The 56,977-nt window shown below is 63.1% G+C and carries 53 protein-coding genes and 4 pseudogenes (1 of these 57 cut by a window edge); 33 read left to right on the plus strand and 24 right to left on the minus strand.

Annotated elements, in window-relative coordinates:
* Positions 1-237 (minus strand): AraC family transcriptional regulator ligand-binding domain-containing protein (locus KO516_RS18355; RefSeq protein ID WP_256444190.1); only part of this gene is annotated, 237 nt, incomplete at its 3' end.
* Between the two features lie 629 nt (positions 238-866).
* On the opposite strand from KO516_RS18355, the gene KO516_RS24810 reads away from it, so the two are divergent.
* The 4 genes from KO516_RS24810 to KO516_RS18375 all read left to right on the plus strand — a co-directional run bounded on the left by KO516_RS24810 (position 867) and on the right by KO516_RS18375 (position 3,057).
* Positions 867-1,037, plus strand: coding sequence for a hypothetical protein (locus tag KO516_RS24810; protein ID WP_371742110.1), 171 nt, complete (start codon positions 867-869; stop codon positions 1,035-1,037).
* 498 nt (positions 1,038-1,535) lie between these two features.
* Entirely contained in the window at positions 1,536-1,946 is a 411-nt protein-coding gene (locus KO516_RS18365) for a hypothetical protein (RefSeq protein WP_216005251.1), read from the plus strand.
* A gap of 228 nt (positions 1,947-2,174) precedes the next feature.
* A complete protein-coding gene (locus KO516_RS18370; protein ID WP_371742103.1) occupies positions 2,175-2,567 on the plus strand; it encodes an SDR family NAD(P)-dependent oxidoreductase in 393 nt (130 codons plus the stop codon).
* A gap of 1 nt (position 2,568) precedes the next feature.
* The gene (locus KO516_RS18375; RefSeq protein WP_216005401.1) at positions 2,569-3,057 is read left to right on the plus strand and encodes a CoA transferase; all 489 of its coding nucleotides are present in this window, start codon (positions 2,569-2,571) and stop codon (positions 3,055-3,057) included.
* Between the two features lie 28 nt (positions 3,058-3,085).
* Here the strand turns inward: KO516_RS18375 and KO516_RS18380 are convergent, their stop codons facing one another.
* From KO516_RS18380 to KO516_RS24395, 8 genes and pseudogenes are all read right to left on the minus strand, one after another.
* Positions 3,086-3,562, minus strand: coding sequence for a nitroreductase family protein (locus KO516_RS18380; protein WP_371742111.1), 477 nt, complete (start codon positions 3,560-3,562; stop codon positions 3,086-3,088).
* A gap of 30 nt (positions 3,563-3,592) precedes the next feature.
* Positions 3,593-3,931, minus strand: a complete 339-nt coding sequence (locus KO516_RS18385) for an AMP-binding protein (RefSeq protein WP_216005254.1) — start codon at positions 3,929-3,931, stop codon at positions 3,593-3,595.
* Positions 3,925-4,071, minus strand: a complete 147-nt coding sequence (locus KO516_RS18390; protein WP_252737700.1) for a hypothetical protein — start codon at positions 4,069-4,071, stop codon at positions 3,925-3,927. The genes KO516_RS18385 and KO516_RS18390 overlap by 7 nt, the downstream gene beginning before the upstream one ends.
* Before the next feature lie 35 nt (positions 4,072-4,106).
* Complete coding sequence (locus tag KO516_RS18395; RefSeq protein WP_252737701.1) at positions 4,107-4,523, minus strand: acyl-CoA dehydrogenase family protein; 417 nt, start codon at positions 4,521-4,523, stop codon at positions 4,107-4,109.
* Positions 4,507-4,761 (minus strand): hypothetical protein, encoded by a 255-nt coding sequence (locus KO516_RS24380; RefSeq protein WP_252737702.1) that lies wholly within the window; start codon positions 4,759-4,761, stop codon positions 4,507-4,509. The genes KO516_RS18395 and KO516_RS24380 overlap by 17 nt, the downstream gene beginning before the upstream one ends.
* 103 nt (positions 4,762-4,864) lie before the next feature.
* Positions 4,865-5,359: pseudogene (locus tag KO516_RS24815) on the minus strand (phosphotransferase); the annotation flags it as partial.
* A 177-nt stretch (positions 5,360-5,536) separates the two neighbouring features.
* Complete coding sequence (locus KO516_RS18405; RefSeq protein WP_216005258.1) at positions 5,537-11,200, minus strand: Hint domain-containing protein; 5,664 nt, start codon at positions 11,198-11,200, stop codon at positions 5,537-5,539.
* 644 nt (positions 11,201-11,844) lie between these two features.
* Positions 11,845-12,012, minus strand: coding sequence for a hypothetical protein (locus KO516_RS24395; RefSeq protein ID WP_252737703.1), 168 nt, complete (start codon positions 12,010-12,012; stop codon positions 11,845-11,847).
* Between KO516_RS24395 and KO516_RS24400 the strand changes: the two genes are divergently transcribed.
* The 5 genes and pseudogenes from KO516_RS24400 to KO516_RS24825 all read left to right on the plus strand — a co-directional run bounded on the left by KO516_RS24400 (position 12,011) and on the right by KO516_RS24825 (position 14,815).
* Positions 12,011-12,265 carry a hypothetical protein gene (locus KO516_RS24400; RefSeq protein ID WP_252737704.1) on the plus strand — a complete coding sequence of 85 codons (255 nt, stop codon included), beginning with the start codon at positions 12,011-12,013 and terminating at the stop codon, positions 12,263-12,265. The two genes, KO516_RS24395 and KO516_RS24400, sit on opposite strands and share 2 nt — an antisense overlap.
* 947 nt (positions 12,266-13,212) lie before the next feature.
* Positions 13,213-13,368 (plus strand): IS66 family insertion sequence element accessory protein TnpB, encoded by a 156-nt coding sequence (gene tnpB / locus KO516_RS24405; protein ID WP_371742104.1) that lies wholly within the window; start codon positions 13,213-13,215, stop codon positions 13,366-13,368.
* 196 nt (positions 13,369-13,564) lie between these two features.
* Positions 13,565-14,139: pseudogene (locus tag KO516_RS18425) on the plus strand (IS66 family transposase zinc-finger binding domain-containing protein); the annotation flags it as partial.
* A gap of 284 nt (positions 14,140-14,423) precedes the next feature.
* Complete coding sequence (locus tag KO516_RS24820) at positions 14,424-14,600, plus strand: DDE-type integrase/transposase/recombinase (RefSeq protein WP_216005259.1); 177 nt, start codon at positions 14,424-14,426, stop codon at positions 14,598-14,600.
* Positions 14,597-14,815 (plus strand): integrase core domain-containing protein, encoded by a 219-nt coding sequence (locus KO516_RS24825; protein ID WP_216005260.1) that lies wholly within the window; start codon positions 14,597-14,599, stop codon positions 14,813-14,815. Before KO516_RS24820 ends, KO516_RS24825 begins: the two co-directional genes overlap by 4 nt.
* A gap of 269 nt (positions 14,816-15,084) precedes the next feature.
* On the opposite strand, the gene KO516_RS18440 is transcribed toward KO516_RS24825, so the two are convergent.
* Positions 15,085-16,563 carry a PLP-dependent aminotransferase family protein gene (locus KO516_RS18440; RefSeq protein ID WP_216005261.1) on the minus strand — a complete coding sequence of 493 codons (1,479 nt, stop codon included), beginning with the start codon at positions 16,561-16,563 and terminating at the stop codon, positions 15,085-15,087.
* A 359-nt stretch (positions 16,564-16,922) separates the two neighbouring features.
* On the opposite strand from KO516_RS18440, the gene KO516_RS18445 reads away from it, so the two are divergent.
* From KO516_RS18445 to KO516_RS18460, 5 genes are all read left to right on the plus strand, one after another.
* The gene (locus KO516_RS18445; RefSeq protein WP_256444192.1) at positions 16,923-19,091 is read left to right on the plus strand and encodes a molybdopterin-dependent oxidoreductase; all 2,169 of its coding nucleotides are present in this window, start codon (positions 16,923-16,925) and stop codon (positions 19,089-19,091) included.
* 101 nt (positions 19,092-19,192) lie between these two features.
* Positions 19,193-19,528 (plus strand): cupin domain-containing protein, encoded by a 336-nt coding sequence (locus KO516_RS18450; RefSeq protein ID WP_216005263.1) that lies wholly within the window; start codon positions 19,193-19,195, stop codon positions 19,526-19,528.
* A gap of 14 nt (positions 19,529-19,542) precedes the next feature.
* Positions 19,543-19,854, plus strand: coding sequence for a 4Fe-4S binding protein (locus KO516_RS24830; RefSeq protein WP_371742105.1), 312 nt, complete (start codon positions 19,543-19,545; stop codon positions 19,852-19,854).
* Complete coding sequence (locus KO516_RS18455) at positions 19,851-21,221, plus strand: FAD-dependent oxidoreductase (RefSeq protein ID WP_371742112.1); 1,371 nt, start codon at positions 19,851-19,853, stop codon at positions 21,219-21,221. The genes KO516_RS24830 and KO516_RS18455 overlap by 4 nt, the downstream gene beginning before the upstream one ends.
* A 198-nt stretch (positions 21,222-21,419) precedes the next feature.
* Positions 21,420-22,679, plus strand: coding sequence for a molybdopterin molybdotransferase MoeA (locus KO516_RS18460; protein ID WP_216005265.1), 1,260 nt, complete (start codon positions 21,420-21,422; stop codon positions 22,677-22,679).
* A 529-nt stretch (positions 22,680-23,208) separates the two neighbouring features.
* Here the strand turns inward: KO516_RS18460 and KO516_RS18465 are convergent.
* The 6 genes and pseudogenes from KO516_RS18465 to KO516_RS18490 all read right to left on the minus strand — a co-directional run.
* A pseudogene (locus tag KO516_RS18465) lies at positions 23,209-23,716 on the minus strand (transposase zinc-binding domain-containing protein); the annotation flags it as partial.
* A 48-nt stretch (positions 23,717-23,764) separates the two neighbouring features.
* A complete protein-coding gene (locus KO516_RS18470; protein WP_216005266.1) occupies positions 23,765-24,772 on the minus strand; it encodes an ABC transporter ATP-binding protein in 1,008 nt (335 codons plus the stop codon).
* Positions 24,769-25,737, minus strand: coding sequence for an ABC transporter ATP-binding protein (locus KO516_RS18475; RefSeq protein ID WP_216005267.1), 969 nt, complete (start codon positions 25,735-25,737; stop codon positions 24,769-24,771). The genes KO516_RS18470 and KO516_RS18475 overlap by 4 nt, the downstream gene beginning before the upstream one ends.
* A complete protein-coding gene (locus tag KO516_RS18480; protein WP_216005268.1) occupies positions 25,734-26,690 on the minus strand; it encodes an ABC transporter permease in 957 nt (318 codons plus the stop codon). The genes KO516_RS18475 and KO516_RS18480 overlap by 4 nt, the downstream gene beginning before the upstream one ends.
* Positions 26,690-27,664 carry an ABC transporter permease gene (locus KO516_RS18485; protein WP_216005269.1) on the minus strand — a complete coding sequence of 325 codons (975 nt, stop codon included), beginning with the start codon at positions 27,662-27,664 and terminating at the stop codon, positions 26,690-26,692. The genes KO516_RS18480 and KO516_RS18485 overlap by 1 nt, the downstream gene beginning before the upstream one ends.
* A gap of 114 nt (positions 27,665-27,778) precedes the next feature.
* On the minus strand, positions 27,779-29,350 hold the full coding sequence (locus KO516_RS18490) for an ABC transporter substrate-binding protein (protein WP_252737705.1): 1,572 nt from the start codon (positions 29,348-29,350) through the stop codon (positions 27,779-27,781).
* Between the two features lie 171 nt (positions 29,351-29,521).
* On the opposite strand from KO516_RS18490, the gene KO516_RS18495 reads away from it, so the two are divergent.
* From KO516_RS18495 to KO516_RS18525, 7 genes and pseudogenes are all read left to right on the plus strand, one after another.
* A complete protein-coding gene (locus KO516_RS18495; RefSeq protein WP_252737706.1) occupies positions 29,522-30,523 on the plus strand; it encodes a GntR family transcriptional regulator in 1,002 nt (333 codons plus the stop codon).
* Positions 30,520-31,221 (plus strand): creatininase family protein, encoded by a 702-nt coding sequence (locus KO516_RS18500; RefSeq protein ID WP_216005270.1) that lies wholly within the window; start codon positions 30,520-30,522, stop codon positions 31,219-31,221. Before KO516_RS18495 ends, KO516_RS18500 begins: the two co-directional genes overlap by 4 nt.
* A complete protein-coding gene (locus KO516_RS18505; RefSeq protein ID WP_216005271.1) occupies positions 31,218-32,228 on the plus strand; it encodes a ketopantoate reductase family protein in 1,011 nt (336 codons plus the stop codon). The genes KO516_RS18500 and KO516_RS18505 overlap by 4 nt, the downstream gene beginning before the upstream one ends.
* Positions 32,219-32,965, plus strand: coding sequence for an SDR family NAD(P)-dependent oxidoreductase (locus KO516_RS18510; protein ID WP_216005272.1), 747 nt, complete (start codon positions 32,219-32,221; stop codon positions 32,963-32,965). Before KO516_RS18505 ends, KO516_RS18510 begins: the two co-directional genes overlap by 10 nt.
* The gene (locus KO516_RS18515) at positions 32,962-33,858 is read left to right on the plus strand and encodes a polysaccharide deacetylase (protein WP_216005273.1); all 897 of its coding nucleotides are present in this window, start codon (positions 32,962-32,964) and stop codon (positions 33,856-33,858) included. The genes KO516_RS18510 and KO516_RS18515 overlap by 4 nt, the downstream gene beginning before the upstream one ends.
* 3 nt (positions 33,859-33,861) lie before the next feature.
* Complete coding sequence (locus tag KO516_RS18520) at positions 33,862-34,797, plus strand: isoaspartyl peptidase/L-asparaginase family protein (protein WP_216005274.1); 936 nt, start codon at positions 33,862-33,864, stop codon at positions 34,795-34,797.
* A 213-nt stretch (positions 34,798-35,010) separates the two neighbouring features.
* Positions 35,011-36,168 (plus strand): annotated as a pseudogene (locus KO516_RS18525) (IS3 family transposase); the annotation flags it as partial.
* Between the two features lie 454 nt (positions 36,169-36,622).
* On the opposite strand, the gene manD reads toward KO516_RS18525, so the two are convergent.
* The 6 genes from manD to KO516_RS18555 all read right to left on the minus strand — a co-directional run bounded on the left by manD (position 36,623) and on the right by KO516_RS18555 (position 41,898).
* Positions 36,623-37,849: a D-mannonate dehydratase ManD gene (gene manD, locus KO516_RS18530; protein WP_216005275.1), complete on the minus strand. Its 1,227-nt coding sequence runs from the start codon at positions 37,847-37,849 to the stop codon at positions 36,623-36,625.
* Between the two features lie 7 nt (positions 37,850-37,856).
* A complete protein-coding gene (locus tag KO516_RS18535; RefSeq protein WP_216005276.1) occupies positions 37,857-38,981 on the minus strand; it encodes a Gfo/Idh/MocA family protein in 1,125 nt (374 codons plus the stop codon).
* A 212-nt stretch (positions 38,982-39,193) separates the two neighbouring features.
* A complete protein-coding gene (locus KO516_RS18540) occupies positions 39,194-40,552 on the minus strand; it encodes an MATE family efflux transporter (RefSeq protein WP_216005277.1) in 1,359 nt (452 codons plus the stop codon).
* Complete coding sequence (locus KO516_RS18545) at positions 40,549-40,725, minus strand: hypothetical protein (RefSeq protein WP_216005278.1); 177 nt, start codon at positions 40,723-40,725, stop codon at positions 40,549-40,551. Before KO516_RS18545 ends, KO516_RS18540 begins: the two co-directional genes overlap by 4 nt.
* A gap of 56 nt (positions 40,726-40,781) precedes the next feature.
* A complete protein-coding gene (locus KO516_RS18550; protein ID WP_216005279.1) occupies positions 40,782-41,048 on the minus strand; it encodes a hypothetical protein in 267 nt (88 codons plus the stop codon).
* Positions 41,049-41,205: 157 nt separating this feature from the next.
* Positions 41,206-41,898 carry a GntR family transcriptional regulator gene (locus KO516_RS18555; RefSeq protein ID WP_216005280.1) on the minus strand — a complete coding sequence of 231 codons (693 nt, stop codon included), beginning with the start codon at positions 41,896-41,898 and terminating at the stop codon, positions 41,206-41,208.
* Between the two features lie 221 nt (positions 41,899-42,119).
* Between KO516_RS18555 and KO516_RS18560 the strand changes: the two genes are divergently transcribed.
* The 7 genes from KO516_RS18560 (at position 42,120) to KO516_RS18590 (ending at position 50,879) form a co-directional block, all read left to right on the plus strand.
* Positions 42,120-43,217 (plus strand): ABC transporter ATP-binding protein, encoded by a 1,098-nt coding sequence (locus KO516_RS18560; RefSeq protein WP_216005281.1) that lies wholly within the window; start codon positions 42,120-42,122, stop codon positions 43,215-43,217.
* Positions 43,214-44,209, plus strand: a complete 996-nt coding sequence (locus KO516_RS18565; protein WP_216005282.1) for a sugar ABC transporter permease — start codon at positions 43,214-43,216, stop codon at positions 44,207-44,209. Before KO516_RS18560 ends, KO516_RS18565 begins: the two co-directional genes overlap by 4 nt.
* Positions 44,210-44,213: 4 nt before the next feature.
* Positions 44,214-45,095, plus strand: coding sequence for a carbohydrate ABC transporter permease (locus KO516_RS18570; protein ID WP_216005283.1), 882 nt, complete (start codon positions 44,214-44,216; stop codon positions 45,093-45,095).
* A gap of 29 nt (positions 45,096-45,124) precedes the next feature.
* A complete protein-coding gene (locus KO516_RS18575) occupies positions 45,125-46,669 on the plus strand; it encodes an extracellular solute-binding protein (RefSeq protein ID WP_252737707.1) in 1,545 nt (514 codons plus the stop codon).
* A 119-nt stretch (positions 46,670-46,788) separates the two neighbouring features.
* On the plus strand, positions 46,789-49,095 hold the full coding sequence (locus KO516_RS18580; RefSeq protein WP_216005284.1) for a heparinase II/III family protein: 2,307 nt from the start codon (positions 46,789-46,791) through the stop codon (positions 49,093-49,095).
* A 51-nt stretch (positions 49,096-49,146) separates the two neighbouring features.
* Positions 49,147-49,890: an SDR family NAD(P)-dependent oxidoreductase gene (locus KO516_RS18585; RefSeq protein ID WP_216005285.1), complete on the plus strand. Its 744-nt coding sequence runs from the start codon at positions 49,147-49,149 to the stop codon at positions 49,888-49,890.
* 77 nt (positions 49,891-49,967) lie between these two features.
* Positions 49,968-50,879: a sugar kinase gene (locus KO516_RS18590; RefSeq protein WP_216005286.1), complete on the plus strand. Its 912-nt coding sequence runs from the start codon at positions 49,968-49,970 to the stop codon at positions 50,877-50,879.
* A gap of 29 nt (positions 50,880-50,908) precedes the next feature.
* Here the strand turns inward: KO516_RS18590 and KO516_RS18595 are convergent, their stop codons facing one another.
* Complete coding sequence (locus KO516_RS18595) at positions 50,909-51,502, minus strand: TetR/AcrR family transcriptional regulator (RefSeq protein ID WP_216005287.1); 594 nt, start codon at positions 51,500-51,502, stop codon at positions 50,909-50,911.
* Between the two features lie 143 nt (positions 51,503-51,645).
* Between KO516_RS18595 and KO516_RS18600 the strand changes: the two genes are divergently transcribed.
* A complete protein-coding gene (locus KO516_RS18600; protein WP_216005288.1) occupies positions 51,646-52,209 on the plus strand; it encodes a carboxymuconolactone decarboxylase family protein in 564 nt (187 codons plus the stop codon).
* 349 nt (positions 52,210-52,558) lie between these two features.
* The gene (locus KO516_RS18605; RefSeq protein WP_216005289.1) at positions 52,559-53,248 is read left to right on the plus strand and encodes a GntR family transcriptional regulator; all 690 of its coding nucleotides are present in this window, start codon (positions 52,559-52,561) and stop codon (positions 53,246-53,248) included.
* A gap of 368 nt (positions 53,249-53,616) precedes the next feature.
* On the opposite strand, the gene KO516_RS18610 is transcribed toward KO516_RS18605, so the two are convergent.
* Positions 53,617-54,063, minus strand: a complete 447-nt coding sequence (locus tag KO516_RS18610; protein ID WP_216005290.1) for an Lrp/AsnC family transcriptional regulator — start codon at positions 54,061-54,063, stop codon at positions 53,617-53,619.
* Positions 54,064-54,194: 131 nt separating this feature from the next.
* Here KO516_RS18610 and KO516_RS18615 point away from each other — a divergent pair, with 131 nt between their 5' ends.
* From KO516_RS18615 to KO516_RS18625, 3 genes are all read left to right on the plus strand, one after another.
* Complete coding sequence (locus KO516_RS18615; protein ID WP_216005291.1) at positions 54,195-55,256, plus strand: ornithine cyclodeaminase; 1,062 nt, start codon at positions 54,195-54,197, stop codon at positions 55,254-55,256.
* 137 nt (positions 55,257-55,393) lie between these two features.
* Positions 55,394-56,416 (plus strand): tRNA dihydrouridine(20/20a) synthase DusA, encoded by a 1,023-nt coding sequence (gene dusA / locus KO516_RS18620; protein WP_371742106.1) that lies wholly within the window; start codon positions 55,394-55,396, stop codon positions 56,414-56,416.
* A 57-nt stretch (positions 56,417-56,473) separates the two neighbouring features.
* A protein-coding gene (locus tag KO516_RS18625; RefSeq protein ID WP_216005292.1) for a sulfite exporter TauE/SafE family protein crosses the window boundary here: on the plus strand, positions 56,474-56,977 show its 5' portion. It continues 318 nt past the right edge of the window; the window shows 504 of its 822 coding nt (coding positions 1-504); its start codon is at positions 56,474-56,476; its stop codon lies off the right edge, out of view.

Raw genomic sequence — 56,977 nt, forward strand, 5'->3', positions numbered from 1 at the left:
CAAAGGGCGCACTCCACCGGAGGCGGAATATCCGCCAGCGTCCTTCAGATACCGTTTCAACGCAGCCTCGTTGCGGTTGACTGGCAGAGAGAGGTACTCGGCACCGATCAACACCCGGGTCTCGGCGGCGACGAACTGCACCGGCGTGCCGAAAAAGCGGGAATAGGCGACGGCCCCGGTAGGGGCGTAGTAGCAAAATCGCAACAACGGGATGCGTCGCCGCGCCAAGGATCGCATTGCACAACAGCGCAAAGCCGCCCGGGCGCATCGTATGGCCCGTCATGCCCAGCATTTCGTCGCCCATGTCCTGCGCCAGCGCGAACCAGAGCTGATCATAGCGCTGCAAGGTCATGGGGCCGTGGCGCTTTCGCTGATTGCCAAGGCAATTCCCGGGCCATCCTGCCCAGCCCGTCGCGCGCAGTGAAACGCCTCATCAATGAACACGGGAGGGGCGGGGGCGGTCAGGTCTGTCATGCGGGATTGATGGCATTATCGAAGGCACGCCGGTGGGTGACAAGGTGGTGCTGGTCAGGGCCGGTGTCACCCCTCCAGACCCTGGCCCGGCTTGGAAAAGCCTTGGAATTTGCCGATCTGATGGTGGCGATTTTTGCCAATCCGACGCAGAACGGCGAGGTCATCCGCCTTGATGGTGCGCTGCGCCTGATGGCGAAATAGGGGGGTGGCATGAGCTATGTACAGAACTTCGAGGCGGTGTGCACACAGCGCGGACGGGGCAAGGCTTCGGTCGGAGCCTTGGGCGAGTTGAGCCCAGTGGCGCTGGCCAGCGTGCCGCTCAGGGCGCTGAAAAAGCGCGCAAATCTCGATACGTCGGCGGTGGGGAGGTGGTGTTGGGCTGCGTCGACCCGGTGGTCGATCAGGGCACTGACATAGCCCGCACCGCAGCGCTGGAAGCAGGTTATGTCGAGTCTGTGCCGAGGGTGCAGGTCAACCGCTTTTGCGCCTCGGGACTCGAGGCTTGCGCCAACGCGGCAGGCAAAATCGCCAGCGGCGAAGCTGGGCTGGCGGCGTCGAAATGATGTGCCGTGTGCCGGTACTGGCCGATCGCGGCATCGCCATCGCGCGCAAATCGGTGCCGCAGGGGATCTCGACCGATCTGATCGCAATCTTGCGCAGATAAACCCGCGATGATGTGGATGCGCTGGCCGTGGAAAGGCAGAAACCTGCCGGGCGCGCGGGAGACGAAGGTCGCTTTGCCCGCAGCATCGTTTCGGTCAGGGATTGCAATATGCCGGTGCCGATCTGAAGATGGCCGGTGGGTTTTCGACCTGTCGGCAGAGCAGACGTGGTCCGTCATGGCCGGTGCCATGCTCAGCTTTTAGGCACTAGAGAACTGTGGAAAGCCGGTCGCGGCGGCGATCTACGGCCATTGCCTTGGCGGCGGTTTCTAGATGGCGCTGCCCCTACATGCGCGCTTTGCCGCAAACGATTCGGCCATCAGGATCGGCCTGCCAGAGGCCGGTCTTGGCCTGATACTGGGCTTTGGCGGCACCTAGCGGATGGTGCGATCGGCCCCGTTGCAAGAGGCCATCGCGGGTCTGCTCGACGGCGCGACCTATGACGGGGCGAGGGCTAAGGCATTGGGGCTGCTGATCGGGATGGTTCCCGCAGAGGACTTGCACCGCACGGCAACCGACTGGCTGCCTGCCAACGCGGACGTGCAACAGCCATGGATGGCGCGCGGCTTTCGCGGGCCCGGCGGGACAGCGGGTTTTGAGCGGTTTTTCCACGGTTTGAACGCGCGGTTCACACGCGACCGTGCGGACAAGCGGCCTGAACGGAGGTTGATCGCCGAGGCTGTCTATCACGAGTTGCAGATGCCAATCGAACCGGCGCTGCATCTGGAGACCCGCCGGTTCATCGAGCTCACGCGGAATCCTAGCGCCAGGGATGCCATGCAGAAGCGATTTTTCGGTCAGGCCGCCTGAAATCGCGACTCCTGTATTGCCGGACAGTAAGTGGCTTCTTAACTTATCGAAATAGTTACTGTCGACCTAAGGGTTTGAGGACGCCTGAGAAAAGACCGCACTGGTCACCGGGGCCTCATCCGGTCTAGGGTATCAATTCGCCCTGACGGGTCGCACAAGGGGCCGCCATTGCGGTGGCGGCGCGCAGGGTCGACAAGTTGGCCAATCCGGTGGCCGAGGTCGAAAGCCGTGGGCAGGGCGATGGCGTTCTCCTTCGATGCGGTCGATCCGGCCGCACCGGACAGTTGGTTCGACGCCGTGGCCGAGCGCATGGGTGTGCCTGCCTTCCTGTTTTACAACGCCGGGATCAGCTTGCGAGCCCGTGCCCACAAGGCGACTCTCGACGATTTCGAGCAGACCATGGCGGTGAATGTGCGCGCGTTATGGCGGTTGTCGCAGCTTTGCGCCGCACGTTGGATCAAGGCAGGGACGCAGGACTGTATCGTCAACATCTCGTCGATGCTTTCTGGGAAACCGATCAGGGCTGCGCCGAACCGGCCAAACTGCCGGCCCGGGCCTGATCTACGCCTCGGTCTAGGGTTACGGCCAGACCGGTCCCGACAGGAGACGCCCGGCGCATGATGTGACCTTTCAGAACCATGGAGGCGCGCTGGGCGAGCGGATCTGCGGCGCGGCCGATGGCGCGCCCTCCGCCGCGCTGCTTGGCGATACGATGCTGGCGCTTTACATTGCGGTCGGTATCCTTTCGGCCCTCGTGGCGGGCGACAAAACCGGGACAGGGACCTATATCGACATCGCCATGAGCGATGCGGTTCTGACGCTTCAGACCTCTTTCATCGCTGGCCATGAAACCGAATACGAGGCCTTGCCGCAACGCGATCCGGGCCATGCGCTGTATGAAACTTCGGATGGCGGCTCGCTGACCACTTCGATCGCGTATGAGGATGCCTACTGGGATCAGCTCCGCCGTGATGTGCAGCTCGCGAAAGGCATCAGCCTGACGCGGCCACAGCGGCTACTGTGCCTGCCGATTAAGTTCAGGGCTTGCGATACCCGCCCCGCTGCGCCCTGCGCCCGAGGTGGGGGGCTCAACGGCGAAGGCCTTGAATGATCTTTGCCCGGCCCTGCGCTGGGCGCTTTCAATCGTGGAAGGTCGCGAGCCGGTCCTGCGGTTCGTGCTCGGTGTGGAACCGGTTCGCCGGGTCGGACGTCTCCGTCATGGCCTTAGCGCGAATCACCATGCGGTTGTCGGGCAGTCCAAGCGGGTCGCGGATCGTTTCATGATAGGCGGCAAAGGCCTGTAGCGGGCAGAGTTCAAGGCTAGAGCCCCGCCCCGTGATCATGATGTTTTGCAGGAACATGCCGCAATCGAGCCATGCCCTCACCGGCAGGTCGCACTCGATGGAAAAGATCAGCCTGCCGGGCGCGACTAAGAAGGTGAAATTGCGCCTGTGCTGGGCGCGCATCCTGTGTTTTTTGTACCGCCCGATGCCAAGCGCGGCGTAAAGCCCGCAGCCGGTTGCCCGCCTGCGGGCAAGGTCGCGCTCGCGCCAAGGGGCAGGGCAATACCGATACGCTTTGCGGCCGGGATCCCCGGCATCGAAACGGGCGATGATGGCCGATGTTTGCCGGCCGCAGGCGTGACGTCATCCCATCCCGGCGCCGCGCCGGCGCTGAGCCGGACCTTGACGTCGCCGGTGATCTTGCCGATCTCGTGCGCCGTCGTCACCGCCGCCACGGCGACGGAATGTTCCAGCCGGTAGCTCATATCTTCTTTTGGTCAGCATGGTGACGCAGGGGATCGGGATCGCGTCGATCTTGTTGCAGCCGACCATGGCGATCTGCCATTCGGGAACACGCGGCAGCCTGATCAGCAGGCGGTCGCCTCTGCGCGCACCTTTGCCGGTCAGGTAATTGGCAAGGCGGTTGGTCCGATCAGCATGTCGGCATAGGTCAACCGGTGCGTCCATGTCCGAGATCAGCAAGTCGGCCCCCCGGGCTTGTCGCCGTCGGGTTCGACATCGCAGAAGATGATGGTAAAGCCCACGCCCTTGGCCCCGGTGATCAGCCATTTGACCCCATTGACGATAAACTCATCGCCATCATAGCGCGCCGTGGTCTTCATCTTTCGATGGGTCTGACCTCGCCCCCGAGGTTCGGTCATCGAAAGACAGGAGCGGAAATCGCCGGCGACGAAGGGCTTGAGCCAACGGCCTCGCTTGCCACGTTGTCGAGCAGGTTCATGTCGCCGCCCTCGGGCGCGGCGCAATGCATCGCAATTTGGCCAAGCGGCGACGGCCCGCAAGCCTCGAAGGCGATTGCCATGCTGACATGATCCAGCTCTATGCCGCCCCACCGTTCGGGCACTTGCGGCGCAAACAGCCCGGCCTCGCGCGCCAGACCATTGAGTTCGATGCGCAAATCCTCGGTCGGGCTGTGCGGGGTGTTGCGCGGGGCTTTCTCATAAGGTGCGATCATGCGCCATGGCAAAGGTTTCGATGCGCTGGCGCAACGCATCTTGTTCGAGGGCGGATCAAAGGCGATCATGGTACAATGTATGTCAGACGTGGCGGCCATTGGCGACGTCCATGCCAAAGCGCAGGAGGCCGTGGGCAAGATCGTCGAAATCGGCAAATCCGGGGCCGTCGGTGGCTCCGGTCTCGATGCGGCGGTAAAACTGCCGGAACACCACGGCGAGACGCAGCGTTGCCAGCATGCGAAAGAACTTGAGGCCCTGCAAATCCCGTCCGCTGACCTTGGGATAGAGCGCTGCTGCCGCCTCGCGCGTGGGAAAGCCGTGCCGGGCGGTGGGCATCTGGCACAGCAGGTGCTTGGCCTCGGAGTCCGCCGCCTCGGTCCGGTAGCTGAGCAGGGCGGCGAGATCGTAGAGCGGCTCGCCCAGCGTGCATATCCCAGTCGATCAGGGTGGGAGGCTCCAGCGGGTCCGGATCAAGGATGATGCTGTCGAACTTAAAGTCATTGTGGATCAGGTTCGGCGGGTCTGCCGTCACCGGCTGGTGTTTGTCGAGCCACGCCAGCAGCGTGCCTAGTTCGGCGGGGGGCGATTGCTCCCAACTCACGGTGGCACGCTTGGCCGAGCCGCGCTGGGCGCGCAGGGCAAAGGCCTTGGGCCGCCCAAGCTCGCCAAGACCGGAGGCCTGCGCATCGCCGCAGTGCAGCTTTGCCAGAACATCCACAATCTTGCCGCCCAGAAACTGCCCGATCAAACCCGGCCCGTCCATTGGTTTGTCGGGCGTAATTTCCTCTCCGGCCACGAGGCCGGCGCGGTATTCCCTCAGGAAAAACCGTGCTCCGATCACCTTGGGGTCGTCGCAGAACAGCTGGGCTTGGGGCACAAGGGGCAGGGTGGGCACGACGACGCGACAGAATACCCAATTCGCGCGCCATATCATTCGCACCCACAGACACCGGATCCGCCGAGGGCCGCCTCAGCACCACAAGCTGACCATCGACACCGAGAGGCACCAGACATGGCTGCAAGCGCGCCGGGCGCTTGAGCAAGTCGCGGACATTGGCGGCGGCGCGCTTCGATCAGACGAAGACCCCGAATCCGATTTGCAGATTTGATCTCATGGCGAGACCCCGGCAGGGCGCAGCTCAGGCGGGATCGTGCCCGCGAGCGATCTTCTTGGAAGGAACGGGCGTGCCAGTGCGACAGGGTATGTCGGCGCCTCGTCGTCCGTATTTATTGCGGTGGCGAAAACCGGGAAGAGCTTGCGGAATTCAGTCTGCTCTGGGTTGGGCATCATCTGGAGTGACATCCTGCCCGGGAAGAAGCTTTCGGTTGCAAGGCCCTCGGAAAAGATGACCTGATGTTCCTCAAACATCAGGTGGATATAGGTCACGGTTCGCTTTCCACGGGCAATCCGAACGCCTTTCATGGTCTCTGCCAGATGGATCGAGCGGGCGAAGTTGTCCTGCCCGATCAGAACCCCGTGCTGGCGCGACACGAGCAGGTCGCGCTCTGCCCCCAGAGTCCCGCGCCGGATCAGTACCGGAAGCAATTCCGGACGGGATGTGAGTTCATCATGCGAAACCTCCCTGCTCCCGATCCAGACAATGCGCTGTGGCCCATTGTCGAGCGTGCAGACAAGGCTCCCCACGCGCAGATCGTCGATTGCCACGTTGCCAGTGGGCGTCAGGATGGCGGTGCCCGAGGTGAAGCAGACCACACCGGTATTGTCGGCCGAATAGCTCGAGGCAGTCGCCCCCTGCATGGTAAGAGACCCGGTCCCGAACTGGGTATTGTCCGTGTAATCGACGGCGTTGCCCCGATCGTCCAGCGTGTTCGATTGGTTGAGAATGCCATCGTCTGACTGATCGGCGCGCAACTGGCTGGGGTTGTCATAAAAGCCCGACAGATCAATGAAATCGTTGTTGGTGCTATCCCCGTCATTCAGGGCGCCGGTATTGCCGTAATTGAAATCGGTGATCGTGTCGTTGCCGTCACCGGCGTGGTAGACAAATACATCGTTGCCGTCACCGCCGCTCAGGCTGTCATGGTCAACGCCGCCTTCCAGCGTGTCGTTGCCATCGCCGCCCTCGAGCGTGTCGTTGCCGCCAGAGGCGACGAGGCTGTCATCCCCCGCGCCGCCGACAAGGCTGTCATCGCCAGCCGAGTTCATCAGCGTATCGTTTCCGTCGCCGCCGACCAGCGTGTCCTGCCCCAGACCCGTGGTCAGGTAGTCGTCGCCAGCGCCGCCGTCGATATAATCATCGCCGTCGCCCCCGGCGATGGTGTCGTTGCCCGCGCCGCCATCGATGGAATCATTGCCATCGCTGCCATCAATGGAATCGGTCCCAGTGCCGCCGAGTATGGTGTCGAGGCCGGCTCCGCCCACCAGCGTATCGTCACCGTCACCACCCGACAGGCTGTCGTTGCCGAGATCTCCTGATAGGCTGTCGTCTCCCGCCGCGCCGTCGACGGTGTCGTTTCCATCCCCGGCTCTGACGGTATCGGCGCCGCTGCCACCAAGCACCGAGTCATCCCCGCCCAGGGCGTCGATCTCGATGCCGAGGCTGTCGGCGGTGGCGTCGACAAGATCGGCCCAGTCCGTCAGGATCAGATATTCGATGTTATCGAAGGTCAGGGTGCTTGTGCCATCGGTGATGGTTCCAGAGGCATCTCCGGTGAAGGTCACCGTGACAGGCACGTTCAGCGCGCTCAGATCTATGGTGTCGCGCGCATCTCCGCCGTGAATGGTGTCGGTCCCGAAGCCATTCTGGACGATGAACGTGTCGGCGCCGGTGCCGCCATCCAGAATGTCGTTGCCAGCACCGCCGGTCAGCGTGTCATCGCCGGCGCCGCCGGACAGCGTGTCGGCCCCTGCGCCGCCCAGCAGGCTGTCGCTGCCGTCTTCTCCTTCCAGAACGTCGTTGCCCGCGCCACCGGTCAGCGTGTCGGCCCCGCCGCCTGCCGCGACCGAGGTACCAGCGCTGTCGGCTGAAGCATAAAGGAAATCGGCCTGTTCGGTCAGCCACAGACGTTCGGTTTCGACGAAACTGGCGGCGCTTGTGCCGTCAGTGATCGTGCCCGCCTCATCGCCAGAAAAGATGACCGTGGCACCGGCGCTGAGCGCCCTGAGATTGATCAGGTCGGCGTCGGCGCCGCCTTCGCCGCCGGTGATGGTATCGGCGCCGAACCCGTCCTCCTGAACGATGGTGTCGGCCCCGTCGCCACCGGCAAGGAGATCGCCGCCTGTGCCGCCCAGCAGGCTGTCGTCGCCTGTGCCGCCCAGCAGGGTATCGGCCCCGGCGCCACCGGCAAGTGTGTCGGCACCATCGCCCCCCTCGAGGGAATCGGCGTCCTCGCCGCCGCCGATGAGATCATTGCCGATGCCACCGAGGATAGTGTCACTGCCGGCCCCGCCGAGCAGCGTATCGTTGCCATAGCCGCCGTCGATGGAATCGGCGTCCTCGCCGCCATCGATGGAATCATTTCCGTCGTCCCCGAGTATGGTGTCGCGGCCGGCTCCGCCGGTCAGCGTATCGTTCCCGTCACCGCCCCGCAGGCTATCGTCTCCGACATCCCCGGCCAGGCTGTCGTCACCTGCCGCACCGTCGATGGTGTCGTTGCCTTCCCCACCTCTGACTGTATCCGCTCCGCCGCCGCCCAGCACCGAGTCGGCTCCGCCCATTGCGTCAATCTCGGTGCCGAGGTTGTCGAGGGTCGCGTCGACAAGGTCGGCACCTTCGGACAGGATCAGGTACTCGATGGCCTCGAAGGTCAGCGTGCTGGTGCCATCGGTGATGGTCCCGGCGGCATCCCCGGTGAACGTCACCGTGACCGCCGCGCTCAGCGCGTTCATGTCGATGGTGTCCCGCCCGTTGCCGCCGCGAATGGTATCGCTGCTGAAACCGTCGAGGACGATGAAGGTATCGCCCCCCTCGCCACCTTCGAGCAGATCGTTGCCGATGCCGCCGATCAGCGTGTCGTCGCCTGCGCCGCCAAAAAGAGTGGTGCCGGCGGTGGTCGCACTGGCGTCGAGCCGGTCGGCGCCAGCGGTGCCCTGCACAGCCTCGATCTCGGTGAAGGACGCGCTGCCGCTGCTGCCGAAAAAGCTCCCCGTGCCGGCCTCGTCGCCGGTGAACAGAACATCGGCGCCGCTGGACCCGCCGGCGTTTTCGAACGCCAATGTGTCATCGCCCACCCCGGTTTCCCCGCCGACGATGATGTCGTTGCCATCGCCGCCGCGCATCTGGATGTTGTCGCCGTCGTCCTGGCCAAGGACCGTGTCGTCACCACCCCCACCGGTCAGGCTGTCCTGGCCGAGGCCGCCATGAATGGTGTCGGACCCATCTCCGCCATCGACCGTATCGCCGCCAGCGCCACCCAGCACCGAATCCGCGCCGCCCATGGCATCGATGTCGGCGCCAATGCTGTCGGCGCTGGCATCCACCAGATCGGCGTAATTTGTGAGGACGAGATGTTCGGTCTCTGTAAAGGTGACGGTATTGGTGCCATCCGTGATCGACCCGGCCGAATCGGCGGTATAGGTGGCCGTGACGCTGTGGCTGACGGCGTTTAGATGAATGGTGTCGTAATCGACGCCACCCTCGCCGCCGGTCACCGTGTCGGCGCCGAAACTGTTCTCGACCACGAATGTGTCGGAATCGTCGCCGCCGTCGAGGCTGTCGTTTCCGGTTCCCCCATACAGCGTGTCATCTCCGGCCCCACCCTGAAGGGTGTCGATGCCGTCGCCGCCGTCCAGCACATCCGCGCCGGCACTGCCAATCATCGAATCGTCGCCATCCCTGCCTTCGATCCGTTCGACGCCAGTCATCGTATAGCCGGAAAAATCCACCGTATCGTCGCCCGAGGTGGCGATGATACGGTCATAGCCGGCACCGCCGTCGATCTCTTCGATGCTGGTCAGGTTGGCGAGGCCGCTTTCGACATAGAGTACATCGCTGCTGGTCGAGCCTTCGATCTTGTCGTAGCCATCGCCGCCGTCGATCTGATCCAGCCCGCCGCTCGATCCGTAGATCGTGAAGCTGTCGTCGCCGCCGCCGCCGATCAGCGTGTCATTGCCGCTGTTGCCGTAGATGTAATCGCCGCTGGCGGAGCCGATGATCGAATCGTTGCCGGCGCCGCCGTCGATCTGCTCGATGCTTGTGAGGATCGGACCGCTGGAGAAATCCAGCGTATCGTCGCCCGAGGTGGCGATGATACGGTCATAGCCGGCACCGCCGTCGATCTCTTCGATGCTGGTCAGGTTGGCGAGGCCGCTTTCGACAAAGAGTACATCGCTGCTGGTCGAGCCTTCGATCTTGTCGTAGCCATCGCCGCCGTCGATCTGATCCAGCCCACCGCCCGATCCGTAGATCGAGAAGCTGTCGTCGCCGTCGCCGCCGATCAGCGTGTCATTGCCGCTGTTGCCGTAGATGAAATCGCCGCTGGCGGTGCCGATGATCGAATCGTTGCCCGCGCCGCCGTCGATCTGCTCGATGCTTGTGAGGATCGGACCGCTGGAGAAATCCAGCGTATCGTCGCCCGAGGTGGCGATGATACGGTCATAGCCCGCACCGCCGTCGATCTCTTCGATGCTGGTCAGGTTGGCGAGGCCGCTTTCGACATAAAGTACATCGCTGCTGGTTGAGCCTTCGATCTTGTCGTAGCCATCGCCGCCATCGATCTGATCCAGCCCACCGCCCGAGCCGTAGATCGAGAAGCTGTCGTCGCCGCCGCCGCCGATTAGCGTGTCATTGCCGCTGTTGCCGTAGATGTAATCGCCGCTGGCGGTGCCGATGATCGAGTCGTTTCCGGCGCCGCCGTCGATCTGCTCGATGCTTGTGAGGATCGGACCGCTGGAGAAATCCAACGTATCGTCGCCCGAGGTGGCGATGATACGGTCATAGCCCGCACCGCCGTCGATCTCTTCGATGCTGGTCAAGTTGGCGAGGCCGCTTTCGACGTAGAGTATGTCGTTGCTGGACCATCCCTCGATCTTGTCATAGCCATCGCCGCCGTCGATCTGATCCAGCCCGCCGCCCGATCCGTAGATCAAGAAGCTGTCGTCGCCGCCGCCGCCGATCAGCGTGTCATTGCCGCTGTTGCCGTAGATGAAATCGCCGCTGGCGGAGCCGATGATCGAATCGTTGCCCGAACCGCCGTCGATCAGCTCGATGCTTGTGAGCGTATACCCCACAGACAGGTCGATCGTGTCATCGCCCGATGTGCCCCGGATCACATCATACCCATCGCCGCCGTCGATCACCTCGACGCTGGTGAGGTTGCTCAGTCCGCTGCTGACGTTGAAGACATCGTTGCTGGAGGAGCCTTGCCAGGTATCGGTGCCCGCGCCACCGTCGATCTGGTCGAGCCCGGCGCCGCTGCCGTGAATCGAAAACGTGTCGTTCCCGTCGCCGCCCGTCAGCGTGTCGTCGCCGCCACCGCCGTAGAAACTGTCGTCGCCCTCGCCGCCATCAAAGTCTTCAGAACCGCCGCTGCCGGTGAAACTGTCGTTGCCGGCACTGCCGATGATGGTGAAATACTCGAACTCCGTCGATGGGCCGAGCTGCGCGTCAAAAGGGCCGCTGGCGCTGGCGTCGCCAATGACGAAAACCGTTGTCCCGTCGTTGATCGACAGTTTGCCGGTGCTCGCCACAAAGGCGATCTGATGTGTATTCGGCAGGCCGGAAAGATCGAGACTGTGCCCGCCTGCGGATTCCGCAATCGAGTTCCAGAAGTCGGGGTCATTCCAGTTGGCCAGATCGACCAGATAAACAGTCATGGGCGCATGTCCGAAGTTGCGCCCCAAGGTTATGCCGCCGCCGTAAAGATATGATTGACTTCGAAAACATGAATCTAAGCGTCCCATCCCGGCAGATGGTACAAGGGGTCAATGACAGGCTCGGGACCGTGCCGATGCGTCATCGCCTGCAAACCCCTGCTTTCTGCGAGCGGCTGATCGCGGCAGCGCGGGGGGCGGACATGGCGCCGCCGCGCCGTCTTCGATTCCTTGCATCGGCCCCATTGAAATATCGCTGATCGAGACGCTGTAACAGCTTGCGCCGCCTGCAGGTCGTGCAGCAGGTACCTGCGAAAGATCTGCGCGCAGCGACGTCCGGGTTCAGAGACTGCCCGCCGCAGTCCGCATATGCGGTTCCGGTACAGTCCTGGCAAGGATGAGGCGGGTCAGTGTCAGCCGGATGCGTCATGGACGCTGCGCCCTTTGTTGCCTGTCGGACATCAGATCGTAGACAGGGTCCGAAAAGCGCACGAATAGGGGGGCGTGGGATCACAGACAGGCGCGAGGCGACATCTACGTCGACGATTTTATCGAAAATCGCCCGCTGATCGCCCGGGCCTGCGTTCGAGGAAGGATCCGGTGTAAGACATCGCTAGGCGCGGCTGGCGAAGGATCACGGTCAGCCGTCAGTTGTCACTGCCTTGCGTACGGCGATCCATACACTGCAACTGTTCGATCCGGGCGAGGCATGGGAATACGGCACCGGCATCGAGTGGGTGAGGCAGGTGGTCGAAGACATCCGGGGCAAGCACCTTGGCATGGTGATGCGCGCGGATCTTCGATCCTCTGGCCATGGACAAGATCGCCTTCACTCGCACCGAGGCGATGAAGCAGCGCACAGCCACCAATCACGCCCGCCGAGAGGACGGCGCGCTGACGCCGCTGGACGGAGCCGCCTTGCCGGACACGCCCGAAATCGACATGGGCGGGCACCGGCTTTACGCCACGGCGCCCGAATACATGAAGATCACCCGCATGTGGTTAAACGATGGTGACGGTCCTCGAGGGCGGGTTCTGAGGGGCTTTGTTGTGTGGTTCACTGCGTGAAAACAGAATGATAGCTAGGTATTTAGACCCGGCAGTTGGTGGATCGGATCGAGAATGAAACGATCTGACTCTGATGTCCGGATTTTGCAGACGTATTCGTAAGGCGCGAGCCTGTTGAGGGTCTTGAACTTGCGGGCAAAAATAAACGCCGCCATGACGTCGGTGAGGTGCGTGCGCGGCAGGTCGAGGCTGGCGTGGTGATATCGTTTAACGGTCGCGATCCTTGATCGTGCGGTTCATCCGCTCAACCTGGCCGCCCCTCGGGCAAACAGTCCCCCGGACTGTTTCCTGTTCTTCGCGGCTCCAAGGATGGTTCTGCTTGGTGAGCCGATGCTCGATCCCGTTCGCCTCGCAGATCATAGCAAACCGCAGCTGCCTGGATGATGCGTGTTCCGATTGCGGGGCTGCTCGGCGAATTGGATGTCGTTATCCATTGTCCGGCAGTTGATTGGTATCCCTCCGGCGGGGGCCGCCTGACGGGGCGCTGGAGGCGATGATAAGTCCGACGTTATGGTCGACCTTACGTTCACACCGCAGATCGCGATCCTGTCCGCCAAGGATGCCCCGCGTCGTCGGCACTGGAGCGATGCCGACAAGATCAGGGTTGTCTAGGAAAGCCATCGGGGTCATCGGCAGGTCTCAGCGACAGCGCGGCGGCATGGCATCTGCCGTTCGCTGCTGACCGTCTGGCGGGGACAATATCAGGACGGCGAGCTCGCGAACGCAAGCGGCCCTGCTTTCGTGCCGGTGAAGATGGCGCCGGACATTGATACCCAGTCGTCGCGGCAGCCGGCTTCCGACGTCCAGCTCGAGATCGTTCTGAGGAGCGGGCGGCGCCTGCTCGTGCCGGCTTCGGTGGACCCGGACGCATTGGCCCGACTGCTGCCGATCCTCGAGGGCAAATCATCGCCTTCCCGGCGGGGGTGCGCGTTTGGATCGCCGGTGGGGTGACCGACATACGGCGCGGCATGAACACGCTGGCGCTGACGGTCCAGCAAGGGCTCGGGCGCGATCCACATGCCGGAGAGATCTTCTGCTTTCGCGGCCGCAAAGGCGAGCTGGTCAAGCTGCTGTGGCACGACGGCGTGGGCATGTCGCTGTAAAGGCCGGGAAGGTCATCTGGCCGAGCAGCGGCACCGGCGAGGCCGTGCAGATCTCGGCAGCCCAACTCGGCTATCTCCTGGAGGGGATAGACTGGCGCAATCCGCGGTGGACACAACGCCCAGCAAAGGCAGAATAATAGTTTGCGAAAGCCCATATTTTGTTGGGCCCACCATCCGCTCGGAGTCTGCTTCGGGCGTGTCCGACACCGCTTCAGAGATTGCCCGACTGCGCGCTGCCCTGGCGGCGTCAGAGGCCCGCGCCGCGGTCGCCGAGAGCGAGCTGGCGCAGGCTCGTGCGGTGGTCTCGACCTTTGAGGCCATGATCAAGCACGTCAAGCTGGAGATCGCCAAACTCCGGCGCGCCCACTACGGCCACAGCGCCGAACGCCGTGCCCGCCAGATCGATCAGATGGAGATGCAACTCGAGGAACTCAAGGCCGCCGCCACCGAGGAGAGATCGCCGCCGGGAAGGCGAAGACCTTAGCGCTCGCCGGGTTCGAGCGCCGCCGCCCGCGCGCAAGCCATTCCCCGCGTACCCGCCACGCGAGCGCGTGGTGATCGGCGCCCTGACGGCTGCTTTTGCTGTGGGTCGGACCGCATCGTGAAGATGGGTTAGGAGTTACCGAGACGCTCGAGGACATCCCGCGGCAGTGGAAGGTGATCCAGACCGTTCGGGAGAAGTTCACGTGCCGGGCCTGCGAGAAGATCAGCCAGCCGCCAGCGCCCTTCCATCCCACGCTGCGGGGATGGGCTGGACCGAATCTGCTGGCATTCGCCAGCCGGATGCTACGGGGGCTACTGGTGCAAGATGGCTTTAAAATCGGGCGGTTGCTCGTTGCCACGCTGATGAAGCGGATGGACATCGAAGCGCTCTATCGCGAACCGAACACCTCGAAACCGGCGCCGGGGCACAAAATCTACCCCTATCTGCTGCGGAAACGGCCCATCACACGGCCCAAGCAGGTCTGTGCGAAGGACATAACCTACATTCCGATGGCGCGCGGGTTCATCTACCTTGCCGCTGTGCTCGACTGGTTCACCCGCCCCGTCCTGGCATGGCGCGTGTCGATCACGCTGTAGCGAATTTCTGCATTGAGGCCCACGAGGAGGCGCTTGCACGCCACAGCGCGCCCGAGATCTTCAACACGGATCAGGGCAGCCAGTTCACATCGCCCGACTTCATCAAGCTCTTGGCGAGCCGGGAGATCAAGATCAGCATGGATGGCAAATGAGGGTGGCGCGACAACGTCTTCGTGGAGCACCTCTGGAGAACCATCAAATACGAAGAGGTCTACCTGCGGGCTATGCCAGCGTCTCGGAAGCACGCGCCGGGCTCGGCCGCTATCTCGGCCTCTACAGCAGCCGCCGCCCACATTCATCGCTTGACGGCAAAACCCCCGATCAGGCCAATTTCATCCAGCCGCTGCCCGAAGCGGCCGCGGTTTAACCAAGGCGGAAATCCACTTAGAAAAAGCCCGGAACCTGTACAGATAATGGGGGGAGCTCACATTGAGTTCCAAGGCCTCCAAGACTGTGCGGCACAAGACTTCAGGTTCTCGGAAAACCATCTGACGAGGAGGCGCGGGAGGCCAAGTGCAGGGCTTCGATGCACTGTTCGTCCCGGTCAGGGCATTTGGCGTAAGGCTCATCCCCATCGATCACCACATCGGGCATGACCGGCGAGCCCGACGCAGGTTTTGCGGGTCAGGACCGTTCTCAGCTGATAGGCGCATAACCGTCAGCGGAGCACGAAATGATGTCAAAGAGGGTGTCGACCGCCCGAACAATCTGCTCTGCATCGAGCGATGAATAGCCCAGCACCAGAGTCCGGTCGGGAGCGTCCGGGTTAAAATCGTAGGCAGCGCCGCTGGACAGGGCATAGACGCCAACGCCCCGTTCGCGGGCACGCATCTGTATGTCGCGCGCGCAGGGAAAGTCTGGAGGCAGGTGCCAGACGAGGTGCAGACCGCTTTCCTGACCGGATAGCTGTACATCCCCAAACCGCTTGGTGAGCGCGGCGATAAGGCTATTGCGACGGGCACGGTAGATTTTGGTCAGCTTTCGCATGTGCCGGTCGAAATGTCCGTCCAGCAGGAATTCCGACAGCGCCCGCTGCTCAAGCCAGGATTGGCCGTTGCTCATCCGCGCCTTCAGCATGCGTGCCTCGCTCCAGTGGAAGCGGGGAACAACCGCAAAACCGACCCGCAATCCAGCGCCTACGGATTTGGAGAATGTGCCGATATAGAACACCCGCCGCCCCTCATCCAGCCCGGCCAGCGCCGTCAGCGGCGGACCATCGTATCGGAAGTCGCTGTCATAATCGTCTTCGATGATATAGCTGTCGGTGTCTTCTGCCCATCTGAGCAGCGCCAGCCGACGGCTCAAAGGCAAGGTCGCCCCGGTCGGAAACTGATGCGACGGGGTTACATAGATCAGGCTTCGCCCGCTTTCGGGCAGAAGGTCGGTTTGCAGCCCTTCGCCATCCACCGGCACCGCGTCGATTTCCATGTCCCGGGCGCGGAACACCATCGAGGCACCCACATAGCAAGGCGTCTCGATGGCAAGCCTTTCGGACCGCGTCCGCAGCAATTCAACCACGAGGTTCAGCGCCTCCTGGCCCCCTGACGTGACAATGATCTGGTCAGGGCTGGCGATGACACCTCGGCTACGGCCGAGATATTCGGCGATTGCACGGCGCAATTCCGGCAGTCCCGCGGGATCAGAGTAATCGGTCAAATAGTGCGATTCACGATCCAGCAGCCTCGCGACGATGCGACGCCATATGGGTAAAGGGAAGGCGCTCGCAGCCGAACGACCAACCCAGAAATCCAATGCGGGCCGGTCATCTCCGCCCCCCGGTGATCCGGCAAAACACAGCACCGCCTCTGGCGGATCTTCGGGCCTTGGCCCGTTGTCTGGCGCAGGGCGGCTGCTGATCCGCAGCAGGTCGTCTGGCAGGATCTCAGAGACAAAGAATCCCTTGGTGCTGCGCGACTCGACATAGCCTTCTGCCGCGAGCCGGTCATAGGCGATACTCACCGTGTTGCGCGATACACTGTGGCGCATAGCCAGGTTTCGGGTCGGCGGCAGCGCCACCCCCGCCGCCAAGCGACCATCGAGAATCAACTTGCGGATCTGGTCGAAAATCTGCGCCTGAAGCGGTTTCTCGGCATCAAGATGAAGGATGAGTTCCATGCAAGCATTCCCTTAGTCACTCGAAACACCCTCGACCACGATCAAGAATCCAGTTCAGTTTACGACGGCGTGCCTGAAAAAGCATCATTTCGGATAGGGACGCCGACGGTCTCTAAGGTCCGTGAAATCCAGAAGTTCACAATCGCCCGACATTTGAGCGAATTTCGGACCCTAAGATCAAATGCTGTACGTCTTGATGTTGGGCGGTGGGGGGAATTCCAGCCAATGACGTTGGCACCATTATTTTTGTCATACTTGGCCCTTCGTGCCGCCAAGCCCGGCCACCTATAACTTTCGACAAGCCGCAAACATAGCCTTCCGCGGACCCTACGAAGCGAACCAGAGCCGGAGACCCCAAGATGAACCAGCCAATCGATAAGCAACATTTTCTCGGTGCCTGCCCTCAAGATTGTCCCGACACATGCGCCATGATCTATGAGGTTCAGGACGGCGTTCTGACCAAGGTCAGAGGCAATCCGGAGCATCCGATCACCCGCGGCGGTCTGTGCGTGAAGCTCAAGGATTTCGACAAGCACCACTACAACCCCGACCGCCTCATGTACCCGATGCGCCGTACCGGCCCCAAGGGCAGCGGCCAATTCGAGCGCATCACCTGGGACGAGGCTCTGTCTGAAATCCGCAACCGCTGGACCGATATCATCGAGGAGTTCGGTGCCGAGGCGATCATGCCCTACAATTATCTGGGCCATGAGGGGACGATCAACGGGCTCTTCGTGGGGGATGCATTCTTCAACAAGCTTGGCGCTACCGTGGCGGAAAAGACGTTTTGCGCCTCTGGCTCGTCGACGGCGTGGCTGATGACCGTCGGTCCTAGCGGCGGCGTTGATCCCGAAAGCTTTGCCTACTCGAAATATATCGTGCTGTGGGGGGTCAACACCATGACCACCAACCTGCACCATTGGCCGATCATTCAGGAGGCCCGCAACAACGGCGCCAAGGTCGTGGTGATCGATCCGGTCTCCACCCGCACGGCCAAGGCCGCTGACCTGCATATCCGGCCGAAACCGGGCACCGATGCGGCGCTGGCTCTGGGTATGATGCATGTGATCATCTCCGAAGGCCTGACCGATGATGACTGGATCGCAGAGCATACCCATGGCTTCGAAGAGCTGAAGGCGCGCGTTCTGGAGGAGTATCCGGTGGAGCGCTGCGCCGAGCTGACCGGTGTGCCTGCCGATATTATCCGCGAGTTTGCCCGCGAATATGCCACGACCAAAGGGCAGGCCATTCGCCTTGGCGTCGCGTTGGAGCGCAATCGCAACGGTGGTCAGGCAATCCGCGCGATCACCTCGCTCTCCGGGCTTGTCGGTGCCTGGCGCTATCCCGGTGGCGGCGTTCTGGAAATGCCGTTGTGGGAATTCCCTCTGAACTATGAGCACATCTGCCGCCCGGATTACATCAAGCCCGGTACGCGGGTGATCAACCTGACACGGATCGGCGAGGCACTGACCGAGCCCAAGGATGGGCGTCCGTTGAAATCGCTGATGGTCTATAATGCCAACCCGATGTCGCAGGCGCCCGAGCAGAACAAGATCCGCGAAGGGCTGATGCGCGAAGACCTGTTCCTGGTGTGCAGTGAGCTTTTCATGACCGATACGGCGAAATATGCCGACATCCTGTTGCCCGCCTGTATGCAGGCCGAGCAGGAAGAGCTGATGTTTTCGTGGGGTCACTTCTATTTCACCTATAACCACAAGGCGATCGACGCGCCGGGCGAGACGGTCCCCAACACCGAGTTGTTCCGCCGTCTGGCCAAGGTGATGGAATTCGAAGGCGATGATTGGCAGCGATCCGACGAAGAGCTGATCCGCGATTTCGTCAATTGGGACTCGCATCTGATGGAAGGCATCACCCACGATCGCCTGCGCGAGGAAGGATATGTACGGCTCAGCATCGGTGATGTGGCAACCCGGACCCCGCATGCCAAAGGCGATTTCCCGACACCGACGGGAAAGCTCGAATTCCTGACGACGCAGGCGGATGACGGTAACTTTGTCGCGCTGCCCTGGCGGTCGATGTATGCGGACAAGCAACCCGGCGAGCCGGTGGACAAGCTGCCCGGGTATGAGCCGCCCTATGAAAGCGTCCAGTCTACTCCCGAGCTTGCCGAAAAATACCCGTTCAGCATCATCTCGCCAAAATCTCACGGCTTTATCAATTCGCAATATGCCAACGAGTCGATGCAGCAACTTCGCCAGGGCGAGCAGGTCGTCATCTTGAACGAGGATGATGCCCGCGATCTGGGGATCACTGATGGCCAGATGGTCCGCGTCGGCAATGACCGCGGTGAGTTCATCGGCCGTGCCAAGGTTGGCACGGATGTGATCCGCGGCGTGGTTTCGGCCTCGCTGGGCTATTGGCCGGGGCTGTCATTGACGGGGACCGCCGTGAATTGCGTCAGTTCGGACCGCAATGCCAATCTCGGGATGGCGCCGACCTTCTCGGATAACCTTGTTCAGGTCGTTCCGGCCAATCTGGACAACATCTCGCCAGGCCTCGGAGCCTGACACCCACGACCACCACTCGCCACCACCGATCTTTGATCCGTCACGCCTGTTCAGGGCGTGACGGGCAGGATCACTCTACCCTGAAGACCAAGGAAAACACGATGACCGTTCAAAAATTCGCTGCCGTCACAACTGCCGATCTGCCTTCGCTCGACCTGCCGGGGATCGACGCACTGATGAAGGATTTCGCGACACAGGGGAGCAGCGGCGCACCGATCACATTCGGGATGTTCCGCATGAGCAGCGGTGAGCCGCTGGCCTATGACTATGAGTTCGATGAGTACAAGCTGGTGCTCGAAGGCGAGATCGACGTCAAGGACGAGTCCGGCACGACCACGACCTTTACCGCCGGTGACGTCATCCAGTTCGCCAAGGGCGACAAGGTGGTGTTCTCGAGCGCTTCGAGCGGGCTCGCCTTCTACGTCGCACAGCGCTGAACTGGAGCAGACCGATGACACATGTTGTAACTGAAAACTGCGCCGGCTGCCGCTTCACGGACTGTGTCTCGGTCTGCCCCGTCAATTGCTTCCACGGGGACGGTGAACGTTTGTACATCGACCCCGTGCTTTGCATCGATTGCGGTGCCTGCATTCCCAAATGTCCGGTCAAGGCGATCGTCGAGGATATCGATATTCTCGGGTCTCCCATGATCGAGCTGAACGAAGAAAAATCCGCCATCCTGCCGGTGATTACGGCCAAGCAGGAGCCGCTCCCCGGCGCCGAGGCCCGCCGCGATGCGCTACTTGCAGAGGGTGCGGCATGACGGGTTCCATCGCAATCATCGGCAGCGGTCCGGCCGGATTTTATGCCGCCGAGGCGCTGTTGAATTCCGGGGAGGCGTTGTGTGTCGATATTTTTGAACGCCTGCCAGTGCCCTTCGGTTTGGTCCGCTATGGCGTTGCGCCCGATCACCAGAAGCTCAAGCGCGTCACGGCGGTTTTCGAAACGGTCGCAGCGCATCCGGATTTTTCGTTCATCGGCAATGTCACCGCTGGACGCGATGTCTCATTCGAGGAATTGGGCGCGGCCTATGACGCGGTCATCCTTGCGACGGGCGCGATTTCGGATCGCAAACTGGGCATCCCCGGCGAGAGTCTGCCGGGAAGCCATTCCGCTACAGAATTTGTAAGCTGGTACAACGGCCATCCAGAGTTTCGTGACCATAGCTTTGATCTCTCGCACCCCTGCGCCGCAATCATCGGCAATGGCAATGTGGCGCTGGATGTCTGCCGGATACTGGCGAAAACGCCCGAAGATCTCGCCTCCAGCGACATCTGTGATCATGCGCTGAAAGTGCTTTCAGACAGCTGCATCACCGATATCGTGGTGGCCGGACGGCGCGGCCCGCTGCAGGCAAGCTTTTCTATTCGGGAACTACGCGAATTCGCAGCAATTCCCGGTGTGGAAGCTGTCTTTGACCCGGCCGAAATAGATGAGGCATCAGCCAGCCCCGATGAAATGGACGCCGCAGCCCGCATGTTGACCATTCTGAAGGGATTTTCTCATCCCGATGAACCACGCAAGGCTGCACGACGGGTGCATTTCCGCTTCCTGCTCTCACCCTCCCGGATCGAAGGCGAGGGTCGCGCCGAACGCGTGGTACTTTCCCGCTGCAAGCTTGAAGGAGAGGCCTTCGCCCGCCGTGCGGTTGCGACAGAAGCCGAGACAGAACTGTCTGCCGGGCTGGTGCTGCGCAGCGTCGGTTATCGCGGCACCCCGCTACCGGGTGTGCCCTTCGATGACGCCAAGGGGGTGATCCCATCGCGCGAAGGGCGCGTCATTGATCGCGACGGTGAGACGGTTTCCGGCCTCTATACCGCTGGCTGGATCCGGCGCGGTCCGAGCGGCATCATCGGAACCAATCGCGAATGTGCCGCGGAAACCGCCGAAGCCGTGCTTGCGGATCTGCGCGCGGATCGGCTGACCCGTGATCCGTCCCTGCGGTCTCGACTGTTGTCACGGTTGCAAACCGGGGCTGCACAGACAGTGAATCTGGCCGGTTGGCACCGGATCGACCAGATGGAACAGACGGTCGGCGCGGCCCAAGGCAAGCCGCGCGAAAAGATCACCTCGGTGGCCGAGATGCTGGCCGCCGCAGCTGTGAACATGCCCGAGCCGGCGCTGCCATGACCCTGCGGTAGCGCCTTTCTCTAACCGACCTTCATTGCGAACGCGGAGTTTTGCCATGCCCGATCTTGTCTTGACCGAATTGGACCTCGTGATGCCAAAGATTGGCCTGAAGTCGCTCAGGCACCAAGGGACAGTGCAGGCTCCGCGTGGGCCTGCCGCAACAGGCCTCGCTGTCTGTCTCGCCGCGGAGGCTCAGAAATGAGCTTCACATCTCCCATCCTCGCTGGCTGCGCGGTCAGCCATCGTCAAAGCATCAGTGTCGAGCGTGCGCTTGAACTGGCTACGGCCCATGCCCCCGGCAGGCCGTTGGCGGCAAGGGCGCCGCTGCATTCCCTGCGTGGCCGCATTCTGGCAGAGCCCCTTGTGGCCAACCATCCCGTGCCGCCCTTCGCAAATGCGGCAATGGATGGCTTTGCCTTGGCACGGGATGACCTTGAGCAGGCGATGACCATCGGTTTGCCACTCGATGCGCCGATCCTCGCGGGCAGCGCGCCACGGGTGATGCGCAAAGGAATGGCTTGTCCGATCACCACCGGGGCACCGATACCGCAGGGCGCGGATGTCGTGGTCGAGCAAGAACGCTGCCATCTGCGCGAAGGGCGTGTGGTTTTACACACCGCGCCTTCGGCAAAGCCCCATATCCGCGGCGTGGGCGAGGATGTCGCCGCAGGTGCGCTGCTTGCCCCTGCGGGCAGGATCGTGACGCCCCGGCTCGCGGCGGTTGCCTCGGCGAGCGGGACCGCGCAGGCATCGGTTCGCGCGCCGTTGCGCATTGCACTGGTCTCGACCGGCGATGAAATCGTCACGGCAGGCGCGCCACTGCGTCCGGGTCAGATTCATGACTCTGTCCGCAGTTTCCTTTCCATGGAGCTGCAACACCCAAGCCTTCGCCTGATCGACCTCGGTGTGCAACCGGACCAGACAGAAAGGGTGGCCGAGGCCCTGCAGGAAGCCGCCGCCTGCGCCGATTTGGTGTTGACCACCGGGGGCGCTTCGGTGGGGCGCGCGGATCCGGTGGGCGCCGCGCTTGGCATCACTGGCGCCGAAGAGATCTTTCAGGGCGTAAAAATGCGCCCGGGCAAGCCTCTGGGCCTGCATCTGTTGAACGGCGTGCCGGTCGTGACATTGCCGGGCAACCCCTTTGCGGCCGCTGTTGGTTATTATCTTGTGGTGCGCCACATGATCGAAACCGCACTCGGCGCGGCGATCTTCTCATGCGAAACACGTCCCGCCCGGCTATCCGCGAATACCCGGATCAGAAGCGGCAATGCAGAATTCGTTCCGGTCTCGCTTGCCATGGATCAATCTGGTGGCACGCCTTACGCGACGATCATCAGCCGGGGGAGTTCGGCCAGCCTGTCGCCACTGGCGGCGGCGGATGGCATCGCGATGCTTTCAGGACCCGACGCGATGCTGCACGCCGGGGCAGAGATCCCTGTGCTGAAGTTCGGCTCCTGACGGATTTCGACCCAATTATTCTGCAAACACGCTCGTCCTGCTTGTTGAAGAAGGGCGCCGGAAAAATGGGAGGTTGTTCCCGGTGCCTGAACGACGGTTTTCGCCATTCTGAGGTATGACCGGAGCAATTGTAGCGAAATTCCCCTTTCCTGAAGGGTTTTCGATGCGGGCGGTGGCGACCCGCGTCGATGAACCTCGGAAGGGGAAACCGCGGGGGTCTCGGATCAGGCTATGGGGCAAGTGCGCGCAGGCTTGGGGCAACCAGCAACACGGAAAGGCTGAAAACAAATGCACCCGAGCATTCCAACTGATGATGGCAGGCGCATACCGGCTTGGGCGGGGCTACGGGGAGCAGCCGGTGTCATTCTGTAAAAGATGGTTGATGGCAGGAGATTGATCATGCGGCCTGCTCCTTGGCTGGAGCGCGCGACATCGGTTTTCGCCCACGCCGAGATATCTCGATTATGCGCATGGGGCCGCCGCAGCGGGGATGCGGTGTGCGCAAGGCTCGGCATCGGCGCTGACCAGGCAGGCGTTTGATATCGCCGTAGAAGGCCAGCTCCCCAGCGTGATATAGGGTCAGCAGCCCGTCGAGGAACAGGCGCGACAGCACTTGCACATGCAGGAAGAAGCCGGGTTTGCAGGGGGCCAACCGTGTGCCGTCGGATGACAAACCGCCGCTTGGCACGATCATATGAATATGCGGGTGGTGGGGTCACGCCATAGGCGTGCTTTCATCACGACGCCGAGCCTCAGCTGTGCAGCGCGCGGGTCATACCCACCCGCGCACCTATGTGTCCGGGGGCTGCCGCGATGGTCGTCACAGTTTCGGCGGATGCCTTGAATAACAGGCCGTAAATCTCCCGCTTGTTTCAATAGGCGATCTGCGCGATCTCGGCTGGGAGGGTAAAGACCACGTGGAAATACTCCACCGGGAGAAAGTCCTCGGCACGCGCTTTCTTCCAGTCGCGCGCCGTCGGGCCCTGACACTTGGGGCAGTGCCGGTTCTTGCAAGGGTTATAGGCGAGATGATGGTGGATTGCCGCATCGCTGTAAGTCTTCTGGCTGTCGGCGCCCCCCTCTCGTCACGCGGCTTCCTCGCTCGTGCCCCCGTGATGCAAATGACAGGCGGATTGTTGCGTCCCAATGTCGCTGAGCATCCGCACCTCAGCGTGACAACGGGGCCCGGCATGGGGACACCGCGGATGAAACGCGCAGCCCGAGGGCGGGTTGAGTGGCGACGGGATTTCCCCCTTGATAGGATGGAACGCAGCACGCCCGGTGCCCAGAGTCGGGACCGAGGCGAGCAGCGCGCGGGTGTAGGGATGCTGCGGATTTGCATAAAGCGTCTCGGCGCTTCCCATCTCGACCACGCGGCCAAGATACATGATCGCCACGCGGTCGCAGACATGGCGCACCACGCCCAGATCGTGGCTGATGAAGATCGCCGTAAGGCCAAGCCGCTTGCGCAGATCCATGAACAGGTTGAGCACCTGCGCCTGAATGGACACATCCAGCGAGGCAACGGCTTCGTCCAACACCAGCAGATCGGGCTGCATGGCCAACGCGCGAGCAATGGCGATGCGCTGGCGCTGACCGCCGGAAAACTGGTGGGGCAGGCGGTCGGCATAAGCGCCCTCTAGGCCCACCTGCTCCAGCAGATCGCGGGTGTTCTGCGCCGCCTCGGATGCGGACCAGAGCCCATGCTGGCGTGGCCCTTCGGCGATGGTTTCGCCCACGCGCATACGCGGATCGAGGCTGGCGAACGGGTCCTGGTGGATCATCTGCACGCGGGTCGTGGTCTTGGTGACACTGCCGCGATGCTCCGTAGCGACGGGTTGCCCATGCAGACGAATATCACCATCCGAGGGCGCGTAGATGCCTGACACCAAACGCCCGAGCGTGGATTTGCCGCAGCCGGATTCTCCGACAAGGCCGAGCACCTCGCCTTGGGCCACGCTCAACGACACATCCGACAGCGCGTGAACCGTGCGGCGGCTGTCCTGTCCGGTCAGGCGGTCGGCAAGGCGGGTGATGGGGCCGGGGGCGTTTTCGAAACGCTTCGATACGCCCGAAACGGTCAGCAGGCTCATGTCTGGCTTCCAGTCAGGGGATGGTGACACAGGGCGAAATGCGCCTCGCCCGCTTGGGGCGGTTGCATGGCACAAAGGTCGGTGGCGCGGGGACAACGGGGCCGAAAGGCGCAGCCCTGCGGCAGGTTGATGAGCTGCGGCGTCGCGCCGGGGATCTGGGGCAGGGGCTGTCCGGGGGCGTGGCGCGCGGGCACGCTGTCGATCAGGCCGCGGGTATAGGGGTGTTTGGGGGCCGACAGTACCGCTTCGGCGCTGCCGCTTTCGACGATGCGGCCCGCGTACATGACGCAGATATCGTCGGCGAGGCTGCTGACCACGGCCAGGTCATGGGTGACCCAGACGATGGCGGTGTCGGTTTCATCTGCAAGGCGGCGCACCTCGGCCAGAATTTGCCCTTGGATCGAAACATCCAGCGCGGTGGTCGGTTCATCCGCGATGATCACCGAGGGGCGGTGCAGCAACGCCGTGGCGATGGCGACGCGCTGGCGCATCCCTCCTGACAGCTGATGCGGATAGGCGCGCAGGCGCTCGGCAGGCGCGGGGATGCCCACGGTTTCCAGCGCCTGCCGAGCGCGATCCCATGCGGCGGATTTGGACACGCGGTCATGCACGCGCACCGCCATCGCCATCTGATCGCCCACCCGCAGCACCGGGTTCAGCGTCATCATCGGGTCCTGAAACACCATGGCCACATGCTTGCCCCGCATCCGGCGCAGCGCGTCCGGCGAGAGGCTGCGCAGGTCGGTGCCATCGACCAGCACCTGACCTTCGGTGATCTGCCCCGGCGCATCAATCAGCCCGAGGATGGAAAAGCCGGTGACGCTTTTGCCCGATCCGCTTTCGCCCACCAGTCCCATGATGCGCCCCGGTTGGACGCTGAAGCTGACGTCATTGACCGCGGTCACCGGGCCCTTGCGGGTGTCGAACCGGGTGGTCAGGCCCCGGACATCCAGCGCGGCGCTCATCGTTGGTTCCTTGGGTCAAGCACGTGACGGACCTGGTCCCCGACAAGGTTGATGGCGACGACGGTGATCATGAGGAACACTCCGGGATAGATCGACAACCACGTCCGGTCGGTGTGGATGTATTTAAAACCATTGGAAATGAGCGAGCCAAGCGAGGGTTCGGTCAAGGGCAGTCCCACGCCCAGGAACGACAGCGTTGCTTCCAGCGCGATGGCCGAGGCCACCTGAACCGTGGCCACCACGATCAGCGGCGGCAGCACATTGGGCAACAGGTGGCGAAACACCACGCGGCGGGCGGGCAGGGGGGTCGACCGGGCGGCCTCGATATAATCCTTGCCGCGTTCGACCGTGGCCGCGCCATGGGTGGTGCGGGCGAAATAGGCGTATTGCGCCACCACCAGCGCAAGGATGATCTGGCCCACGCCTTGCCCCATCATCGCCACCAGAACCAGCGCGAGAAGGATCGCGGGCATCGACAGTTGCAGATCGATGATGCGCATCAGCAGGCTTTCAAGCCGCCCGCCGAAATAGGCCGCGCTCAGCCCGACGCAAATCCCCAGCGCAAGCGCCAGCACCCCGGCGCTCAGCCCGATGACAAAGGACGTGCGCAGCCCGTAAAAGATCGCCGACAGCATGTCGCGCCCGACATTGTCGGTTCCCAGCCAATGCGTATAGCCTCCGGCGCCGACCGATCCGGGTTTCAGAAACGCATCCATCCAGTCCAGCGAGGCCATGTCATAGGGGTCCTGCGGCGACACCCAGGGCGCGCCGAACGAAACCACGGCCAACAGGATGATGACGATCAGCGACACCACCGCCACCGGGGCGCGGCAAAAATCGGACCAGAATGCGCGCAGACGGGCGGCGCGGGTCTGCACCGGCGCGCCCGATGCGGTGGTCGAGGTCGCGCCATCGGGCGACAGCGTGTCATGGTCGATGGAAACGTCGGGCATCATGCTCCCCCTTTCAGACGCACGCGCGGATCAAGCCGTGCATAGACCAGATCGACGGTCAGGTTGATGAGCACGAACAGGATCACCACCATCACCAGGTATGTGACCATCACCGGGCGGTCCAATTGCAGGATCGAGTCGATGATCAACTTGCCCACGCCGGGCCATGTGAACACGCTTTCGGTGACGACGGCGAAGGCCAGCGTCGAGCCCAGTTCAAGGCCGAACACGGTGACGATCGGGATCGAGATGTTGCGCAGCACATGGGAGAACACGATCTGGCGGTCGGTCAGTCCCTGCGCGCGGGCGAATTTCACGTAATCGGTTCGCATCGCCTCGACCATGCCGGCGCGGGTCAGGCGGATCATCAGGCCCATCTTGAACAGTGACAGGTTCAGCGCGGGCATGATCACATGGCTCCACCCGTCCAGCGTCGCAAGCGAGGTGTCGATGCCAAGCACCGTCCCCAGATCCCCGCGCCCGCCCGAGGGCAATACCCCAAGGTTCACCGCAAAGGTCATGATCAACAGCATCCCGATCCAGAAGGTCGGCACCGAAAAGCCAAGCACCGACAGCGCCATGATCGCCTTTGCCCCATAGCTGTCGGGGCGATACCCGGCATACAGCCCCGCCGGAATGCCGATGCCGGTGGCGATCACCACCGACACGAACACCAGTTCCAACGTGGCCGGAAGGCGCGAGAACACAAGGTCGACGACGGGGATGTTATAGACCATCGACGTGCCCATATCGCCCTGTGCCACGTTGACGAGAAAGGTAAGATATTGCCGCCAGAGCGGTTGATCCAGCCCGTATTGGGCGATCAGCTTGGCCCGGATTTCCTGCGTGGCGCCGGGGTCGATCAGCACGTCGATCGGGTTGCCAATGGCATAGACGCCGACGAAGACGATGATCGACATGGCGAAAACCACGACCACAGCTTGCGCCAGTCTTTGCACGAAATATCCAAGCATGGGGGTCCTTTCGGGCGAAAAGCACCGGCACCCATGGTGTACGGGTGCCGGTCAGTCGTGCCGGGCCACAGCAACGGCGGCCCGGCTGGTAGATAGATCAGAGAGACGCCGCGATCATTCGACGGGGGTGATCTCGTAGGCGCGGGTTTCCTGATCGACGCGCGGGGCAAAGCTCAGCGTGCCGGCCTCGGCTCCCCAAACGGTTTGCAGGATCACCGTGGGGATGAGCGCGCGGTCTTCCATCGCGATGTACGAGGCATCTTCGTAAAGTGCCTTGCGCTTTTCGGGGTCGAGCGTCTGGGCGCCTTCGTCAAAGACCTTGTCGAATTCCGGGTTGGAATATTCGCCGCGGTTGAAGTTGCCAAAGCCCTTTTCCGCATCCGCGGTGCGCACCATCGCGCCATAGGTATAGGCGGCCTCACCGGTGAGCGTGCCCCAAGCCGACATTGACATGGAATATTCCTGCCGTGCGGCGGCGGGGAAGAACACGGTGCCGTTCAGCGCCTGTGCGTTGACCTTGAGGCCAAGCCGCGACCACATCTGCGCCAGTGCCTCGCACACCACGGCATCGCCGGGCACGCGGTTGTTGGTGCAGGTGAGATCGATTTCGAACCCGTCGGGATAGCCCGCCTCGGCCAGCAGGGCCTTGGCCTGTTCGATGTCGTATTCCTTGGTGCCGATCTTGTCGGTGTAGCCGAAGAAGCCTTCGGGCATCAGCTGGTTGGCGGGGGTGCCCAGTCCTTCAAGCACCACGTTCACAAGGATGTCGCGGTTGATGGCAAGGTCCAGTGCCTTGCGCACGCGCAGATCCTGAAGCGGGTTTTCGTCGATCTCGACCCCGTTGACCTTCACCTTCTGGGGCAGCTCATCCTCGAAGCTGGGCTGCACGTTCAGGATATAGATCGAATCCGAGATGAAGGTTTCCAGATCGCTGTCGTTCTTCATTGCGAGGAAATCCGAGGCGGGGACATAGTTGATCAGGTCCACCTCACCCGAGCGCAGCGCGGCAACGCGGGCAGCATCATCGGGAATTTCCTTGCGGATGACCTTGTCCCAGGCCACGTCGCCGCCCCACCAGCCATCGAATTTCTCGACCACCAGATCGCCCTTGGGCTCCCAGCTGACAAAGGTGAACGGGCCGGTGCCGATGGCCTTTTCGCCGGAATTGAATTCCTCGTTTCCAGCCTCCATCCCGGTTTCGGACGGCACCACGAACAGGCGGGTGAAATCATTGGGCAGCGCGGGGGCGATGCCCTTGGTCTTGACGCGCAAGGTGTAGTCATCGACCACTTCGACGCTATCGACGTATTTGGTATAAAGGGTCATCGGCATCGGGCCGGTGACGACGGGGATACGGTCGATCGAGAACTTGACGTCCTCGGCGGTGAAGTCGGTACCATCGTGGAACTTCACACCCTCGCGCAGCTTGAATTCCCACGTGGTGTCGTCGATCGGCTCCCAGGACACGGCAAGGCCGGGTTTGAGCTGGAGCTTGTCATCCACATCGACCAGCGTGTCGTAGATGTGGCGCAGTGCTTCGGCCTGGCTGCCAAGGGTCGACCAATGCGGGTCGATGGAATCGGGCCCGGCGCGCAGGCCGATGGTCAGATCTGCGGCAGCAAGAGGGGTGGCGGCGAGCAGCGCAAGGGCGGCAGTGGCACAGCGCAGTCGTTGCATGGTCATCATGGATGGTTCCCTGTGTTATATTATGGTGAAACACTAAGGTGGGTTTTTTTCGATGGTCAAGAGTGTTATGTAACACATCGACGTAACGGGCGGCAGATTAGCTTATTAAATTAGCATTTGATCAGAAAATTTCCGCTTGGCAGGGCGTGATATTTGAGCAAGTGTTACAGTATGAATGGTACACAGTTGCAAATGGAACAGGCGATCGACCGGATTGCCAAGGCGATCGACCGGACCAGTTCGGTGTCGGTTTCCACGCAATTGCGGGGGGGCATCGAATTCGGCATCGCCAGCGGCGAATTGCCTGCGCGCGCGCGGTTGCCGTCGGTGCGCGACATGGCAAAGCGGTGCGGCTTGTCCCCCGTGACGGTCAGCGGCGTCTATGCCGCGCTTCAGGAAGCAGGGCATATCGAGGCGCGCATTGGCTCGGGCACGTTCGTGAGCGGCAATGCCCCGGCGCAGGTGGGGCGCGAGCATCTGCGTCTGTTGGATCGCAAGATCGCTGAACTTGTGCGGTTGGGGCGCGACTGCGGCATCGGCCCGGCCGAACTTGCCATGCGGCTGACCATGACCCGAACCGACAGCTCCGCGCCGATGTGCTTGTTGCTTGCGGGCAATTTCCACGATGCGACCGAAGCCTATGCCGAGGCGATCCGCCCAGCCCTGACACAGGGCGATACCCTGCGTGCCATGACGCTGAGCGAGATCGAGCAGGCGCCCCCCGAAGGCATCGACCTGATCATTGCCCCGCGCACCCTGCGCACGCAGGTACAAGCGCTGTTTCCCGGGCTGCCGGTTCTCGACCTTATGCTGATCCCGAACGAGGCGACGAGGGTCGCGCTGGCCTCGATCCCGACCGAGGCGCGGGTGGTCGGCTATACCTATTTCCCCGGTTTCCTTGCGATCATGAAGGCGGGGATTTTGCGATTTGCGCCGCATATCTCGGATCTGGCGATGGTGGTGCGGGGGGATGCGGAGACCGATGCCACGCTGGCGGCGGCGGATGTGCTGATCTATGCGACCGGGGCGGAATATCTGCTGGATTCGCTGCACGCGGGGCAGATCGCCTTTGAATACCGTCACACGCCCGACAACCAATCCCTGCGCCGCGATCTATTGCCGGCCATCGAGGCCGCGCGTCTGGCTTTGCACGAAAAGGACACCGCATCATGAAGATTTCCGACTCCAACTGGTTTGAGGTGGAACGTTACCTTGAAACCGATGATCGCTGCGTGCTGCCGCTGGGCTCGACCGAACAGCACGCCTATCTGTCGCTGTCGGTGGATTCGATTTTGTCGGAAAAGGTCGCGGCGGATGCGGCCGAACCGCTGGGTGTGCCGGTGTTCCCGGCGGTGGCCTATGGGTTGACGCCCTATTTCATGGGCTTTCCGGGCAGCGTGTCGTTGCGGCTGACCACCTATGCGGCGTTGCTGCGCGACATTCTGGATTCGCTTTACAAAACCGGGTTTCGCCGGGTGCTGATCGTCAACGGTCACGGCGGCAACAGCCCGGTGCAGCCCGTGACGATGGAATGGATGGAAGCGAGCCCCGGTGCGCGCTGCCGCTTTCACGACTGGTGGCGCGCGCCGAAGACATGGGCCTGCGTGCAGGATATCGACCCGGTGGCGAGCCATGCCAGCTGGATGGAAAATTTCCCGTGGACGCGCCTTCCGGGTCGGCAAATGCCCGAGGAACAAAAACCCTTTGTGCCGTTTGATCGGCTGCGCGACCGCGATGCCGCCGGGGTGCGGGCGCTGATCGGCGATGGCAATTACGGCGGGGTCTATCAAAAGCCTGATGCGGATACGGATCGGCTGTGGTCCGTCGCGGTCGAGGAAACCCGGGCGTTGCTGGAGGGCGATTGGGCATGACGACGCTGATCTGGGGGGCAGGGGCCATCGGCGGCGTGATCGGGGCTTATCTGGCGCGGGCTGGCCATGCGGTCCACATGGTGGATATCGAGGCCGATCACGTCGCGGCCATGCGCAACACCGGGCTGCACATCGAAGGCCCGGTCGAGACATTCACCCAGGTTTTGCCCGCTTCAACCCCGGAGGAGATGAGCGGCACGTTCGATTGCATCATCCTTGCGGTCAAGGCGCATCACACCGAACAGGCGCTGGACCAGCTCTTGCCGCATCTGGCACCGGGCGGCTACGTGGTGTCAGCGCAGAACGGGCTTAACGAACGGGTTATCGCCGAGCGCATCGGGGCCGAGCGCACCGTGGGCTGTTTCGTGAACTTTGGCGCGGATTGGATCGCGCCGGGGCGCATCCTTTACGGCAATCGCGCCGCCGTTGCGGTGGGCGAGCTGGACGAGACGATCACGGATCGTGCGCGTGAGGTCCATGGGCTTTTGTCCATCGTCGAACCTGACGCGGTGCTGACCGGCAACATCTGGGGCTATTTGTGGGGCAAGATGGGCTATGGCGCGCTGTTGTTCTGTACCGCGCTGACGCCTGACAGCATGTCCGACGCCATGGCACGCCCCGAACATCGCCTGGTTTACGAAGCACTTGGGCATGAGATCATGACCCTCGCCGCGTCGCAGGGCGCGCGCCCGATCGGGTTCAACGGGTTTGATCCGGCGGCGTTTCTGGCGCGCGACGCGGCGGGTATGACCCGCGCGATGGATGTGATGATTGCGCATAATCGCAAGACCGCCAAAACCCATTCCGGCATCTGGCGCGATCTGGCGGTGCGCAAACGCAAGACCGAGGTCGACGCGCAGATGGGCATCATGGTCTCCCTCGCCGCAAAGCAAGGCCTGTCCATGCCGGTGCTGGCGGGGATGATCGATCTGATCCACGAGATCGAGGCGGGGCGTTGCGTTCAATCCGCCGAACTGGTCGATAGGTTGGTACCGCTATGCGCATAGATCTGTCGGGGCAGGTGTTCGCCGTCACCGGGGCGGCGCAGGGGATCGGGGCGGCGATTTGCCGCCAGCTGGTCGCATCGGGCGCGCGGGTTGCGGCGCTCGACATCGACGGCGGCGGCATGGCTGGGTTGGACGGCATGTCGCATCACGTGGCCGACCTTGGCTCCCGCGACGGCGCCCATGCGGCGCTGGTCGAGGTTGCGGCGCAATACGGTCATATCGACGGGCTGGTCTGTTCGGCGGGGGGGGTGCGCGGACAGGTGGGCCGCCCGATCGACGAGATCACCGACCCCGATTGGCACGCGATCTTCGCCGCCAATGTCGATGCGGCCATGTGGTGCGCGCAGGCGGTCGCGCCGGGGATGAAGGCGCGCGGGGCAGGGCGCATCGTCACCATCACTTCGGGGGCGGGGCTACGCCCGTCGCTCACCGGGATACAGGCCTATGCGGCCGCCAAACACGCATTGGTCGGGCTGACACGTCAATTGGCGCTCGAACTTGGGCCAGAGGGGATCACGGTGAATTCCGTCGCTCCCGGGTTCGTCTTGTCCAACCCGTCGACGGAAAAACAATGGGCCGCCTTTGGCCCCGAGAAACAGCAACACGTCCTGAACGGCATCCACGCCCGCCGTCTGGGCAAACCCGACGACATCGCCACGGCGGTCTGCTTCCTTGTCTCCGCGCAGGCAGGTTGGATCAGCGGGCAGGTGCTGTCGGTTGATGGAGGACACGCATGACCCAACACCCCTGGCAATGGGATGAACCCACCTGGCGCACCATGGTCGGCGCCGTACGCGCGGGGCGATCGCTCAAACCCGACCGTTGGCCGGGAGGCGCGCGCTGCGCCGTGGCACTCAGTTTCGACAGCGATCATGAAACCAGCGAATTGCGCGATGGCGGCGAGTCTGTCGCGCGGCTTAGCTGGGGGGAATACGGCTCGCGCCAAGGCATCCCGCGCATTCGCCGCGTTCTGGATCGGCACGGGGCCAAGGCGAGCTTTTTTGTGCCCGCCGTGTCGGCGTTGTTGCATCCCGAGGAACAGGCGTCGCTTGCTGCCGAGGGCCATGAAATCGGCCTGCACGGGTGGATTCACGAACGCAATACCGAACTTCCCGGCGACGCGGAGCGCGACCTGATGCTGCGCTCGGCCGATGCGCTGGAACGGATCACCGGCCAGCGCCCGGTGGGGATGCGCACGCCGTCGTGGGATTATTCCGCCGCCACGCTTGGCATCGCGCGCGAGATGGAACTGATCTATGACAGCTCGCTTTTCGCCGATAACGACCCCTATGAGATCGTACAGGACGGCGAGGACACCGGCATCGTCGAGCTTCCCGTGGAATGGATCCGCGACGACGCGCCCTATTTCATGATGAACCGCTTCGGGGCGCAGCGGCCCTATACCCCGCCAGAGGCCGTGCTGGATATCTTTCGCCGCGAATTCGACGGGGCCTATGCCGAGGGTGGGCTGTTCCTGCTGACCATGCATCCGCATATCACCGGCTATCGCTCGCGGATCTTCATCCTCGAGGAATTGCTGGATCATATCACATCCCAGGGCGATTGCTGGGTCGCCACCCATGCGGACATCGCCCGTTATTGCGCCGAACAGGCCGGGCTGAAAGGCTAGAACATGACCAACCAACCCTATGCGCTTGCCATTCACGGCGGGGCCGGCACCATCCTGAAATCTACCATGACCCCCGAACGCGAGGCCGCCTACAAGGCCGGTTTGCACGCCGCATTGAAGGCAGGCGAGGACGTGTTGCGCGCGGGCGGCTCGGCGGTGGATGCAGTGACCGCCTCGGTTTGCGCGCTCGAGGATGAGCCGCTGTTCAACGCCGGGCGTGGTGCGGTGTTCACCACCGCCGGGCGCCAAGAGATGGACGCCAGCATCATGGACGGGCGCGACCGCTCCACCGGGGCGGTGGCGGGCGTCTTCGGCCCCAAGAACCCGGTGCTTCTGGCCCGGCTGGTGATGGAAACCACGCCGCATGTGTGCATGATCGGCGATCATGTGCTGGAGCTGGGGCGCAAGGCGGGGCTGGAATTCCCCGAGGCCGACTATTTCTTTACCCAGGCGCGGTGGGATGCCTTGCAGGATACGCTCGCGATGCAGGCCAAAGGCGAGGATGACGATGATCCCGCCCGCCGTCACGGCACCGTGGGCGCGGTGGCCTGTGACCGGCAGGGCAATGTTGCGGCGGCGACCTCGACCGGGGGGTGGACCGGCAAGATGCCCGGGCGCGTTGGTGACACCCCCATGCCGGGGGCAGGGAACTTCGCAGAAAACGCCACCTGTGCGGTGTCGGGGACGGGGCATGGCGAGGTGTTCATCCGCTACACCGCCGGGGCCGAGATCGCCGCGCGCATGCGCCACCGGGGTGAAAGCGTGATCGACGCCGCGCGCCACGTGGTGATGCAGGACCTGGGTCAGAATGACGGCTCGGGGGGGGTGATCGCGGTTGATGCTAAGGGGGTGCTGACGTTGCCGTTCAATTCCGAAGGGATGTATCGCGGATGGGTGCAAGAAGGCACCGCGCCCGAGGTCGCGATCTACGATGAGTGAATGCGCCCTGCGGCGGAGAAAATACACAAGTCCGCGGATTAGAGGTTGATTGAGAGGGTTTCCCAACCGCGGCGAAGGCAAGGGGCCGCGCCGGTGCGCAATGCGTCACAAGGGTGAACTTGACGCACCCGGTTCGGAGCTTAACGTGCATGGCCCGCTGCCGGTTTCATGGACACGAAGATAAGATCGTGACTATGGAGTTGTAGAGTGGATATGACGACGCCGAAGTTCCGCCGCGTGTTCAAGCCGAAGGCGGTGAAGCTCGTGACCGTGCGGGATGTGACGGTGGCCCAGACATGCCGTGATTTGGAACTGGCCGCGAGCGTTCTACGGTGGTGGATGCGTGAAGCGGCGGCACCAGCCGGGGCGTTCTCTGGCAATGGCCAGCAGCGCGCTGATCTTGTCGAGATCGCAGCCCTGAAGAAAAAGGTCGCCAAGCTCAAGCATCCTGAAAAAGGGTGAGACCATTTTCCACCATCGGTCCGAGGACAACGGTCGAACGCCTAATTCGCGCCGGACGCGCCATGATGTTCGCACTCGTTGCGAAGCATCGGCACATCTGGCCAGTGAGTTGGATGTGCGACGCTCTGGGCGTGTCCCAGTCGGGCATCAACGCCTGGCCCGGGCGAGCTACGAGGCGAAGCTCGTCGTGGAGATCGACAAGAGCTTCAAAGCCAGCGACTGCACCTATGGCGCGGCGTGCCCAAGGGTGGGCCTGCCTGCGGACTGCACCGGATCGAACGGCTGATGCGCCGGGATACAATGAGGGCGCGGCAGAAGCGACGCGGGAAGCCGCAGGACGACGCTGAACGCTCGATCATAGCCGACACCATTCTCGACCGTGATTTCAAGGCCGACCGCCCGAACCAGACGGGGCTTGCCGACGTCACTTGAATCTGGATCGCGGAGGGCTGGCTCTAGGTCTCGGTCCTGCTCGACCTCTTCTTTCGGCGCGCCGTCGGTTGGTCGATGCAGGCGGACCGGGGCGCCTCGCTGATCATGGACTCGCTGACCCCTCTCGAGGCATCTGCAAGGTAGGCGCCCTGCCGGGCAATGGATGGCCGTCTGGCGCCGCGGCAAGGCCGACGCGCTGTTGCAGCATTCCGATCAGGGATCGCACTACTAATGCTTGCGGCTCGACAACGCCATCACCTGCTCCCCTCTCACACATGCTCCGGATGTGTTGCCGGGCAGCGGATGAGCCGCGCCGGCAACGTCCGGGACAACTCGGCGATGGAGATCTTCTTCTCATCGATGGAGACCGAACGGAGGACCCGCAAGATCTACCGCACCCGTGATGTCCTCCGTGCCGACGTGTTCGACCATATTGAGCGCTTCTGCAATCCGAGGCGCCGCTACTCGAAGCTGGGCGACCCAACCCGCTGTCCTCGAAATCGGCAGAAGTCCAAGTTCCTGATCTTGTGTTTCGTAGGCGGGCTGCCAGCTATTGCGCTGGATACAAACGGTGAATCCGTCACCTGTTTGTGCATCAATGCCGGATCGGCCGCAAAGGCGCTGTTAAGGGCGATGATGGATTGGCATATCATCAAGCCAGAGCTGTTAAAGGCGCCGCCATTGCATTTGACCGGATGCGACACATCGGGTGGCCACGTCAAAAAGGAACACTCAAGGGCGTCTGGCAGATCGCTGCCTAGGGGCTCCTCAAGCAACACCGAGCGCCAGAGTATGGGGCATGGCAAGATAAGCTCCGCCCGGAAAACTGAAAATGTCTGTGTAGGCCCTGCGACCAAGTCCCGTTAAGCCGAGAGGGTTGCCGTAGGGGCACAGGGCGTTCGATCAGGCCGGGACATAGCCCTCGCCGCGCTCAGTAGTTCCAGAGCGTTCCATCCTGAAGGCGCACGACGGGGTGGCTGCCGGGCGCATAGCTGTAGCGGGCGGCCTGTGCCTCGTCAAAATCGACGCCAAGGCCGGGCGCATCGCTGACATGGAACAGCCCATCCTGCATCTGGTGATCCGAGGGGAACAGCGCATCGCATTCCGGGGTGCCCAGCACCAGATATTCCTGAATGCCGAAATTCGGCGCCCAGGCGTTCAGATGGGCCTGCGCCGCCATGCACAGCGGAGAATGGCTGGGCGCGCCGTGAAATCCGGTGCGGATGTGGTGCATGCCTGCCAGCTCTACGATACGTTTCACATGGGTGATGCCGCCCGCATAGGTCACCGCGACGCGGATGAAATCGATCAGCTCCTGTTCGATCAGATGCTGGCAGTCGTGCAGCGAATTGAACACCTCGCCGATGGCAATGGGGGTGGTGGAATGCTGGCGGATCAGCTTGAGTGCAGTCTGGTCCTCGGCCGGGGTCGGGTCTTCGAGCCAGAAAAGATTGACCGGCTCCACCGCCTTGGCGAATTGCGCCGCCTCGCGCGGGGTCAGGCGGTGGTGAACATCATGCAGTAGTTTCAGATCGGGGCCGAACCGCTCACGGATCTCGGCCAGGGCGCCGGGCATGTAGCGCATGTAACAGTCGGTGTCCCAGATCTCGATCTTGGGCCGGATGCCGCTGAAATCGGTGATGTAATGTTTCGACGCACCCGGCGTTTCCGGCACGGCGTAGCTGGCCGACGGCATGCCGGGGATGCCGCATTGCACCCGCACCGCCTTGTACCCGGCATCGACGTAATGCGCGATGGACTCCATCAGGTCGGGCAGGTCGGCGCCGGTGGCATGGGCGTAAACCAGCGCGCCGTCGCGGGATTTGCCGCCAAACAGCTGGTACAGCGGCATGTTGGCCAGTTTGCCCTTGATGTCCCACAGCGCCATGTCGATGGCGCCAAAGGCCGCCATGGCGATCGGCCCACGGCGGAAATAGGCGCCGCGATAGAAGAACTGCCAGATGTCCTCGGACCGGCGCGGATCCATTCCGATCAGGCAGGGGATCAGATAGTCCTGCAAATAGGCTGCCGGCAGGGTTTCACGGTTGTTCAGCGTCGCATCGCCGAGCCCGTAGACGCCCTGATCGGTTTCGATCTTCAGCGTGACGTAATTCTTGCCGGGGCCGCCGACGAATACCTTGGCATTGGTGATCTTCATGTCTGGCTCACAACTTGGGGGCGGATATCCACGGGGCACCGGCGCGCAGCAGGTCGATGATCTGCTGGTACTGCGCGCCTTCGCGAAAGGTGGGGTAGGGGGCGGCGGGCTCTCCGCTGAGGTCGCGAACGAAATCGCGCGCAAGGATGTGCCAGCACAGTTCGGTTTCACCCGCGACCTTTGGCAGGTTCGATACGATGTCATCGGGCAGGGGCAGGGCGCGCCAGTCACGGTCGCCTCCATACAGCGAGACCTGCCCGCTGCCGTAATGCCCCTTGAGGTGGATGGCGCCCTTGGTGCCGTAGAACACGATGTGATCGTCGCCGAAGCGCGGCACCAGACCGCCATGTTTGAACAGCACCGACACGGGCTGCGCCGCCAGTGGGCTGTCGATGCGGGCCAGAACGGTGTAGGACCATTCGACGTTGCTGTCGCCCCAGCCCAGCGCCGGATCGGACAGGTCTTCGGGGATGAACTCCCGACGCGTGGCAAAATTGTGGACGCCTTCCACGATGGGCGCGCGGTGCATGTCGTCGCGCAGATCTCCGGTGATCTGGGTGATCTGCTCACCCACCACGGCGGTGACGATCGACAGCGTGTGGGTGAAGTTGTTGTTGAGCCGCCCGCCGCCCTGCTCGGCGCGGTGCGACCAGCCAAAGGGGATGCCGCGTTCGAGGTTGAAATGCGAGATGCACTCGACCTCGGTCGGCTCGCCGATGGCGCCTTCGGCCACCAGCCGGGCGGCGTGCTGGACGCTGGGGGTGTAGCGAAAGCTGGCGGCGTAGGCGGTTTTGACCCCGGCCCGCGCCGCATGGTCGGCAAGCTCGCGCGCGGATTCGCCGGTGATCGTCAGCGGCTTGTCGCAAAAGACATGGCAGCCTGCGTCGATGGCTTGGGTGATCTGGAGGTGATGCGCGCCCCCGGGCGTGGCGATGGACGCGATGTCGGGGCGGCAGGCCTTCAGCGCGCTGGCCCAGTCGGTGCCCGCGTAGGGGATCTCCAGCCGCTGCGCCAGCTCGGCAACCACCGACGGGGTGCGCCCGACGATGCCGGTGATCTCTGCTCCCGCCGCACGAAAGGCAGCGGCGTGCCCTTCGGCGGCAAAGCCCGTTCCTGCGATCAGCACCTTCATGTCGTTCCCCCCGATGATGACAGGCGCGTCAGGCGACGCCCGCGCGCTTGGTGATGTAAGAGTGTTTCAATCTTGGATACAAGAAGGGCATCCAAGATGCGCGTCGTGTCGCGCGTTTCATGCTGGCTGCCTTGCGCCGGGCACGCAGGCCCTTGGGCAGGCAACGCCAACCGCGCGGGTGCTGGTCTGGCGCGGCCGGGCAGGTGGCGGGCTTAGTCCGGCAACGCATCGCGCCAACGCCCCTTCAGCATGCCCCGATGGAAGGGGATGAATTTGACGAATTCTTCGGCGAGGTTCAGCGCCAGCACCCAGACCACGGGGGTGTCGAGCCACAAAACCAGCACCGCGCTCAGCGGCACCTTAAAGGCCCATTGCGACCACAAAAAAATGTGCATGACGTAGACCGTCCGCCCCGCCGCGCGCAGAGTATTGCCGCAGATGGCGTTGGAATTTTTCGGCCAAGGCAAGATCAGCAGCACCGGCAGGAAGGTCGCCAGCGCGGTCAGGGTCTGCGGCGCGAGCGCGGCGTATAGGCTGTCGGCTTCCAAAATCAGCAGGGCGTAGAACCCCGAGACCAGCACCGACAACCCGGCCGATCCGCGCCAGACCATGCGCAGGAAGTGATCCATCGCAGCCCGTCCGCCCCCTTGGCCCAGATGCTGCGCCACCGCGATCCCGGCGGCTTGCGCCCATGCCATACCGAGGGTGCCGACGACGTTGATCCATGGCATGACCAGCGTCAGCGCGGCAAACTGGTAGACGTCATAGGCCGCATAGATCAGCATGCAGACACTGCCTGACGCCTGCGCGCTAAAGAACGTCGCGGCAATCGGCAGCGAAAAGGCCAGATGCGCCCGCAGCGCCGGGCGCAGCGGCAAGGAGTCGGCGCGGCGCCAGCTATCGGTGGATCGCCAGACGCGCCAGACGAGGTAGCCCGCCCGCACCAGCGAGCCCAGCACGCTGCCCACCGCAGCGCCCGCCAGCCCCAGTTGCGGCAAGCCGCCCGCACCATGGATCAGCGCCCATGACAGGCCGACATTGATCGGTACCGACACGATGTAGCTGAGGAACGGCGCGCGGCTGTCACCGCAGCCATTGAAAAACGCCGACAGGCTTTGCCCGACCGCTTCGGCCAGCACGACGCCGATGAAGATCAGCAGATACAGCCGGGCCTGCGCCTGAACCTCGGCGCTTTGACCCGACAGGGACAGCAGCGGATCGGTGGCCAGCGCCAGCACCGACAGCCCCACCGCGCAGACCGCAAGGTTGATCACCAGCCCGGTGCGGCAGGCGCTGCGCAGCGCCGATGGCGAGGCCGATCCCCAAGCCTGCGCCACAAGGATCTGCGCCGCGTTGGCAAAGGCGTTCTGTGCCCCGAGCAGCAGCGCCGCAACAGCACTGGCGAGGCCGATGGCGGCGACCGATGCCTCGCCCAGCGGCGCCACCAGCCATGCATCGACCACCACGATACCGTGCAGCATCAGCATCCGCATCGCCATCGGCCATGCCAGAGCGAACAGCCCGCCGGGGCTGCGCAGGGCGCTCATGCCACCGGCCCCGACGGCGGTCACGGCAACACTTCCGGCAGATAGGCCCCGATGCCAGGCATCCGCAGCATCGCGCCGGGAGTGTCACCGAGGGCGGTCAGCGCCACCGAGGCGGCGGAGGCAGGGAGCATGTCCTCAGACCGAACGGCGCGCGGCGCCTGTCCGATCCGCGTGACGAGATGCGGTTGGGGTGTCATGTAAGTAGCTTTCGCGCGGGATGGGGGCCGCCTTCGGGCGATCCCCGACACTGCTGTTATCTGGCGTTGCGGATCATGTCGGTTTGGCCCCGGTCCGATCCAGGGTGCCTGCAAAGACCTGATCGAGGGCGCCGGGTCGCTTGAATCCTGTTGCCGGTGTTTTCGCTCAGGTTCGTGGCAAGGCTCTGCTTGGCGATGGCGGCGGGGGCATCCCCCATGTGGATGGCCCGGCCGTGCAACTCTGGAGCCTGCGCGCCGCCGGGAGCCGGTCCAAGAGCCACCGCGGCGGCAGCGAATCGCTTCGCGAGGATGATATCGGTCATGCATTTCCTCCCAGAAGGGCAGGGCGCTTCTCTCCCAGCGCCACGTCCATGGAAGGCATCATGTTGGTATGCAATCTGGGATACAAGTTGTTTTTTTTGCGAGAGGCGGAAAACTTACCCCGATCGCAACGTCCACTATCGCGGGATGCGGCGTGGCTTAGGCGTCATCGGTGAAATAGGCAGCGCTGTTGATCTGGATGGCTGCGATGGTTTCATCCAGTCGCGACAGGTGGCGCATTCCGGCGGCGACCGCGGCCTCGGCATCATGCGCCTTGATGGCGGCGGCGATGTCCTCGTGATCCTGAATCAGCTGCGGCATCCGGCGTTCCTTTGACAGGCCAAGGATGCACAGGCGGTCGACCTTTTCCTTTTCCTCTTTGATGATGTCAAAGGCAAAGGGCACCTGACCGATCTCGCAGATCGCCTTGTGAAAGGCGTAGTCCAGTGCGCCAAATCCGGAATAATCCTCATTGGCCAAAGCTTTGTGTTGCATGGCAATGCGCGAGTCCAATTCGAACCCGCCGGCCTTGTCACACAGCTCTGCCGCCTTGCGTAGGGCTGCGGCCTCGACCGCGGCGCGCACGAACCGGCTTTTCTCGATGGCGCGCATGGAGAATTTCTTGACCTCGGTCGCCTTCTTGGGGCGTACGAGGATCAGGTCCATGGTTTCCAGCCGGCGGAAGGCGTCCCGCACCGGCTGGCGCGACACGCCGAACTGCGATGCGATGTCGGTCTCCGAGATCCGCGTGCCGGGCAGCAGGCGCAGCGACGTGATCTCGCGGTACAGGTGATCGACGATATCGTCGACGCTGTTGCGGCGGCTGGCGGTCAGGCTGGCGGTCTTCGTCATACGGTTCCCCTTTGAGCGTTCCCCCATAACCGAGGACGCGTTTCAATTCCAGCTTGGGGCGGGAAGGGGCGCCGGACGTGGTGGCGCAGATACGCGTTGATCCGAAAGTACTGGTATCCCAACTTGGATACAAGACTTGACTTTGTGCCGATTCGCCGCCACCAATCAGGCAGGACCTGCGGCCTCGACCGACCCGAGGCTCGCTTTTTAGGGAGGAGCACATGGCCGGAGTCAGCCTCGACGGTATCGTCAAGAGCTATGGCGCGTTGCGCGTTGTTCATGGCATCGAACTCGACGTTGCAGAGGGCGAATTCGTCGTCCTCGTTGGGCCTTCGGGCTGCGGGAAATCCACCACGCTGCGCATGATCGCAGGGCTGGAGGAGATCAGCGACGGCACGTTGACCATCGATGGGCGGCGGGTAAATCGGGTGGCACCAAAAGACCGCGACGTGGCCATGGTGTTCCAGAATTACGCGCTGTACCCGCATCTGAACGTGGCGGAGAACATCGCCTTCGGCCTGCGCATCCGCAAGGAACCCAAGGACCGGATTGCCGAATCCGTCGACGAGGTCGCGGCCATCCTCGGCCTGACCGATTACCTTGAACGGCGCCCCGCCGATCTGTCTGGCGGTCAGCGCCAGCGCGTCGCCATGGGCCGCGCCATCGTGCGCCGCCCCAAGGTGTTCCTGTTCGACGAGCCACTGTCGAACCTCGACGCCAAGCTGCGCAGCCAGATGCGCGCCGAGATCAAGCGGTTGCACAACCGGCTGGGCGTGACTTCGATCTACGTGACCCATGATCAGGTCGAGGCGATGACCCTTGCCGACCGCATCGTGGTGATGAGCGAGGGGCGGATCGAGCAGGTCGGCACGCCGATGGATCTGTTCCTGAACCCGGTGAACACCTTTGTCGCGGGGTTCCTTGGTTCGCCGCCGATGAACATGGTGAATGCGGTTGTCGCGGTCAGGGATGGCATGGCCCATGCGGACTTCCATGGCCAGAGCCTGCCGCTGCCGTCGCTGCCGGGGCTGGAACCGGGGCGCAAGGTGATCCTTGGCATCCGGCCCGAGTTTGCCACGCTGGCCGCCACCGGCGTCGCCGTCGAGATCGATCTGGTGGAAACGCTGGGCTCGGAGGCGCTGATCCATGCCACGTTGGGCGGCGAGCCATTCGTCATCCGGCACGAGACCATCGGCCATGTGCCAGCCTCGACCGGACACGCGCATTTCGCCGTGCAACCGGGCCTGCTGCGCGTCTTTGATGCGGAGACCGGCATGGCGCTGCCCGGCCAGACCACGGCGGTGGAGCAGGCGGCATGACCCATACCCCTGAAATCGAAGGCAACCGCACCGAAGAGCTGGTGCTTCAGGCCCGCGAGGCACAGCGCAACCGCGCAGCCTCGCGCATCCAGCGTGTCGGCGACCACCTGAAGCGCGAATGGCAGCTGTACCTGCTGCTGCTGCCGACCATCATCTGGCTGCTCGTCTTCCTCTACAAGCCGATGTACGGGCTTCAGATCGCGTTCAAGGATTACTCGATCTTTCGGGGCATCGAAGGCAGCCCGTGGGTCGGGCTGGAACATTTCCAGACCCTGTTCGGCAATGACCAGTTCCTGCGCGCGCTGAAGAATACCGTCATCATCAGCGCCTACGGGTTGCTGTTCGGCTTCCCGGTTCCGATCCTGCTGGCGCTGATGTTCAACGAGGTGCTCAACGCCTGGTTCAAGCGCGTGGCGCAGACCATCGTCTATCTGCCGCATTTCATCAGCTCGGTGATCATCGCGGGCATCGTCATCACGGCGTTTTCACCATCCGCGGGGATCGTGAACACCATCCTCGGCTGGTTCGGGGTCGATCCGATCTATTTCCTGACAAAGGCCGAATGGTTCCGCCCGATCTTCATCGGCACCGGGGTCTGGCAAGAGGCGGGCTTTCAGTCGATCGTCTACCTTGCGGCCATCGCCGGGGTGTCGCCGACGCTGTACGAAAGCGCCGTGGTCGACGGGGCCAGCCGCTGGCAGATGATGTGGAAGATCACTGTGCCATGCATCCTGCCGACGATCATCATCATGCTGATCATCCGCATCGGCAACATCCTCGAAGTCGGATTCGAGATGATCATCCTGCTGTACCAGCCCGCCACCTACGAGACGGCGGATGTGGTGAACACCTTCATCTACCGGCAGGGCATCCAGGGCGGGCAATACGACCTTGCCGGCGCGGCGGGCCTGTTCAACGCGGTGGTGGCCTTTGTGCTCGTGATCTCCGCCAACATGATTTCAAAGCGCTTCTCGCGCACATCGTTGTGGTGACGCCATGAACAACCTCAATCTCTACTCGCGTGGCGATCGCCTCTTTGTCATCGTCAACATGATCCTGATCGGCCTGTTCGCCCTTTCGACCCTGTATCCGTTCATCTACATTGCCTCGCTGTCGCTGAGTTCAGGCTTCGAGGCGCGCGCCGGAAACGTCGTGCTGACCCCGGTCGGCTGGACCATCGAGGCCTACAAGCGGGTGCTGTCCGAACCGATGTTCTGGATCAGCTACAAGAACACCTTTGTCTACACGGTGTTCGGCACGCTGATGAGCCTAGCGTTTATCATTCCCGGTGCCTACGCGCTGTCGCGCCCGCAGCTTTACGGGCGGCGGTTCTGGAACCTGATGGTGGCGTTTACCATGTGGTTCCACGCCGGGATGATCCCGTTCTTCCTGAACATGCGGGACCTTGGCCTGCTCGACAGCTACTTCGGCATCATCATCGGCTTCGCGGTCAGCGGCTTCAACATCATCCTGCTGCGCAACTTCTTCGAAGGCATTCCGCAAAGCTTCGAAGAGGCGGCGCGGATGGACGGGGCCAGCGAATTTCAGGTGCTGTGGAAGGTCTTTGTTCCGCTGTCGAAACCGGCCATCGCCACCGTCGCGTTGTTCTGCATCGTGTCGCGCTGGAACGGCTTCTTCTGGGCGATGATCCTGCTTCAGAACGAAGACAAGATCCCGCTTCAGGTCTACCTGCGCCAGACCATTGCGGAACTGACCGACGATCAGGAATTCGCCTCGACCCTGCTGACCGCGAACTACAGCGTGGAAACGGTCAGCGCCGCGATCATCGTCTGCTCGATCATCCCGATCCTGCTTATCTACCCGTTTTTGCAGAAATACTTCAGCAAGGGCATTCTTCTCGGAGGAGTGAAGGAATGACCTGTGTACACCCCAAGGGAGGACTTGGAATGCGTATCACCAAACTGACGGCCATGGCTCTGGCCAGCACGATCCTGACCGCGCCGGCATGGGCCGAGGACGATCTGACCATCGTCAGCGACCCGCTCGAGCTGACCATCCACATGCACTGGCCCCGCAGTCAGGGCTACCAAGAGGATTACCCGGTCGAACTTGCCGCGCGCGAGATGACCGGCATCCATCTCAAGGACGCCACCTCGGGCAAGAACACCAAGGACAATTACGAGGCGATGAACCTGTTGCTGGCCACGGGCAAGCTGCCGGACATCGTGGGCGGCAACCGCATCCAGCAGCCGGTGAACCAATACGGCCCGGAAGGCGCGTTCCTTGCGCTCGACGATCTGATCGAAGAGCACGCACCGAACATCAAGGCGTTCTTCGACGAGCGCCCGGAGTTGCGTCAGGCGATTTCGGCCTTTGACGGCAAGATGTATTACATCCCCTATCTGCCCGATGGCAAATTCGGCCGGGCCTGGTACATCCGTCAGGATTGGCTCGACAAGCTGGGGCTGGAGCAGCCCGACACCGTCGATGAGCTTTACACGGTGCTGACCGCGTTCCGCAACGACGACCCCAATGGCAATGGCAAGAAGGACGAGATCCCCTATTTCGCCCGCGACTGGGAAGAGGTGCTGCGTCTGCTGACGCTGTGGGATGCGCGCTCTTCTGGGTCCGACACGTATCACGATTTCTACGTCAAGGATGGGAAGGTCGTGCACCCCTACGCGCAGGAGGCCTATCGTGACGGGATCGCCAATATCGCCAAATGGTACGCCGAAGGTCTGATCGACCCCGAAGTGTTCACCCGCGGCTCTTCGGCGCGCGAGTATCTTCTGTCTGAAAATCTGGGCGGCGTAACACATGACTGGTTCGCCTCGACCTCTGGCTACAATACGGCGCTGGCCGAAAAGATCCCCGGGTTTGATTTTGCGCCGTTCCTGCCGCCGAAATCTGCGGGCGGCGTGCGCATGGAAGAACACCGTCGCACCCCGATCAAGCCGGATGGCTGGGCGATTTCCTATTCCAACGAACACCCGGTCGAGACCATCAAGTATTTCGACTTCTGGTTCACCGAAACGGGCCGCCTGCTGTCCAACTTCGGCGTCGAGGGCGAGACATGGAACATGATCGACGGCGAGCCGGTGTTCACCGATGCGGTGCTCAACAGCGACACGCCGGTCAACACCCAGATGTACACCGTGGGGGCGCAGATCTATCGCGGCTACTGGATGGATTACCGCTACGAATGGCAGTGGACAGCCCCCGCCGCCCGCGAAGGCATCGAACTGTATGATGCCAATGATCTGCTGGTCGACCAGTTCCTCGGCGTTGCCTTCGACAAGGGCGAGCAGGCGGTCTTTGACAAGTACTGGCCGAGCCTTCTGTCTTACATGCTGGAACGTCAGCAGGCCTGGATCCTCGGCTCTGGCGACGTCAAGGCAGACTGGGACGATTACATGTCGACCCTCGATAAGATGGGGCTGGAAAAGGTTCTGGATGCGATGAATTCGGCCTATGCCCGCCAGTACGGCTGAACGCACAAAGGCCGCTCTTTTGACCATGCGTCACCAGAGCGGTCCGGCGGGCGCGGGACTCCTCCTCCCTCCGCGCCCGCAGCTTGTCTGACCCACATATCCAATTCGAAAGAACCCCCATGTCCGGCACCTCTCTTCCCACGCTCGACGAACCCCGCGCCGGTCGGCTGACGATCCATTACGCGCCCGAGGCACATGCCGTGATCGCCGAGAACCCGCCGCGGTTCACCTGGCTGCCGGTGATCGAGGACGAAGCGCGCTACCTGCTGCGCATCACCCCTGCCGACGGAGCGCCGCAGACCTTCGGCCCGATCCGCTGGAACATGTTCACCCCCGATGCGGCGCTGCCGCCGGGCGATTATACTTGGGCCTTTGCCGCCTGTGACGAGGCGGGCAAACAGGCAACGACCTGGTCGCAGGAACGCGCCTTTTTCCTCGCCGAAGGGCTGCCGGAAACGCCGCTGCCCGCGCGCAAGGATCGCTTTGCAAAGGCCGACATGGCGCACCCGCGCCTGTGGCTCGGCCCCGACCGGCTGGCCGCGTTCAAGGCGGCGGTGGCGGCGGACCCAAGCCATTGCGGCTGGGATGTCTTCCTGAAGAAATCCGTGCTGCCGTGGATGGACCGCCCGGTGATGACGGAACCCGCCGGCTACCCCAACCACCAGCGCACCCCGCCGGTCTGGCGCCAGACCTACATCGACCTGCAAGAGGCGTGGTACGCCATCCGCCATCTCGCCATCGGCGGCGCAGTGCTGGATGACGCGGCAATGACCAATCGCGCCAAGGAATGGCTGCTGGAGCTGGCCAGCTGGGACCCGATGGGCATGACCAGCCGCGCCTATACCGACGAATGGGCCTATCGCGTGAACAACGCGCTGGCCTGGGGTTATGACTGGCTGCATGGCGCACTGTCCGAAGACGAGCGCGCCACCGTGCGCGGCGCGCTGCTGGCACGCACCCGCGACATCGCCGAACACGCGATGATCAACGCCAAGATCCACCTGTTCCCCTATGACAGCCACGCCGTGCGCTCGGTCTCGCTGACCATCATTCCGGCCTGCATCGCGCTGCTGGGCGATGACGCCGATGACGAGGCCCGTGAATGGCTCGATTACTGCGTCGAATTCCTGTTCACCGTCTATTCGCCCTGGGGCGACAGCGACGGCGGCTGGGCCGAGGGCACGAATTACTGGATGATGGGCATCGCCTATCTGATCGACGCGGCCAACCGGCTGAAATCCTTCAGCGGCATCGATCTTTACAAGCGCCCGTTCTTTCAGAACACCGGGGATTTCCCGCTGTTCTGCAAGGCTCCCGACACCCGCCGCGCCACCTTTGGCGATGACAGCACGCAGGGCGAGCTTCCGGGGATCAAGACTGGGCTCAACATGCGCCAGTTTGCCGGGGTCACCGGCAACGGGGCGTACCAGTGGTATTGCGAGGAAAACCTCAGGCTGAACCCCGGCACCGAAGGCGCGTTCTACAACTGGGGCTGGTGGGACACCAATTTTGACGAAATGGCCTTTCGCACCGATTACCCCGAGGTCGAGGCGACCCCGCCCGAAGGCGGTATGCGACACTTTCGCGGCATCGGCTGGGTCGGCGTGCAGCACGCCATGGCGGACCCGGACGAGCACATCCAGTTCGTGTTCAAATCCTCGCCCTTTGGCTCGGTCAGCCACAGCCACGGCGATCAGAACGCCTTCTGCCTGTCGGCTTACGGCGAGGATCTGGCGATCCAGTCGGGCTATTACGTCGCCTTTGGCTCGACCATGCACCGCAACTGGCGGCGCCAGACCCGATCGAAGAACGCCATCCTGATCAACGGCAAGGGCCAATACGCCGAAAAGGACAAGGCCCGCGCCATGGCCGCCACCGGGCGTATCCTCGCAGCAGAGCAGCACGAGGATCACGTATTCATCCACGGCGATGCCACGGCGGCCTATCAAAGCCTGTCGCCCGAGGTGACCCGCGCCGAACGCGAGGTGTATTTCGTTCGCAACAGCTACTTTGTCATCGTCGACAAGGTGGATGCTTCGGAGCCGGTCACGGTGGATTGGCTGCTGCACGCCAACAACCGCTATGATCTGGGGCAGACATCGTTCCGCAACACCGGCCAGCGCGCCGGGTTCTACGGACAGGTCGTCTGGTCCGAGGCCGGCAAGCCCGAGATCACCCAGACCACCGATTTCCCCGATGTCGACCCGAAGGATTACGAAGGGCTGCCCGTCAGCACCTTCCTGACCGCCCGCTATCCGGCGGCGACGCGGCACCGCATCGCCACCTTGCTGGTGCCTTATCGCCTTGAAGCGCCCAAGCGGATCTTTCACTTTGTCGACGATCAGGGCTATGACGCCGACCTTTACTTCACAGACGCGGACGAGAACGCCTTCCGGGTGGTTCTCAAAAAGCTGGCCAACACCTGAGACAACGCCGGACCTCTCCGGCAAAACCCAATCTACAAGAAGGAAGATACCATGCGATTCAAGGGACAAACTGCCATCGTGACCGGCGGTGGCCGTGACATCGGCGCCGCCTGCGCCATCAAGCTGGCGGCCGAGGGCGCAAATGTCGTCATCAACTATTTCTCCTCTGCCGAAGGCGCGCAGAAGGTCGTGGCGCATATCGAGGCGCAGGGCGGCAAAGCCATCGCCGTGCAAGGCGATCTGAACGATCCGGAGCAGGTGAAAAAGCTGGTACAGACCGCCGTCGACACCTTTGGCGGGCTGCATGTACTGGTCAACAACTCGGGCGGTCTGATCGCGCGCAAGACCATCCGCGAGATGGATCTGGAGCATTGGAACAAGGTGATGGAGCTGAACCTGACCAGCGTCTTCCTGATGACCAAAGCGGCGCTCGAGCATATGGACGAAGGCGCGATCGTCAACCTCGCCAGCCAGGCCGGGCGTGACGGCGGCGGCGCGGGCGCTGCGGCCTATGCGGCCTCCAAGGGCGCGGTGATGACCCTGACCCGTGGCCTTGCCAAGGAACTGGGGCCGAAAATCCGCGTCAATGCGCTGTGCCCCGGCATGATCGACACCGATTTCCACAACATCTTTACCCCCGATCAGGCGCGCCGTGGCTACGAAGCCGCCGCCCCGGCAAAGCGTCAGGGCACCTCCGAAGATGTCGCCAACGCGGTGGCCTTCCTCGCCTCGTCCGACAGCGCATTCCTGACCGGCGTGAACGTCGACATCAACGGCGGCGTGCTGTTCAGCTAAGGCGCGCGCGTCTTACCTCAAAGCCCCGCCCGGTTGCCTCTGGTCGCCGGGCGGGGCCCCACCCAGGGATTCACGCAATGCGCTTCATTTCCATTGGCGAATGCATGGTCGAACTGGCCCCCGATGCCGCCGGGCAGGTGATGCAGGGATTTGCCGGAGACACGTTCAACACGCTCTGGTACCTGCGGCGCCTTCGACCGGATGTGGACTGCGGCTATCATACCTGCGTCGGGCAGGATGCACTGTCGGGCAGGTTCCTCGATATGCTGCGGGCCGAAGGCATCGACACAGATTACGTGCACCGTCGCAGCGACCGGACCATGGGCCTCTACATGATCGCGCTGAAAGACGGCGAGCGCAGTTTTTCCTACTGGCGCGAGACATCCGCCGCGCGCAAGCTGGCAGAGAACCGGGGCCGCCTGCGCCGCACCATGGCGAGGGCGGACATGGTGTATTTCTCTGGCATCACGCTGGCGATCCTGTCAGAGCCCGCCCGCCTGCGCCTGTTCGAGGCGATCGACAGCGCCCGCAGGCAGGGAGCGCGGGTTGCCTTTGATCCGAACCTGCGTCCCGCGCTGTGGCGCAGCCCGGCCGAGATGCGGCGCTGGATCATGCTGGGCGCGGACCATTCGGACATCGTGCTGCCGTCCTTCGAGGACGAGCAGGACCATTTCGCCGATGCCAGCCCGGCGGCGACGCTGGCGCGCTATGCAGAGGCGCGCACGGTGGTGGTCAAGAATGGCCCCGGCGCGATCCATTGGCGCGAGGGCGGCGAGAGCGGGCAGGTGGCGCCCGTGCCAAGCGCGCAGCCCGTCGACACCACCGCTGCGGGCGACAGTTTCAACGCCGGGTTTTTCGCCACCGACCAGCTGTCCCTGCCGATGGACAGCCGCCTGACCCTCGCGGCACGTGTGGCGGGCAGGGTGATCGCGCAGCGCGGTGCGCTGGTGCCGGTGACGATGGAAGACATCCTGTCCAGCGCTGCCTGACCGGCTTTGGCGTTGGGCGTATGCCTGTCTCAGGCGGCAGCCGCGCGGCCAATCTCATCGGCGAGGTCATGGCAAAGGTCGCGCATCCGGTCCGGATCCGTCTCGCGCTGCGCCTGTACCTTCAGCCCGAAGATATAGGTCTGTACCCGCCGCGCCAGCCGCCCGGTGTCGCAGGTTTCGGGCAACGTGCCCTTGCGCTGGGCATCATTCAGGGCGGCGGCGATCAGCGTCTCGACCCGGTCCAGATGCGCGGTGATGAAATCGCGCAGCTCGTCCTCTTGCGGGGCTTCCAGCAGGGATTTCACAAGCATGCAGGCGGTTGAGGGCCGATCGCACGGGGCAATCACCGCCAGCGAGCGCAGATGCGTCTGTAGCGCCTCAAGCGGCGTCGGGCTGGCGGCGATCAACGCCTCGAGCTCTGCGCTCATGCGCGCGGCGTAGCGATCCAGCGTGGCGCGAAACAGCGCCTCCTTGCTTTTGAAGGCGGCGTAGATCGACCCCGGCTTCATCTGCAACCGCGCCTCCAGATCCTTGAGCGACGTGGCATGATAGCCCTTCGTCCAGAAAAGGTTCATCGCCGTCTCAAGCGCGGCGTTGCGGTCATAGGATGCGGTACGTGCCATGGCGGCAGATTAGGGGGGATGCGCGGTTCCATGCAATGGCTTCACGATAACGTTTGAGCGATCACTCAAGAAAATACTTGAGCAATCGCTCAAGAATGTACAGGTTGCAGTCATCCGCAAACGCAAACGCAAGGACTGCTTTCATGACCAAGTTCGCAAAGCTCGACGAAACCACCGCTCCCGCCGCCGCCGTGCCGCTGATCGAAAAATCCAAAGCTGCCTTTGGTCGCCTGCCCGGGCTGCATGCCGTGATGTCGCGCTCGCCGGCGCTGCTTGATGGCTATCAGGTGCTGCACCGCCTGTTCGCCGAAGGAACCTCGTTTGATGCCGAGGAAAAGACCGTGGTCTGGCAGACCATCAACGTTTACCACGCCTGCCATTACTGCGTGCCCGCCCATACCGGGATCGCCAAGATGATGAAGGTCGATGACGCCATCAGCAACGCCCTGCGCGACGAAACCCCGCTTCCGACCGCCAAGCTCGAGGCGCTGCGGACCTTCACGCTGGCGATGACCGACAGCCGGGGCAACCTGACGGACGCGCAGCTGGAGGCCTTCTACGCCGCTGGCTACACCGAGCAGAGCGTTCTGGATATCGTGCTTGGCATCGCCCAGAAGGTGATGAGCAACTACACCAACCACCTCGCGGACACGCCGGTCGATGCGCCGATGCAGCAGTTCGCATGGACCCCCGTGTCAGAGCGCTGAGACCTGCGGGCGGGGGGCAACCCCCGCCCATCGCGGTCAGAACACTGGCCGCACCTGCCTTTGCCATTTGGCGTCTTGCCCTTGCCGCGCTGCCAAGGCGACGCGCCGCTCGCTGTCCCGGCAGGGTTTGCTGCCTGCGCCGCCAGAGATTGCCGCAGAGCTGCGCAGCCGTAACTCTGGCCGCATTCTGATTGTCTCGGCGGCAGCGCATTGTATTCTGATCTGGCCAGTATCGGATACGATTTCTTGGTTATTTGGCGCGTATCGCCGCCATCCGATGCTATTGTCTCCAGTTGACGGAAGAGTTGTACCCGATATGACGGGGCAGATTTTTACGGGCAGAGCGGACATGAGCGACAACAAGACCACCCTGACCGACGCAGTGCATGACCTGCTGCGCAAGGCAATCATCGAGCAAGCGCTGAAGCCCGGAATGCGCCTGCCCGAAGACACGGTGGGCGAACAGTTCGGCGTCAGCCGCACCATCGTGCGCCACGCTCTGGTCAGGCTCGAAAATCAGGGCCTCGTTGTGACCCGTCGCAATCGCGGCGCTTTTGTCGCCGAACCCTCGAAGGAAGAGGCGCAGCATGTCTTTGCCGTGCGCCGTTGCCTCGAGAAGGAAGTTGTTCGCATTCTGTGTCAGGGCATGGCGCAAAGCGGATACGATCAGCTTGAGGCACATCTGCGCCGTGAGCACAGCGTCAACGGCAAGAACGGCCCGGTCTCCATCCGTCTGGCGGGCGAGTTTCACATGCTTCTGGCAGAGCTTACCGGCAATGACGTGCTGGCGCGCTTCGTTGGCGATGTGGTCCTGCGCTGTTCTCTCATCATGTCGCTTTATGCCCGAAGCCATTCCTCCGACTGCGCCGTTGACGAACATTCGCAGATCATCGAGGCGATCTGGGAGGGCGATGCCCCGCGCGCCATCGAGATCATGGAGCACCATCTTGGCGCCGTCGCGAACAGGGCAGAGCTTTCCTCCAAACCGGAGAACATCAAGGCGATCCTGTCGCACTACGGCAGGGACCTCGCGCAATAGCCCCAGACGCCGCCTGCCACGCGTTTGATTTTGCAATGCTCTCGGCGAGCGAGGCCTGCAAAGTCCTGATCGGGCGAATCCTCAGGCCCTGTCGACGACCGCAGCAGGTTTCGCCCATAGCGTCGGCCAGCTTGAAAAGGCGGGTCGAACAGCGGCGCCGGGGTCAAATCTCGCCTGCCCGCGCAATGCGCAGATGCTCGCTGCCTTTGAATGTGGCCGCGCCCTTGGCATCTCGATCAGTTCGGCGCGATCGCTCCAGCCTGGACGCCATCGGGCCAACGCCCATGGCGTGGGAGGTGATCGAGCGCATCGCGCAAGGGGCGTCAGGACCCGCGCGATCTGCAACCCCGGTCCGGTTGGGGATAGGATCAGACGCTTGACAGGAAAATGCTGGTTTCGCTGTTCAACACCCCCTCGACCACCCGCACTTCGCGCAGCACCCGGTCGAAATCGGCAAGGCTGTCCACCATGATTTCTGCGATCAGGTCCCATTTGCCGCTGGTTGTGTGCAGGGCGGTCAGTTCGGGCAGGCGGCGCAGCTTGTTGATGACCTGCGTGGTGTTGCGCCCCGACACCTCGATCATCATCACCGCGCGGATGTGGCTGGTATCGTAATCGTCGCGCACCCGCGCGGTGAACCCCAGCAGCGCGCCCGAGGCCAACAGCCGGTCAAGCCGGGCCTGCACCGTGCCGCGCGACACCCCCATGATCTCGGCCAGCTTGGACACCGGGGCGCGGCCATCCTGCCGCAACAGGCCGATGAGGGTGCGGTCGTGATCGTCGAAGATATGCTTGGCGGCGTTCGGCTTTGACATGCTGTTCCTGCAATTTGCGCAATTCTCACTGGCATATTGTGTGGTAAATAGGACATTTCACAGCAGTTTCGCCATATTCCTTGCAATCCTTATAGCGGATAATCGCAGACATGTCCCCTGCGAGGTATGCCATGTCCGCTCCCCAGCCCTCCAAGCTGGCCTTTGTGCCCTTTGTCAGCGTCGCAAACATGCTGCGCCTGATCCATCACATCGGCATCGAAAACATGCTGTCCGGCATCGCCGCCTATATCGAAGCCGACTTCCGCCGCTGGGAGCTGTTCGACAAGACGCCGCGCGTGGCCTCGCATTCCGATGTGGGGGTGATCGAGCTGATGCCGACCTCGGATGGCCATGTCTACGGGTTCAAATATGTCAACGGTCACCCCAAGAACACCGCCGAGGGCCTGCAGACCGTGACCGCCTTTGGCCTGCTGGCCGAGGTCAGCACCGGCTATCCCGTGCTGTTGTCGGAAATGACCGTGCTGACGGCGCTGCGCACGGCGGCAACCTCGGCTCTGGTGGCGAAATACCTTGCGCCGAAGGGGGCCGACACCATGGCGCTGATCGGCAACGGCGCGCAGTCGGAATTTCAGGCCACCGCCTTTCGCGCCATCTGCGGCGTGAACAAGCTACGGCTTTTTGACATTGACCCGGGGGCGACGCGCAAGACCATCGCCAACCTTGCCGATCAGGGCTTCGAGATCACCGCCTGCGCCACTGCGCAAGAGGCGATTCTGGGGGCGCAGATCATCACGACCTGCACCGCCGACAAGCAATATGCCACGATCCTGACCGACAACATGGTTGGCGCGGGCGTGCACATCAACGCCATTGGTGGCGACTGCCCGGGCAAGACCGAGCTGCACAAGGATATTCTCAGCCGCGCCGATGTCTTCGTCGAATATCCGCCCCAGACCCGCATCGAAGGCGAGATCCAGCAGATGCCCGAAGATTTCCCCGTCACCGAGATGTGGCAGGTGATCACCGGCGCGGCGCAGGGCCGTCGCGACGCGCGCCAGATCACTCTGTTCGACGGCGTCGGCTTTGCAACCGAGGATTTCTCGGCCCTGCGTTATCTGCGCGATCAACTGACCGAGACCGGCTTGTTCGAGCAACTCGACCTGATCGCCGATCCGGACGATCCGCGCGACCTGTTCGGCATGGTACGCCGCGCCGCAGCGCCGGGCGCATGACCTGTCGCTCTTCGGTACCTTGATTTCACCGTAATCCCCCGCGCGGCCATTCAACATTTCGGGTTTGGCGTAACATTGGGTTGCACCGGGGTCGAAAACAGGGACAAACGGGCCCCGAACCGAGGGGCGCGGAAACGATGAGCGAGCTTGTAAAGCCAATGAACGAAGGCAACCTAGACATTGTCCGCGCCGCTCGCCTGAGCGTCGCCCCGATGATGGACTGGACAGACCGCCATTGCCGCTATCTGCACCGGCTGCTCAGCGCGCACACGCTGCTCTATACCGAGATGGTGACCGCTCCGGCGCTGGTGCGCGGTGGGGCGCTGCGCCTGCTCGACTTTTCGCCGCAAGAGCATCCGGTGGCGCTTCAGCTGGGCGGATCGGATCCGGTCGAGCTGGCGCAGGCGGCGCGGTTCGGGGCCGAGGCGGGCTATGATCAGGTTGATCTCAATTGCGGCTGCCCGTCCGACCGCGTGCAATCGGGAACTTTCGGCGCCATTCTCATGCGCTCGCCCGGGCTGGTCGCCGATTGCGTCGCCGCGATGTGCGCGGCGGTCGATATCGAGGTGACCGTCAAATGCCGCATCGGCGTCGATGATCAGGAACCGCGCGAGGTGCTGCCGGCGTTTCTCGATGCGGTGCGCGGGGCGGGGTGCCGGCGGGTGGTGATTCACGCCCGAAAGGCATGGCTCAAGGGCCTCAGCCCGAAAGAGAACCGCGATGTGCCGCCGCTCGACTACGATCTTGTCGTTGCGATGAAGCAAGCGTTTCCTGATTTGCACCTGTCAATCAACGGCGGCATCGACAGCCTCGATACCGCCGAGGCACTGTTGGCGCGGGGGCTCGATGGGGTGATGATCGGGCGGGCGGCCTATCATCAGCCGTGGGACATTCTTGCCGCCGCCGATGCGCGGATCTTCGGCGCTGAAAGGGCTCCGACCGCGCCCGAAGACATCGTGCGCCAGATGCTGCCCTATATCGAAGCCCACCTTGCGCAGGGGGGCCGGTTGCATCAGGTGACGCGCCACATGATGGGGCTGTTTGCCGGGCGTCCCGGCGCGCGCGGCTGGCGGCGCCTGCTGTCCGAAGAGGCAACCCGCGATGGCGCCGGGCCAGAGGTGGTGGAGCGCGCGCTTGAACGGGTGCCCGCCATCGCCTGAGCCTTGCAGCCAGCGGGGCAGGGGTCTAAGCGGCGCTGAACCTACGCGGAGACCCCGATGCCAGACCTTGCCACCCTTGTGCCCCTCGTGGGGCTTCTTGTTGTCAGTTCGGCCTTTGCAGGGCTGATCGCCGGGCTGCTGGGGGTTGGCGGCGGCATCGTGCTGGTGCCGGCCTTTCTGTTCACCTTCGAAACGCTGGGGTTTGCCTCGCCCGAACTGATGCAGATCTGCCTTGCGACGTCGCTCGCGACCATCATCATCACTTCGATGCGCTCGGTTGCGGCGCATCACCGCAAGGGCGCGGTGGATTGGGACATTCTGAAACGCTGGGCGCCGGGCATCGCCTTTGGCGCCATCGTCGGCGTGCTGACCGTGTCGCAGCTGGAGGCGGCGTTTCTCAAGGCGATGTTCGGCGTCATCGCCATCTTTATCGGGCTGTATTTCGCCTTTGGCAAACGCGACTGGCGGCTGGCGGCGCAGATGCCGGGGGCAGGGCTGCGCGAGGCGCTCGCCGCCACCATTGGCTTTCTGTCGGTGCTGATGGGCATTGGCGGTGGCAGC

Origin of the sequence: Citreicella sp. C3M06, from assembly GCF_018860705.1 — a bacterium.
Classification (GTDB): Bacteria; Pseudomonadota; Alphaproteobacteria; order Rhodobacterales; family Rhodobacteraceae; genus Salipiger.

Excerpts from the sequence above, each read along its gene's own strand:
- KO516_RS18490 (WP_252737705.1), bottom strand. The coding sequence starts at position 29,350 with ATGATGACCATGCAACGACTGCGCTGTGCCACTGCCGCCCTTGCGCTG.
- KO516_RS18555 (WP_216005280.1), bottom strand. The coding sequence starts at position 41,898 with ATGACGAAGACCGCCAGCCTGACCGCCAGCCGCCGCAACAGCGTCGAC.
- KO516_RS24400 (WP_252737704.1), top strand. The coding sequence starts at position 12,011 with ATGGACAAGATCGCCTTCACTCGCACCGAGGCGATGAAGCAGCGCACA.
- KO516_RS18515 (WP_216005273.1), top strand. The coding sequence starts at position 32,962 with ATGACCCAACACCCCTGGCAATGGGATGAACCCACCTGGCGCACCATG.
- KO516_RS18550 (WP_216005279.1), bottom strand. The coding sequence starts at position 41,048 with ATGACCGATATCATCCTCGCGAAGCGATTCGCTGCCGCCGCGGTGGCT.
- KO516_RS18470 (WP_216005266.1), bottom strand. The coding sequence starts at position 24,772 with ATGAGCCTGCTGACCGTTTCGGGCGTATCGAAGCGTTTCGAAAACGCC.
- KO516_RS18500 (WP_216005270.1), top strand. The coding sequence starts at position 30,520 with ATGAAGATTTCCGACTCCAACTGGTTTGAGGTGGAACGTTACCTTGAA.
- KO516_RS18560 (WP_216005281.1), top strand. The coding sequence starts at position 42,120 with ATGGCCGGAGTCAGCCTCGACGGTATCGTCAAGAGCTATGGCGCGTTG.
- KO516_RS18605 (WP_216005289.1), top strand. The coding sequence starts at position 52,559 with ATGAGCGACAACAAGACCACCCTGACCGACGCAGTGCATGACCTGCTG.
- KO516_RS18495 (WP_252737706.1), top strand. The coding sequence starts at position 29,522 with ATGAATGGTACACAGTTGCAAATGGAACAGGCGATCGACCGGATTGCC.
- KO516_RS18545 (WP_216005278.1), bottom strand. The coding sequence starts at position 40,725 with ATGACACCCCAACCGCATCTCGTCACGCGGATCGGACAGGCGCCGCGC.
- KO516_RS18590 (WP_216005286.1), top strand. The coding sequence starts at position 49,968 with ATGCGCTTCATTTCCATTGGCGAATGCATGGTCGAACTGGCCCCCGAT.
- KO516_RS18460 (WP_216005265.1), top strand. The coding sequence starts at position 21,420 with ATGAGCTTCACATCTCCCATCCTCGCTGGCTGCGCGGTCAGCCATCGT.
- KO516_RS24830 (WP_371742105.1), top strand. The coding sequence starts at position 19,543 with ATGACACATGTTGTAACTGAAAACTGCGCCGGCTGCCGCTTCACGGAC.
- manD (WP_216005275.1), bottom strand. The coding sequence starts at position 37,849 with ATGAAGATCACCAATGCCAAGGTATTCGTCGGCGGCCCCGGCAAGAAT.
- KO516_RS18535 (WP_216005276.1), bottom strand. The coding sequence starts at position 38,981 with ATGAAGGTGCTGATCGCAGGAACGGGCTTTGCCGCCGAAGGGCACGCC.
- KO516_RS24825 (WP_216005260.1), top strand. The coding sequence starts at position 14,597 with ATGAGGGTGGCGCGACAACGTCTTCGTGGAGCACCTCTGGAGAACCAT.
- KO516_RS18595 (WP_216005287.1), bottom strand. The coding sequence starts at position 51,502 with ATGGCACGTACCGCATCCTATGACCGCAACGCCGCGCTTGAGACGGCG.
- KO516_RS18485 (WP_216005269.1), bottom strand. The coding sequence starts at position 27,664 with ATGCTTGGATATTTCGTGCAAAGACTGGCGCAAGCTGTGGTCGTGGTT.
- KO516_RS18440 (WP_216005261.1), bottom strand. The coding sequence starts at position 16,563 with ATGGAACTCATCCTTCATCTTGATGCCGAGAAACCGCTTCAGGCGCAG.
- KO516_RS18395 (WP_252737701.1), bottom strand. The coding sequence starts at position 4,523 with ATGGCCGCCACGTCTGACATACATTGTACCATGATCGCCTTTGATCCG.
- KO516_RS18450 (WP_216005263.1), top strand. The coding sequence starts at position 19,193 with ATGACCGTTCAAAAATTCGCTGCCGTCACAACTGCCGATCTGCCTTCG.
- KO516_RS24380 (WP_252737702.1), bottom strand. The coding sequence starts at position 4,761 with ATGCCCACCGCCCGGCACGGCTTTCCCACGCGCGAGGCGGCAGCAGCG.
- KO516_RS18455 (WP_371742112.1), top strand. The coding sequence starts at position 19,851 with ATGACGGGTTCCATCGCAATCATCGGCAGCGGTCCGGCCGGATTTTAT.
- KO516_RS24820 (WP_216005259.1), top strand. The coding sequence starts at position 14,424 with ATGGCGCGTGTCGATCACGCTGTAGCGAATTTCTGCATTGAGGCCCAC.
- KO516_RS18575 (WP_252737707.1), top strand. The coding sequence starts at position 45,125 with ATGCGTATCACCAAACTGACGGCCATGGCTCTGGCCAGCACGATCCTG.
- KO516_RS18570 (WP_216005283.1), top strand. The coding sequence starts at position 44,214 with ATGAACAACCTCAATCTCTACTCGCGTGGCGATCGCCTCTTTGTCATC.
- KO516_RS24395 (WP_252737703.1), bottom strand. The coding sequence starts at position 12,012 with ATGGCCAGAGGATCGAAGATCCGCGCGCATCACCATGCCAAGGTGCTT.
- KO516_RS18600 (WP_216005288.1), top strand. The coding sequence starts at position 51,646 with ATGACCAAGTTCGCAAAGCTCGACGAAACCACCGCTCCCGCCGCCGCC.
- KO516_RS18475 (WP_216005267.1), bottom strand. The coding sequence starts at position 25,737 with ATGAGCGCCGCGCTGGATGTCCGGGGCCTGACCACCCGGTTCGACACC.
- KO516_RS18390 (WP_252737700.1), bottom strand. The coding sequence starts at position 4,071 with ATGAAGACCACGGCGCGCTATGATGGCGATGAGTTTATCGTCAATGGG.
- dusA (WP_371742106.1), top strand. The coding sequence starts at position 55,394 with ATGAGCGAGCTTGTAAAGCCAATGAACGAAGGCAACCTAGACATTGTC.
- KO516_RS18505 (WP_216005271.1), top strand. The coding sequence starts at position 31,218 with ATGACGACGCTGATCTGGGGGGCAGGGGCCATCGGCGGCGTGATCGGG.
- KO516_RS18510 (WP_216005272.1), top strand. The coding sequence starts at position 32,219 with ATGCGCATAGATCTGTCGGGGCAGGTGTTCGCCGTCACCGGGGCGGCG.
- KO516_RS18610 (WP_216005290.1), bottom strand. The coding sequence starts at position 54,063 with ATGTCAAAGCCGAACGCCGCCAAGCATATCTTCGACGATCACGACCGC.
- KO516_RS18445 (WP_256444192.1), top strand. The coding sequence starts at position 16,923 with ATGAACCAGCCAATCGATAAGCAACATTTTCTCGGTGCCTGCCCTCAA.
- KO516_RS18585 (WP_216005285.1), top strand. The coding sequence starts at position 49,147 with ATGCGATTCAAGGGACAAACTGCCATCGTGACCGGCGGTGGCCGTGAC.
- KO516_RS18480 (WP_216005268.1), bottom strand. The coding sequence starts at position 26,690 with ATGCCCGACGTTTCCATCGACCATGACACGCTGTCGCCCGATGGCGCG.
- KO516_RS18615 (WP_216005291.1), top strand. The coding sequence starts at position 54,195 with ATGTCCGCTCCCCAGCCCTCCAAGCTGGCCTTTGTGCCCTTTGTCAGC.
- KO516_RS18405 (WP_216005258.1), bottom strand. The coding sequence starts at position 11,200 with ATGACTGTTTATCTGGTCGATCTGGCCAACTGGAATGACCCCGACTTC.
- KO516_RS18580 (WP_216005284.1), top strand. The coding sequence starts at position 46,789 with ATGTCCGGCACCTCTCTTCCCACGCTCGACGAACCCCGCGCCGGTCGG.
- KO516_RS18565 (WP_216005282.1), top strand. The coding sequence starts at position 43,214 with ATGACCCATACCCCTGAAATCGAAGGCAACCGCACCGAAGAGCTGGTG.
- KO516_RS18520 (WP_216005274.1), top strand. The coding sequence starts at position 33,862 with ATGACCAACCAACCCTATGCGCTTGCCATTCACGGCGGGGCCGGCACC.